We start from the raw sequence: 57,058 nt of genomic DNA, 5'->3' as shown, positions 1-57,058 counted from the left end.
CGTGACGGCTTCCCCGACCTCGGCCGCGGCCTGAGCGTAGGCCGCGATGACCGCGTCGCGGGAGGCCGCGTTCACCCAGACGAGGAGGTCGACCGCGCCGCTGCGCCATCGGTCGTGGGCGTAGGCCGCGGCGGCCTGGGTCTTACCGGCGCCGCCCATGCCGGAGAGGATCAGGCAGTTCGCCTTGCCGCCCAAGGTTTCCGAGAGCCGTTCGTCGAGCCGCCGATGCTGCCGGGCCGCCACAAGCCCCGGCACGGTGCCCACGCGGATCGGCGCCGCATCGGAGCCCTTGCCACCGGACGCTAAACGGAACTCGTTGACATGTCCGATCTGGACGATATGGCGGACCTCGCCGCGGAACTCGTTCTCGAAGGCGGTCGCCGCAGGTCGCGGTCGTGCTCCATCGGGCTGCATGGGGTTCCTCCGAGTCGCGTCGGCCCTCCAATGCTACTGCCGCGGACCGGTGCCGCGCTCCCCTCGACCGCCTGTCGCATCAGAGGGAGAGGAGGTCCTCGGCGGCGCTCTTCCACGTCCACTTCGCAGCGAGTTCGCGCTTCAGCCAATCGGCCCTCCTGAACGCGGCGTCCCGGTCTTCGAGCACGGCGGCGATCCGGTGGCCCCACCGGTCGGCGTCCTCGGTCAGGTCGGACGTCACCGGGACGACCGGACCCGCCGCTCCCGCGGGATAGACCACCCCGCTCAGCGATTGGCCCAGTCCGCTCTGGCTGCTGAGAAGGACCGGAGTGCCGGCCGTGATCCCTTCCAGGCCGACCAGGCCGTAGCCCTCGGCCGACGAGGGCATGAGGAGCAGGCTCGCCCGCAGCAGGTCGTGCCGCAGCGCGGACTGGTCGGTGGTGAAGGGCCGCACCGTCACCTGCACGGCCGCATCGCCGAGTTCGGCGATGAGGCGCTCACGCAATGCCGCGCTCTCGCCGGGCGGGGCGCCGCGCACGAGCAGTTCGATCTTCGGGGCGGCGGGGCCGCGCAGCCGCATCGCGTGGGCGAGCGCCTGCGCGGCGAGTCCGACCCCCTTGATCTCGTAGTCCTCGATCCTGCCCATGAGCAGCACTTGATCCGGCCCGCCCGGAGGCGGCGTCCGCGCGACGCCGAGATCGGCGTCGTCGAACCCCGGGTCCAGCCGCACGGGTTCGGGGACGCCGTCGTGCACAGAGAGGTCGCGGCGCATCCGGGCATGAAGGAGCGGACCCACGGCCACGGTCCGGTACGCACTGGCGGCGAGGTCGAGTTCAAGCTCCGTGCGCGCCTCCGCCCGCACCCCGGCATCATCGGTCCGGCCCTCCTTCCACCATTCGATCTCGTCCGGGGCGACATGGACGACCTGGATCCGCTTGGCCTCGCCGAAGCAGTCCTGGGTGAGGCCCAGCGCCTCGGGTCCGGTCACTCGGCCGTGCCCGATGACCAGGTCCGGCCGCCAGCCGTGGGGCAGCACCGGCTTGCGGAGCATGGCCTGCTTCGCGGTGCCTCCGGGGACCGCCCGGGCCTCGATCAGGATGACACCGTGCACCGCGGCGTCCTCGTAGTCCTCCGGGCGCACCTCGGGCATCAGGCAGACGACGGACGCGCCCGCTGCGGCGAGGGCGATGCTCAGCGACCGGTTCATCGTGGCCAGGCCCCCGTGCGCGGAGCTCCACTCCTGCGCCACGATGAAGACCCGGACCGGACGGATTCCCGTCGCCAAGCTCGCAGTCTGCGAGTTCGATCGAGCGTTCATGCTGCCAGCATCCAGGTTTTCCGGTGGTATCCACATTATCCTCGATCGTCCGCACAGGTCCGGACAGCGCCGCGCGGGGTCCTTACCATAGAAGGCGATCATCGTCAGCGAAACGACGATGTCCGGCCCGGACATCCGGCCCGGACATCCACGCTCCCCCGGAGGTCCGATGGCCGAGCATCCCCCGGATGCCGCGCAGCGCGCGTTCAGGACGGCGATCGGCGCGGCCCTGGCCCGCATCGACCACGGCGAGCGCGGCGCCGCAGTTCTGAGCGGCGTCTCCAGGGGCACGTGGTCGGACACGAAGAAAGGCAAGACCGTGCCCAAGCTGCCGACCTGGCAGAAGATGAGGGCACTGCTCCGGTCGAACCGGGTCCGGATGCCCGGAACCGACTGGGACGCCCTGTACTGGGCGGCCCGGGGCGAGAAGGACGAACTGCTGAAGCAGCCCGGGCAGAGGCCGGCCCCCGGTCCCGGGCGGCACTTCCTCGGCGGACTGGACTCCATCCAGTCCTTCGCCCTTCCGATCGTCGACCGGCTCGGCCTGGTGCGGGATAGGGTCCCCGACTGGGACGAGGGCACCGGCCGCATCGTCTTCGCGATCGGCGAAGGGGGCCTCGGCAAGAGCATCCTCCTCAAGCAGGCGGCCGAGAAGCTGGTAGAACCCCGGCGACCGGGCGGCGGAGCCGTCGTGGCCGTGGCCTGCGGCCGCATCGGCTCCACCGAGGACCTGACCGAGGTGCGAGGGGCGGACGCGGCCTTCGCTCGCGCCGCCGCCGTGCCCGAGCCGGAGTCGGGCATCGTCAAGGCCCTGGAGCGCCTCCGCGACAAGCACGGCTCGGTGCATCTCCTCATCGACACCTTGGACGTGGTCGCCACCGAGCACACCGCCCACGCGCTCCGCGAGCTGCTCCGCCGGTGCGCCCGGCACGCCCGGCTCTTCGCGACCTGCCGCAAGCGCGAGTACAGCGAGCTGTTCACACCGGACCTTGGCGCCCCCTGGCACGACGGCGAACCGCCCGCCCTCATCACGATGCCGGACCTCTCCGAGGACGAGATCGTGGAATGGGCCGAACGGTATGTCTCGGAACTCGACCTACCCCTCCCGCAACGGGAACGCTTCATCGGTTCGCTGTCGGACCCGGCTAGGGCCCGCACGATCAAGCGGATCTGCGCGGTCCCCCTCCGGCTCGCGATGGCATGCCGCCTCTTCTCCGACAAGGGCCGCCTGCCGGCCGACCTCACCATCACCGGTCTCTATGAGGCCTACTGGATTCAGCGGATCGCCCGCGACCGTCACAACATGAGGACTTCGCGCTCGAAGCGGCAGGAAGGAGCCGCCTTCGCGCTCGCCGAACTCGTGCTCGACCTTAACCCGGATCGCCTGACGCTGGCCGTCGCACTCGACGGCTGGGACGCCGACATAGGGGCGCTGGTCAGCGACGGCGTAGTGCTCGACCGTGGGGGACGCTACGAGTTCTTCCACCAGACCTTCGCCGAGTTCGCGATCGCGGTCCTCCTCGCCCAGCGGGCCGAGGACGCGAGACTCGTCCTCCTCCGTTCCGAACTCGATGACGCGAGCTCTCGCATGTGGCCGATCGCGCTCCACCTGATGCTGCTGCAGGAGACCCCGGAGAGCCTCCACGAGGAGCTGCTCCAGTACGTCCCGATCGACTCGCCTCTGGGGTCGCAGTACCACCTGCTGTCGGCCTCCACACGCGGCGTCCCGGAGCGCCTCGAAGCGGTCTTCGCGCAGATCGCCGGACGAGACGATGTGCTGATGCGGTCCATGGCGGGGCTCCTCACAGACGCGCACCCGGATTGCGCCGAAGCGGCCCTGACCATCTGCATCTGGTTCCTCACCAGCCACGATGATCGGTATCTCATCGACATCTCCCGGGCGATCGGCACGCTGCTCCTCCACCTGCCCCCCGAGCAGCAGCGCGACCGGTTGGCGACCGCGCTCGATCTCATCGAGGACATCCGTCCCGGGATCCCGATGGACACATGGGTCAACGTGCCGTATTACCTTGTCGAATACCTTTGCAAGGTCGAAATGGACCCGGCCCTGTTCGGCCTCCTCTGCGAGCGCTACGAACAGCTCGGTCCGCGTGGACAACGCGAGCTGCTCACGGCCGCATTGCAAAGCCGAGCGGCCGAGCCGAGTCTCATCGCGGTGCTAGCCGAACCGATGCTCTCGGCGAGTCCTCCCGATATCGGGTCCGCGGAGGGGGTCGAGCTGCTCCGCTGGTGCATGGACGACCCCGGCGTCTGCGAGCGATTCGGCTGGGGCGACTGGACCGTTCTCCTGGAGACCGAACTGCCCGACCCCTGGGACGCGATGCAGATCCGGCTGGTCCGCGAGCTCTGCCGAGACGACGGCACCAGAGACCGACTCATGTCACTGGTGCTCTCGGACGCACCGGTCGCCTTTCCGAAACGCTGGACCAACACGGCGAAGTTCGTCGCCGACGACTTTCCTTCGGAGGTCGGCACGGCACTGGGAGACATCCCCGGGGACGCCGGCCGCAGCGCCATCGGGAAGGCGCTGGCGCTCGCCAAGCAGATCAGCGGCGTTCTGCCGAAGGAGGACAGGCAGGCGCTCATCGAAGCGTTCATTCCGCACACCAGCGCTGATCCCAGGCAGGTCTCGACCGCGCTGATCCAGCTCGCGGGGGCGGACGTCGACCTCCACGAGGAGCTGCTGGACTCGTTCTACAGGGCCGACCGGGAGATGCATCCGCTGCAAAGCGGCGAGAAGCCGAACGGCGATTGGACCGCCGTCCGGCTCAGTCCGATCGGAAGCTGGCTGCGAACCGCACCGGTGGAGTTCCTGTTCCGGCAACGGGAACGGTTCCGAACAATGCTCCCCGCCGCCGGAGGCGACGAGATGCTGCGGCGTGCCCGGTTCGAAGGGAGGATCGCACACATGGACCAGCAGGCGCGGGCCTGGCTCTCGAACCAGATCCTGAAGGGCGACAACGCCTCCGCCGCGCTACGCGGCCTGGAGGAAGCCGATCGGACGGACCAGGAGCCGGACGTCGCGATCACCGCATGGCGTTGCGCTCTGCTCCGAACCCCGCACACCGATGTCGCGATCAAGCTGGCGAACATCCTCGCCGACCCCGACGCCACTCCGGGCACGCTCCTGTCAGGTCTCACGCCCGACGCAGACGGCGCCGAGACCCCTCTCAGCGACCTCCTCACCGCGGCCGCCACCAGCCGACTGAAGGCCGCACTCGACTCGGGTGAGCACACGAACCTCGTCAAGGCGCTCCTGTCCTTGGTGTTCCACATCGATGAATCACATCCACTCGATCCTGAACTCGTCAAAGAGATCGTGACGGGCACGGCCGCTCCCGTCATACGGCTGAACACCGAGCCGCGCCCCTTCTGGCCCGGTGAATCGGCGTCAGAGGCATCCACGAGCTTCGCCCGCTGGTCCACCTCGGTCAGGAAGATCGGTCTGATTCGACTGCCTTTCGAGGACATACGACCGACCGTGGAGTCCGTGCTCACCGGATGGGACTGCGCCGGGCTCGGGACGCCGAACCGGCGAAGGACCGCGAGCCTGATCCGCTCCGTCCTGGACCGGTCCCCCGATTTCGCGACCTGGCTGGAGGTGCGATTGTGGCCGGCCGCGACATCGGCGACCAAGCACGCCATCGCCGAGGCGATCGTCATCCATGAACGCGCGGCTCCGGGAAACCGCGCGCTGCGCCTGTCCCAGCGTGAGGACTGCCCGCACGACGTCAGGATGTTCATCCACAAGAAGCTGGAGACGCAGTCCTGAAGGCGTCCACGCCCCAGGGGTTGCTCCTCAAGGATTCGGCTGCCGGAGTTGCGGCCATCGGCCTCGTGAATCTCCGTCGCAACGATGAATTCCACCGCCGGCGCCGGTCTCACAGGAATGGATGCGAACTCAGTGGTGCTCCGGCACAGTCTGTCCCTCGACGGCTACGGCGCAGTGGCGCCCGGCGTGCCGGAGGACGTCCTCGTCGAGTACGACGAGGACGAGGAATTCATCGCCTACATGGGCGACCTGCTCGGCCGGGCCGGTGTGCACGCGATGGGCTCGAAGACGTACGGGGACATGGCGGGCTACTGGCCGTACCGGACCGGGCCCGAGGCGGACGCGATGAACCGGATCCCGAAGGCCGTCTTCTCCCGCCGGCCGATCGAGACCCCGTGGGACGCCACGACCGTCTGCTCCGGTGACCTGGCCGCCGAGATCGGCGATCTGAAGGGGCGGGGGGCCGGTCCGATCATGGTGCACGGCGGTGTCCGGTTCACGCAGTCGGTAGTCGCGGCGGACCTCGTCGACGAGTACCACCTGATGGTCGGGCCGGTCGCGTACGGCGCCGGTGGTCCGCTGTTCACCTCGTTCACCAGGCTGAAGCTGGTCGACGTGAGGTCCTTCCCACGTGGCAATGTGGCGCTGATCTACGTCCGCCCCGACGCCGGGTGACCGCCCGGGCCGCAGACGACGCCGTGCCGGACCCGCCGGTCTTCTGCCTTCGTTCCGCCTGGTCTCCATCGGGATGTCCTGGTGGACTTGAGGTCAGGAAGAAGCGGCGGCGAACCGCCGCTGGAACACGTTGGAGGGAACATGCGCAGTCTCGCAAAGGCGCTCGCGGCCCGGGTGGTCGGCGGCAAGACCGCCACCCGCAGCTGGTACTCGCTGTACTACATGGAATAGCAGTGGACACCGACGGCCGCGACGCCGGCACGGCGCATGCGCCGACCGCGATCACGCCCCGGCGACCGGGACCGCCCCCGCCTGGACCGGCGCCGCGGCCGTTCGGCCTGCCGCCCGACGACTTCGACCGCGACCCGCTCGCGAGTCTCAACCGCCTCCGCCGCGAGTACGGCGACGTGTTCGCCTTCGCCGCGGGCAAGGTCCTCGTCGCCCGGCCCGCCTGGGCCCATTGGACCCTGGCCCGCACGAATCGCGACACCCGCGTCGACGCCCCACCGCTGCCGCCGCGGTTCCAGCGCCGACCCCTCATCCGCGGCCGCGTCGAGCGGTGGATGGCCGCCCGTCGCACAGCCCAGTGGCACCGCCTCGGCCGCGACATCGCCGAGCGCACGGCGCCGCTCATCCGCGGTCGCCTCGGCGACTTCCTGGACGCCGCGGGCGACCGGCCCGTGCGCCTGCCCGACTGCGAGCGGGCCGCGCTCCTCGCCGCCGACCGTGTGTTCGTCCACGATATGGACGACGGGCTCCGCGCCAGGCTCTTCCCGGCCGCGCGGCTCATGCTCGACGAGGGTGCCGCCGCCGTCACGCTGCCGCCGTGGATGTCGCTGCGGACCCGGCGGCGCCTGCGCGCCAACGACCTCTGGATCGACGCGCTCACCGCCCGCGTGGCGGGGCGGCGCGCCGAACGCCGGGAGGGCGACCCCGCCCTCGACATGCTCGACCTGCTCGCCGACGCCAGGGACGACGACGGCCCGGTCTTCGACGATGTGGAGATCGCCCAGACCCTGTCGATCAACCTCGGCAACCTCTACGCGGTGGGCGGAAGCGGCCTCGGCTGGCTGCTCGCCGCGCACGCCGCGCACGACCCGGCCCGGCCCGCCGGGACCGACCGCGCCGTGTGGGCCTCGGCCGTGGTCAAGGAGACCCTCCGGCTCTACCCGGCGGTGTCGCTGACCAGCCGGAACCTGGTCGAGGACGCCGGCTTCGGCGACGTGACCGTCCCGGCCGGGACCTCGGTGTTCGTCAGCCCGCTCATGCTGCACACCGACTCGCGCTGGTGGCGCGACGACCCCGCCCGGTTCGATCCGGCGCGGTGGCTCGGGGACGACGTGCACGACCCGCACGCCTACATCCCCTACGGTTCCGGCCCGCGCGTGTGCACCGGCGTGCACATCGCCAACGCCGTGCTGGAGAACGCCGCCGACCTGCTCGCCGACCGGACCGCGGCGGGCCGGCCCGGGCCGCCGCTCCGCGAATGGAGCGCGATCACCCGGCCCCGGCGGCTCCGGGTCACCGTCACCCCGAACGCTTGAGGCGTACGCGGCGCCGTCAGAGGCCGCGCAGTTCTTCCCGGACTGCGGCCGCCTCGGGGACGCCGCACGTCGTGAAGCCTTGGAGGGCTTCGCGGAGGCGGCGGCGGGCGGTGTCGTCGTCGCCCTCGGCGCGGTGGGCGCGGGCGAGGCCGTGGCGGGCCCGGGCGAGTTCGTAGGCGTCCTCGTGGGATTCGGCGAGCGCGGCGGCGCGCTCGTGCTGGGCGGCGGCCTCGGCGGAGCGGCCGCAGGCGGTGAGAGCGCGGCCGAGGTCGTTGCGGGCGGCGCGTTCCAGTGAGGGGTCGACGAGCTTGACGGCGTGGGCGACGGCGCGATCGAGGCGCTCGGCGGCCTCGGCGGGCCGGCCGAGGCGCAGGAGGTCCTCGCCGAGTTCGATGAGCGTGTCGGTGACGTCGGCCGTGTCGCCTTCTCCCCCATAAGCTTCCAAAGCGGCGGTGTGGATCGCGGCGGCGCGGGCGGGGTCGCCGAGTTCGCGGGCGAGAACGCCGCGGAAGGCTTCGATGCGGACGCGGTTGTGGTCGTCGCCGGCGTCGAGCCGGGCCTCGGCGGCGTCGAGGCGGCGGCGGGCTTCTTCGAAGCGGCCGAGGCGCAGGAGCGGGACGACCATGTTCGTCCTGATGAGCGCTGCCGCCGCGGCGTCGTCGGCGGCCTCGGCCAGCCCGAGTGCGGCCTCGTGGACGGCGACCGACTCGGCGAACCGGCCCGAGCGGCGGTGCAGGACGCCGATGTTGGCGAGGGTGAGCGCCGCGTCGGCGTCGTCCCCCAGCTCGCGTTTGAGTCGGACCGACCGCTCCAGGCGGTCGATCGCCTCGCGGTTGCGGCCCTTCGCGAGCAGCTGCCGTCCGGTGTCGCCGAGCGTGTAGGCCTCCTTGCGGCGGTCGCCGGTGCGGCGCGCGATCTCGGCGGCGGTGCGGTTGACGGCGGCGTGGGGGCCGATGTCGGAGTCGTGCACGAAGAACGCGTTGAACGCCGTCGCCAGGTGCCACGCCTCCTCGTCGAACCCGGCGGCAGCGGCGGCGGCCACTGCGGCCGCGAGGCCGGCGCGCTCGGTCTGGAACCACGCCAGCGCCTCGGCCTGGTCCTCGAAGCCGGGCAGGCCGAGGCCGTGGGCGGCGGCGCCGTCGCTGTAGCGGCGCTTGTTGGGGTGGAGGCGCGCGGCCGCGAGGTAGGCGAAGTGGAGGTCGACGCGGACGAGCCGCAGCAGCGCGGCGCGCCGTTCGGCCCGGGGCTCTTCGCGGTCGGCCAGGCGGGCGGCGAAGCGGCGCACGAGGTCGTGGAGGCGGTAGCGGCCCGCAGAGCGGGTCTCGGCGAGGTGGACGTCGACGAGGGCTTCGAGCATCCCTGAGGTGCGGTCCGCGTCGATGCCGCTGAGCGCGGCGGCGGTGTGGACGTCGACGTCGTCGCCGGGGTTGAGGCCGAGGCGGCGCAGCAGGAGGCGGTGGTCGGGGTCGAGCTCGTGGTAGGAGGCGTGGAGGGCGGCGGCGACGCCGCGGTGGCCCGTGTCGATCTCGTCGAGGAGCCGGTCCTCGTCGGCGAGGCGGTCGAGCAGGTCGCCGGCCTTCCACTGGGGACGGCTGCGGAGGCGGGCCGCGGCGAGTCCCATGGCGAGGGGCAGGCGTCCGCACCGCTCGGCGATCGCGGCCGCCTCATCGGCGGTGACGCGGCCTCCGGCGGCGGCGTCGAGCATCGCCACGGCCTCGTGCAGCGGCGGCGGGCCGAGCGGCACCGCGTGGGCGCTGAGGAGGGCCGACAGGTCGCGGCGGCTCGTGGCGATGACGAGGCTGTCAGGCGTGCCGGGAAGGAGCCGTTCGACCTGCTCGGCGCCGGAGGCGTTGTCGAGCAGGAGCAGGACCCGGCGTCCGGCGAGGGTGCTGCGGTAGGTCGCGGTGAGCTCGTCCAGCTCCTCAGGGCGCGCGCGGCAGGCCGGGTCGAGGCTGCGGATGACGCGGGTGAGCACGGATTCGAGGGCGGGACGCAGGCCCTCGGCGTCACTGAAGCCGTGGAGGTCGACGAAGAGCTGCCCGTCGGGGTACCGGTCGGCGAGGGCGTGGGCGGCGCGCACGGCCAGGGAGGTCTTGCCGACCCCGGCCGTGCCGTGCACGGCGACGACCTCGGCGCCGCCGTCGACGGCGGCGAGCAGGGACTCCAGCGGCAGTTCACGGCCGGCGAACCCCGCGAGCGGGCGCGGCAGCTCGCGCGGGGTGGCGGCGACGGGTTCGGCGTCGGCGCCGAGCGCCTCGACGAGGAGGCGGAGGGTGCGCGACTGGGGGCGGGTGCGCCCCGACTCGATGTCGCGGATCGTGCGGACGCCGACGCCGGCTTTGAGCGCGAGTTCCTCCTGGGTCAGCACGGCGCGCAACCGGAGCCGGCGAAGGTCGATGCGGGCCGCGGTCGTTCGGTCGGGCATCGGGCAATGGTAGAGCGGGGGCGCACCTCGACGGCCGTCGCGAACTGCGGTTTCACGGCATCCTGCCGGTGTCCCGCCGGTGTCCTGCCGCCCGAGCGGCCACAGTGGCGTTCCGGTACTGCGGTTAGGTACCTTGCGGTGTTACGGTAGCAGTATGGAGTCTAAGTTCGCTGCGATGCGCCGGGGCATGCTTGAGCCGGTGGTGCTGGCCGCACTGGACGGTGAGAGCCGCTACGCCGGGGAGATCGCGCAGCTGCTCCGCGATGCGCAGTTCCCCGTCCAGGACGGCACCTTGCATCCGCTGCTGAATCGCCTCCGCCGCGAAGGGCTGCTCACCTACGAGTGGCGAGAGTCCCCGAGCGGCCCCCCGCGGAAGTACCTCGCGCTCTCCGAAGAAGGCCGTGCGCAGCTCGCACAGTTCCGCGACTACTTCCGCGGCCTCGCGACGATGATCGAATCGATTGGACGATGACCATGGACCACATCACTCTCAGCGGCCATTCCGGCGCGTTCCCCCTGACGGCCGACGCGAAGCGGCAGCTCGTCGCCTACCTGGGCGATGCGCGTTCGGCCGTCGGCCCCGGTCCTGACGGCGACGAGACCGTCCGCGACATCGAGATGGCGATCGGCGACCGCCTGCGCGCCGCGCTCGACCGGGGCGCCACCGGGGTCGACGAGTCGGAGATGGCGCGGATCCTCGCCGAGACCGGCCCGGTCGAAGCCGGGCCCGCTGCGACCGGTCCGGGAGCCGCCGACCGCGGGTTCAGCGGCGGCCGCCTGCCGTGGCTGTGCCGCGTGGAGGAGGGGAAGTGGTTCGGCGGCCTGTGCCTCGGGCTGGCGATCCGCAGTGATCTCCGCGTCGAGTGGGTCCGCGTCTTCGCCATCGTCTTCCTGTTCGTCACAAGCGGACTGCTCGGCGTGGCGTACGTGATCGCGCTGCTCTTCGTCCCGCGCATGGAGACCGCCGAGCAGTACGAGGCGGCTCTTGCGCAGAGCAGGCGGTAGCGCCGTCCGTGCGGGCTCGGACCATCGCGGCGCCGACGCGCCCCCGGCCCGACCGCTCGCCGCGGTCGGACCGGGGGTGGGGGGACTCGGCCTCCGGGGCCGGCCTCGTGCGCGCTACGCGCCGCCGAACGTGACGTCCGAGCAGGAGTAGAAGGTCTGGTCGAAGTGGCTGGCCTGCCAGATGACGTACACGATGTGGTGCCCGGTCCTGCCGGGCGCGCTCACCTGGATGTCGACCGCCTCGCCCGGCTCGTACACGCCGGTCTCGACGACGCGTTCGAGGTCGCCCCAGTCGAGCGCGTCGGTCGTGGCGTCGTACCCCTGCTTGGTGACGTACACCCAGTAGTAGTCGGCGCCGTGCCTGGCCTGGTCCTCGTAGTGGAGGGTGAAGTCGTTGGCGAGCGCGGTGGTGTGCCAGTCGCCCGGCTGGTCGAGCGACGCGTACTCGGGGTTGGCGCCGGAGCAGAGCTGGTTGTCGGGGATGCGCTGCTCGTGCTGCCCCTGCATGCCCTCGCGGAGCAGACTCATCCAGCTCCACATGGTGTTGGGGTTGGCCTGGAACGCCTGGTAGCACATGGGGTCCTCAGCGGCCATGTCCGGGTTCAGGTGGTCGCTGCCCCAGCGCTCCCAGCAGGAGTACTGGCGCGCGGCCGGCGAGGTCGCGGTGCCGTGGGCGCCGGCGCCCTGGGCGGTGAAGCACAGCACCGCGGCGCTGGCCATCGCGACCGCTGCGATCCTGAGGAGGAGCCGGCGGAGGCGGGGTGTTCTCGATCTGAGCATGGTATCGCTCCCAGTCATCGAAGACATTGACAAATGCAAATATTATCGACATATGCTCACAATGTAAATACGCCCAGCGCCGAAAGTGGGAGCGATGACGCCGACCGCGCCGGGAGAACCTACGAGATGTTGATCTACCTGGGCGGGGAATGGGAGTTCTGGCGCACCATGAAGATCACGGAATATGGCCGAGTCCTCAGTCCCGTCGTGCGAAGTTCCGGAGGCCGGCGACCCGCAAGGGTCGCCGGCCTCCGGAACTTCATGCGGACGACTCCCACGGCCGCATCGTCGGCCGCGTCCCGACCGCCCTGCCGCGCTTGGCGAAGGCCCCGGCTGCGGTCGTCGGCATCAGTCGGCGGTGCAGGTGACCGCGGGTGTCGCGGCCGCCCCCGTGGCGATGAAGCCCCACGCCGAGATCGTCTGTCCGGCTTGGATGTTGGCGTTCCAGCCGACGTCGGCGGCGGTGACGGACGATCCGGAGGCGGTGACGTCGGCGTTCCAGTGGCTGCTGATGCTCTGGCCGGCGGGCCAGGTCCAGGTGAGCTTCCAGCCATCGACGGCGTCTCCGCCCGCGCTGACCAGGACATTGCCCTGCCAGCCGGAGCCCCAGTCGTTGACCACGTCGATCTCGGCCGAGCAGCCGGACTCGGTCGGCGGCGGGGTCGTCGTGTCGTCGGGAGGAGTCGTCTCGCCGGGCGGGTCCGATTGGAACCGGCTGAAGAACTCCCAGGTCGCTGTCGGGATCCACGAGTCGGCGCCGTCGCCGGAGGCCCCGTCCCGCGGTGCCTGCATGTGCCCTCCGTCGAACGAGGCCCACACGACCGGGTGGTCCGGCGAGCACCCGGTGAACTCGGTCGTGATGTGCGTCAGACTGCCCCGCGGCGGTGTCGGCGTGGTCTGCGGGGTGCAGCCGTTGTTGTCGACGAAGCGGTTGCGCTGGGCGGTGCCGTCGCTGAAGTTGTCGGTGGTGCCATGCGCCGCGAAGACCGCGACAGGCTCGTTGCCGCCGTCGCATCCGCTGACCCACCCGGGCGAGCCGTAAGGAGCGATGGCGCGGAACACGTCGGGACGGGAGCACGCGAGCGAGTAGCTCATGGCTCCGCCGTAGCTGAATCCGACGGAGAACAGCTGCTGGGTGTCGATGCACAGATCGCCTTCGAGGAGCGCGATCATATCGTCGGTGAACGCGACGTCCTCGCCGCCGCTGTTCGCCCAAGCGTTGTCCAGTCCCTGCGGGGCGACGAAGATCGTGGACCCGCCGGAGAGCCGCTTCAGTCCGTAGTAGGCATAGGTGCCGGCCTGCACGCTGTTCCCGGTCGCCACGTTCTGGGCGGTGCCGCCCCACCAGTGGAAGCCGAAGACGAGCCGGTAGGGGCGGTCGCTGTCGTAGTCGGTGGGGATGTCGAGGATGAAGCTGCGGCTCTTGCCGCCGCTCTGGATGGTGTGGGTGCCGCTGGTCAGGGTGGGGGTCTGGCCGCATCCGGCGGTCGCTTCGGCCTGTACCGGGGAGGCTGAGGGCTCGGCGACCGCGACGAGTGCCCCCGTGAGGGTCACCGCAGCCAGGGACGCCGCGACAAGCGCGAGGCGCGCACCTGTTCGCAAGGGCTTCATGATGGAACGCCTTTCGGTTTGACGTTGGGGTGGGTGAAACCGCGTCCTCGCGAACGAAAGTCTCATGAGAGGCCCTTGAAGATCAAGGGTAGCCTAGTTATCGATAACTGTCTATATACCGACACGACTTGGCTCCCTTCACTTGCTATCGGCCCGGGCGCCGAGCCTCCGGGCCGGGCGGCGCTGCGCGAAGCGCTCCAGCCGGAGCTTCGTGATCCTCGACGGCACCCTCATCCGCCCGAAACCGCCTCGCCGCCGGCCGACCCTGAGGGGATGTTCAAATCCGGCAACTCGATCCGCAGTAATTCGCAAGATCTCGAACCCTTCGGCGCGAGCGGCAGTTTTGAGTTGCGCAGAGCCTGAAACACCAGTCGCCGCCAGAGCACCTGCACACCACCGGAGGGCAGAGGGAAGTTGGGCTTCACGAGGGGTTGCTTTCAGTTGCGGGAACGATCAACCGGGTGAATGTAGACCGCAGCGATACAGAAAGCTACCGGTTGCCAACCGTCCTGCCAAGACGGCCCAGGATCATTGAATCCCCCGGGTGATTCCCCGACCCCCATTGAACTGGGTTCAGCCTCTCTCTCGCTCGACTTCCGCCAGCGCTTCTGACACCTTCATTTCGAGCGCGCCCATGTTCCCCTCGAACACGACCTGAAGATCCACCCCGAATCGATCCGACAGCACCAGGATTGACCACAAGCAATCGACGAGTTCGTGTTCAAGCTTGGTTCTCGCCTCCGAGAGCGTCCGGTCTCCCGCCAGCGACTGCACAGCTTTCGCCAAGTCCCCGACATCCCCGACCAACCCCAGCGTGAGCTCCTTGCCTGTCCAGACGGTCTGCCCTCTGGCGACATTAAGCTGGTCGTACATTCGCGCGAGCCCTACCGCCCGCGCCTGCATCGTCGAGACATCCATGCGAACGATTGTGCCCGAATGGCAGTGACCTCACGCCTCGGTGCGAGTAGTCAATCTTGGAGGCGATGTTGAAAGTTGGGCGGACGAAGGGCGTGAGCAGGACCGGTGGACAACCCCGCCGATGGAGTGGGCCTGTAAGAGGGAAGTGCGCTAGGTCGGGCGGGTGACGGGAAGAAGGTGCAGGCCCGCAGCGGCCCGAAGCGCCCACTTGGCGGACTCGGACCGCATCTCCGCGCGCCCGAGCCATTTCCAGAGCACCGACGGGACTTCGCGGTGATTGCTGCTCGTCAACGCTTCGGCGTGGCCGAGCATGGCCTGCGCATTGAGGAAGCCGTTCGCGGCCAGCTCGAAGAACTGTGATGCTGCCGCGCAACGCGCTGAGCGACCAAGTCGCACCAGCGGCGTGCAGCTTCTGCGGTCCGTTCCCCGCCGATGGTGACCTCGTCCAGGAGTTGGCGACGAGGACTGATCTGGCGCAACGCGTGCGGGTGGTTCACTCGCCGCGCCCCTGCGCGCGACCCGCTTCGACGCGGGACAGGACCCGGTATTTGCGCCAGGCGAGATCGGCGAACCAGGACCGGAAGTCCTCGTAGCACCCGACCAGCGCGCCAGCGTCGATCCACATGACCTCCCCGGCCCGATCGGTGTCGGCGCGGTGTGCGAGGACGAGGTGAAGCCGCTGCCCGGCTGCGACGGGAACGACCTCGTGAGCCTCGACGCCGAGGTGTTCCAGTACCTCTTCATCGCGATAGGCGCGCAGGAGTTCCTGTGCGCGGGACCAGGGGCCGCCGCCGCGCAGTTCGGCGAGACCGAACACGCTCATGCGGAGGTAGCAGTGCTCCCAGCCGTCGGCCGCCAGCAGGAACGCACGGTAGCCCGGTGGCAGGGCGTGACCGGCCTCGTGCTCGAAGGCGAGCAGCGACGCCGCGTCGGCTGGAGGCCTGGGCCTGGTGGGGGCGTGGATGGCGGGTTCGATCTCGTGGAGTCGCGCGTGGACGCCGGTCGCGGCCGCGAGCATCCGCGGCCAGGGGTGTGCGGTCACTTGCGGTGCCCGCGCATGGCCTGCTTGAGGACGGTGCGACCGGGCCAGTCGAGACCGTGCGAGGCGGTGTACTCGGTCAGGTTCCCCTCGGCGTCCTCCTGCTCGCCGAGGACTTCCACGACCACTAGACGGCCGTCGGCAACCGGGACCACGCGCCCGATCCAGAGCGGCTCGATGCCGCCGCTCTCGAGGTCGTAGCCGAGATCCGCAAGCGTGACGCTCCAGGCGAGGTCCCCAGTAGGCCAGGTGCGGAACTCGATCCGGGTTCCATCATCGGTCACAGCCAGGACGGTCGAGCCGTCTTCGAACATCCCTTGCAGCCACAAGGAGCCGAGAGCGGCAGGATCGGCGGGCCACGGCTCGCAGGCCAGAGGGGAACCCGGTGTCGCGCGGGCGAGGAAGGTGTAGGTGCCGTCCTGCCCGCAGCCGACGCAGAGCAGGACGTGGACGCCGTCGGGGTGGAGGTCGATGCTGGCGCTGTGGCCGCCGGGGACCGGCAGCGGCGCCTCGTCGACGAGCGCACCGGTGGCGGCGTCCAGGAGCACGAGGCGGTCTTCAGCGCCGCGTCCGGCGTACACATCAGGTAGGTACAGCCACACCAGGGCCCCATCACGGCTGTACGTGCAGGTCGTCCGCTGAGCGCCGAGCGGTCGGCCGGAACCGAAGGGATACCGCCACGTTGCAGCCCCGGACTCGTCGACGGCAACGAGGTCGTCGGCGGTGGCGACGATCGTATGCCCGCTGGCGGGACTGAGGGCGCGGCAGTCGAACTCGGTCTCGGGGAGGTCGGGCATGGGACTCCTTCAGTTGGGGGTCGCCGCCACCTTACTGAGCGGGCCCGACACAGGCGAACGGCGAAGCCCCGCGGGCGCGACGGTGGGCCGTGATGGGCGCGTATGGATAATGACGGTATGACACACAACCGAAAGGGCGATGCCGCGTAGGACGCCCGCGCGAGTTCGCGCACAACGAGACCGTTCCGTACTGGCGGCAACGGTCGTCCATGCCCCGCCTCCCCGGCGCTTCAGGCGCTCTCCAGGCCGCAGTCGTCCGGCTTGAGGCCACCGACTCCCGGTTCACTCCCGGTGATGTCGCCGCCGCATTCGTGCGCTGGAACCGCACCGTCCACGGGCCGGCCCGACGGGTCCGCACCGGCGGCGCTTCGACCGGCGAGTGCGAGTACTACCCGCCCCGACCCGCCCGCGAGACCCTTGAACTGGCCTTCCATCGGCTGCCGAAGCGATCGGCTCGCGAATTGCGGCTGCTGCTGGCACCACTCGATGCGGAACTGCTCCGGCGGACCGTGGCCCTGCCCCGCCCTCCAGGCAGCCCATGGTGGACGCATCGAGGGTGATCACAAGGACATGCACTGACGGACCGCGACCCATGCGCACCCCGCGGTTACCCTGGGCCTCATGCCCGCTCAGGCTCACAGTACCTCCGGCACCCCCAAGACCCGGTTCGGACCATGGGTGCCACAGGACACGCCGGGCTCAGACGACAGGCCGACACCCGGATGGAGCGACTGGGTCGGGCTCGTGCTGTGCACGCTCGCCTTCACCGGGTACTTCCTCCAGGCCGCGCGGGCCTTGGAGGTGCCCGACAGCGGCTTCGTCACCGACCTCAACGCCTCGTCGTGGACGAGTGGCTGCACCTACATCGGCCGGATCTACAGCTGCCGCGACGACATCGACTACGACCTCCTCGAACAGCCAGTGACCTCCTCATGCCGCCGGATCGAGTTCGTCGACCCCAGCCGTTTCTTCCACGGGACCGACTGCGTGGAGGAGGAGGTCTGGGAGAACCTGGAGGTCGGGGACGTCTATGTGCCCGAGGGCTGACCCGGCTCGGACGCACCGCGTTGCGGGCATCGGCGACCTCGAACATCCGCGGATCCTTCGGGACCGGTCCCGCAGTTCCGAAGGCACACTGGGCGGATGCTGAACAGGTCTGAACGGGATCGCTGGTATCGCCTCGCGGTTTCGCCAACACTGCTTCGTTCCGCGCAGCGAAGTGTCATCGGCATGGTCATCGCCTCCGCACTGCTCGCTGGATCAGCATGCGGCCCAGCGAGGGAGGCGTCGCCAAGCGGCGACCAAACCTCAGGGAGCAGCCCAGCCGAGAGCGAAGGTCCCCCAGCAATCGAGCGTCCTCTCGATGCTGCGACGGTCATGGCCCACCCCTGCACCGCCTTGACCGACGCCCAGGCTATCGAGGCGGGCTTGCCGTCAGATATCGAACATCGAGCGCTCATGGGCGTGGATACCACCTCATGCGGCTGGGACTACAGCCGAGATGACCTGACCGGAGGCGGCGTCGGGGTGGTGTGGCCTCTCGACGGTCGCACCTTGGCCGACATCTACGATCGCCGCGATGAGATGGAGTACTTCGAGGAACTCACCGTCCTGGACTACCCGGCAGTATTCGCCCACACTTCCGACTGGCGCGAGAAAGGGCACTGCGTTCTCCATGTTGGCGTGTCCGACACCATGGTGTTCTATGTTGGAGTGGACGTGGAACCGGGCGAACACGTGCTGCTTGATGCCTGCGATCTCGCCGATTCGATAGCGGCCATAGTCGTGGAAAACCTCCAGGTCAGGTGAATCCCGTCTACGGCAGGCATGACTTCGCTGATAATCCTCGGCGTTTGTCGGCCGAAGCGGTCGTGCCGCATCGGAACTGACTCGTGGCGCTGGTACGGTGAACGCCTCTAGACCTGGATACTGTTGCGGCCGAATGGGGCACAACGCGTGAGAGGCCTCGAATGGATCTGGTCGCGGCGCTGCCGTTGATCTACACGGCGCACTCGGAGCAGAGTTTCTACTGCCGCGACGTCATCTGCGATTTCGTCGTGCTCGCTGGCTTCGTCCACTGAATCCGTTGCTATCGCAAGTGGAGTTCGTGGTCGCCTGATGGGGCAATATCCCAGTGCGGGGGCGTGTACACGTATCGGCCGCGCGGATCCGGTTTTCGTCAACCAGCCCGGCCCCGCCACTGCGCGGGGCCGCTTGTCCCTGCACGACGCCCTAGCGTAGGTCGGCCCGGGCCCGCACGAACTTGGCCTGGCGCAACCGCCCGCCCAGCGTCCTCGCGGTCGCAGTCACCTCGACCTCCAGGAGCGGAGCCACCCGTCGCACGTCCCGGATCGTGCCCGGCACCGCGACAGCCGGAGCGATCACCGCCAGCGGCGCGATCACCTCCGCGATCGAGGTCGATGCCGCATCGACCAATGTAGACGAGGGTGCCGCGAGGCACAAGGACCTGGACGAGCCCTCCGCCCGGGGTTCCTGAAGTTGTCAGTTCGAGAACCCATTCGAGACGTTCGGCACCGGCGGCTTGGTTGGCCAGGGCAGGGTGCCCTGGAATCGCCGTGCAGCGCATATAGATCGCGACTGCCAGAATGGGGAGATGTCTCGCACAAGAAGGTCGCTGCTGCTCGCGGCGGTGTGCGGCGGTGCCGCGGTCGTTGCGGCCGCGGGCCTGTGGGGCGGGGCGCCGTGGCGGCAGGTCCCGTTCATCGTCGCCAGCACGCTCATCGGGGCGATCCTGCCGATCATCATCGACCGGCTCCGCGACGGTATAGACAACACCCCCGGTCCAAGCCCGGCCGTCCCCACTTCGCCTCTCCCGGCCACGGCACCGGCCGAACCGGCGCCGAAGCGAGCAGGTGAGCCTGTCACGTTCGTCTACGACATCCCCAACGAACCCGGAGTCCGGACCGACAAACGCACCGGGGGCCCCGTCCGCCTGTTCATGATCGGCATCGGCGCGCTCGCGCTGGCGTTCTGGATCGACAACAGCGCGGCCGCGCAGGACCTCAGCGTGGTCGCCACCGTCGCTGCACTCGTCGGTTTTCCGTTGAGCCTGGGCGGCGGTATCGCGACGATCGAGGCAAGCGCCCGCAGCAGCGGGGCGGAAGTGCAGGTGCGGCTCGATTCCCAAAGCATCACGCTGCGCCGCCGCCGACGGCGTGTGGCATTGCGGTGGAGCGAGATCGACCAGCTCAAGATCGACCCCGGCACCGGGTACCTCTGCGCGTCGACCACGTCCATGGACCGCGACCGGCACCGGCGCCTGTACCGGATAATCGGCCGCGGTGCCGCACGCTCACTCGCTGACCGGACCTGGCGGCCCCAGAACGAGTGGGTGCGCCTGTGCAGACCGGCCTGGCTGACTAGCTCGACCAGACGATTCTTCGAACACCTCGAAACACTGTCCGGCCACGAAATACACAACAAGAGCACACTGCTCCCGTAAGGACCGGCGCCATCAGATCAGGGTCGAAGAAGACCCTCAGGTCATCCCATCGCAGATCGGTCACTCGCACTTCCTGTACCGGGCTTCGCTCCAACACAACGGAATACAGCTGTCGCGCTCATTAGCCGGTCGGTAGGTCAAGGTATTAGGCGAGAGTCTCGCGATGCTGTGGCGATTTCGGCGTCCAAGACACTTGCACTGCCCGACGTCTTCCGTCGCCGCCGCCAACGATCCGGAACTCGATCGCCTCGCGGTAGCCCACCGTTTGGCCCTTAGAACCTCTACCACAATGGTCTTCTCGAAGGTTTCGGGTCTCGTTCCCCAGGCAGGTTGATGTTGCTGATAGGGCGCACGACGAACTGCCGTGGGGAGGTTGGGTCCTGAGGACTATCACCGGTTGCGAGAGAAGTCGAGGAGATCGCGCTTGATCATCGGTGCCACAGCTTTCAGGGTTTCACGCCATCCCCGCTGGCCTGCTCGTTGAAATCCGAGCAGGCCCCGGATGCCGTGAACCGCAGCGAGGAGGGCGATGAACCAGGGGATCGCGAGAATCGCCACGACTCCCGCGACCGGCACGGGCTCAGGGAACGTCATGTAGAGCAGCGGCAGCAGTACCGAGGCCACTGGCAGTCCGATGGCCGCTCGCGCGGCCCAGAGCAGCGAGTCATAGTTCTGCGTCTCGCTGAACAGACGCAGACGAGGTTCGAGGGGTTCGTCCATCTTCCCAGCATACGAGGCCTCCTGAACGCCTAGCCAGTCACGAGAATGTCGCCTGCGAGGTGCGCACACGAACGTGTCGGCGCTAGCATATGAGCGAAGACGCGAGCGTGGCAAAGGCTTCATGCAGCTCAAGCCGGCGCTCCCAGCGAACAGCGAGGCGCCTGAACTGGTGCAGGTGAGCGATCGCGCGTTCCACCACCCAGCGAAGGCTGCCGAGACCGATGATGTCACGCCGTTTGCGCTGCGATCGGCAGGCCCGATGGCTGGCTTCTTGGCTGCCCGAGGACTCGGTCAGGTCCGATCGAATGCGGACGCCATCCTTATGAGGACAGCAAGAAAGGCCCTGTCACCAGGGCCTTTACTGTGTGCACGTCTGGACGGCGTATTTGAACCCGCCGCCGCAGGTCGTGGCCCTGGTTTCGCGCCTGTCCACCGTATTGGCGGCCCCGGCGGCAAATCCCGCCGTGTCGCGGCCCGCAACGACTGTATCCGACCTCTCAGCCGCAACCGGCGGCGCTGGCCGGGATCGGAGTCCCGGACCTGGGCGGCCGTGGAAGTTGTACGAGCGCCTCACCTCGGATGACGTCGCGACGATTGTCCGCGGCCACCGGAGCGGCAGCCGTCAGAAGGACCTTGCAGCGCGATTCGGGATCAGTGTCAGCAGCGTCCAACGAGTGCTTCGCGATCACGGCGCCATGGGATAGACGGAGGCAGGGGCGGGGTCGGGCGGTCTTCCACCAAAGGTCGCCCGACCCCGTTTCCGGGAGTGCGGTGGTGTCGCGAGAAGCGAAGACGGCCACCGCATCCCGGTCGGTGCCGCGGCCGGTCTGGGGTTCAGGCGCCCGGCGGCGGAACGCGAGGGAGAAGGTCAGGTGGTGTCAAGCTCTGCGATCAGGATCGAGCACTGGTCCATGAGCCAAGGGCACCATGGATCGCCGGACCAGGCCGGGGCCCACTCGGGGACGTCCTCGGGGTCGTCGGTGAAGCGGCAGCATTCGCGCGGACCGGCCCCGTCGTCGACGTCGAGGAGGTAGTCGACGATCTTCCGGGCGCGGCCGGGGTCCGATCCCAGGCGGTAGAGGGTGAAGACCGCTGGGCCGCGGCTGAAGTCACCGAGGTAGCCGTCGACGCCGGGTTTGCCGTCGGAGCGGAGGTTGTATGGGTCGCCCTCGGGTGCAGTCGGTTCAGCCATTGCTCGACTCCGCCCTGGCTGTGGCGAGGTCGCCGCGGTAGAAGACGCGGAACGCCTGCTCCTCGAGCCAGATCTTCGAGTGGGGCTTGAGGCCCCGCCAGAAGGCGCCCCAGGTGGCTTTCAGGTCGCCGGAGTTGAGACCGGAGACCACCAGGACGACGTCGTCGCCCCTCGGGCCGGTCAAGACCTGGAACGAATCCGGCGCGACCGGCCCGGAGGCGCGCACGGTGTAGTCACGGTACTGATCGCTAAAGGTGCCTCGGTTGAGTGCGCCGGGATCGGGACACCCGACGGCGATGTGTCTGCTGCTCATGCCAATGAGCCTATGAGCTGCATAAACACAGGCACCAGCATTGATTCTGGCGTGCGCGTCCGACCCGCTCGCGGCAACCGGACACCGCGGGCCGACATTTGGACCGGACAAGAAAGACGCGCCGTGGTGTCCCATCGGCGCGTCTTCAAGCGGCAGTCAGAGCGCTTGGTGTTATTCGAGGCCGCCGCGTTCGGCGTCGGCGGCGAGGACGGCAAGTTCGAGTTCGCCGTCGCGGACTCCGCCGACGAACGCCTCCCATTCATCGGCTGTGTAGATGAGGATCGTCCCGCCGGGGTCGTCGACGAGGCGCATGGCGACCAGGCCGTTGTCAGCGAAGCCGAGCTCCAGTTCACCGGGGGTGCCGTCAGCGGCGTCCGGGCGGACCCACCGGGCGGCCGCGGTGTCGAACTCGCCCTTGAGCGGGTGCTCCCTGACCGGACCGGACATCAGCCGTGGTCTTTCACCCAGGCCAGCAGGCCGGTGTAGGTGGCGGAGCTGACGGTGACGATCGGACGGTCCTCGGGGAGCTTGGAGTCCGAAACCTGTGGGGCACCGTCGCTCAGCCGTACCTCGACACAGCTGTTGTTTTGGTTGCCACCGCTGCGGCTGGACTTGCGCCAGGGACCAGTGGTGCTCATGTGAAGAACTCCTCCGCGGTGATCGACTTGGCAGACGCGAGCTTGAACGCGCCTGTGAAGAACTTACCCTGCGAAGTGCTCGCGTCCACGAATCCCCCACCGCGCGGGGATTCGACGTTGACCACCGGCGGCTGTTCGCCGTCGTACTCGAAGAGGTTGAGCGACCACGGCTGCAAGTCATAGCGCCCCAACGCGAGCGGCATAATGCGCACGTCTGCGAACGGCAGCGCGGAGACCTGCTTCAGGTCTGCCAAGATCAGGTCCCGGTCCGGTCCGAGACCCATGGTCAGAGCCGCCTCGCCGATCAGGAGCAGTGCTTCTCGTCTGGACTCGATCCACCGCTCGCGTCGCTCCATCCGGAACTCCAGACCGTCGTCCCAGTCGATATCGCCATCGAAGGATACGGACGTGGTCCCGCGGATCATCCGGTAGTACGCCTCGCTGTGGATCAGCGAGGGAATCGCGAGCGGCGAGTGGTAACACAGGAAAGTGGCGGCGTCCTCGCACTGCTGGAGGAACCATCCGCGGTCGTTGACGGCGTTGCTGTAGACCGAGCACCAGTCACCAGCCCGGGCTGCCTCGGCCAGTCGCGCGATGTGGTCGACCTTCTGGTGCGGGGTCTCATAGAACCGCAAGAGCTCCAGCACCGTGCCGACCTTAACGCCCCGGTACGACCCGGACTCCAAGCGGCCCAGCGTCTTCGCCGAGCAGATGTTCGTCGGGACCTCGTTCTTCCGATAGCCCGTCGGCCTCCCGGGGCGACGCCGGACGCGTTCGGCTTCGAGCTGGCGCCCCAGTTCCTGCACCGGCGGCGGGACCTTGGCCGGGTCTTCGATGTCGGTCATGCCAACGGATTCTAGAGATAGTGACCGACCGATTACAAGCCATACATGCAGGAACTTCCCTGCGCGCCAATCGAATCAGCCAAGACGACCGGACAAGGGAACGGGACAAATATTGCGGTCATTGTTGTCCGGTTCCAATGACCGGACAGCGTCGGGTTCCCGACACTCAGGTTCACATCAAGCTGTCGATCAGATACGTTCCGTTGCCATGTCTAGGAAGAAGGAATCACCCCTGTACCGCTACTGGGGCTATCTGCTGCTGGCCGGAGCCGTAGTCCTGCTCTTCGCCCGCGACGTCGGTCCACTCGCGGTCTCGGGCGCTTTCGCCCTCTGCTTCGTATGGATGCTGCTGGCCGCCCCGACATGGTGCGGAGCGAAGAACCGCGGCGAAAGATACTGCCGCAACAACTCCTCGGGCCTGCTCGGCGGTTGCCGCCAAGTCCGCCAGCACCAATGGCAGCGCTTCAAGTCCCTGACCCGCCTCGACACCCTCAGCACCGCTGCCCGCGGCTGGTTCACCGGCGCACCCCAACAGATCGCCACCTGCGCCCTCGCAGTCTCCGCCATCGGCGTCGTCGCCGGCCTGCTCAAGTAAGCATTCAATACGCTTGAATGAACCCGTTGCACTCCAAGCAATGACGCCCGAGATTCCAACCCTCGATTTCAGGCGAATACGATGGCCCGGACATGACCGAGCATGACGAGCAGCCACTCCTCTTTCTCGATATCGATGGGACCGTGACTGCCTCCATTGCCGGTGGTGCACTGGCCGGAACCATCAGCCGAAAACGAACTCGAAGACCAATGGTTCAACCTGCACTGGAAGACAGGCGCCCTGGCCACTTGGGCCGACGGACGCCCGTTCGCCTGGGTTGACGATGAGATCACCGATGCTGGCACCGACTGGGTTGCCACCTATCACCACGGCCACACCCTGCTCCAGCCCGTCAACGCCTCAGAGGGCATCACTCATCACGATCTCGAAGCCCTCAAAGCTTGGTTCCGCGGTGCCTGAAACACTCTGGCCGCGTTTCTGTGGGCATCCGCTCTTCTCGTTACTCTTGCCAGAATGCGGGGCAGGAAGTTTCGGCGGCGTCGGGCAGGGCGTCTTCCAGTCGGGTTCGCTCGGTGTCGATCTCGTCGGCCCTGTAGATCTCGGGTGCCTCGTCAGTGCGCTCGTAGACTTGGATGAGAAGGCGCTCACCGGGCTCGATCGAGGGAGTCTCGTCTGCGACGGCGGGGTTGACAACGTCGAATTCCATGGTGCCGGACGCATCTTCGGGCACGATCGGGTCGAGCACCGTCACCACGAGGATGATCCGGTCCTGGACGTCCGCAGTACGCACGTCGGTCACCTCGACTTCACCGATGAACGTGGAGCAGGCGATCGATTCGGCTCGCGAGAGCGCCTGTCCGGCCTCCTCCTGATCTGGTTCGTCTTCTCCAGAAATCGCTTCTACCAAGGCGAAGCCTCCGAATACGACCACTGCCGCGCTCAGAACTGCGGCGGCGATCATGCTGCCGGAGGGTTTCCAGCGGCGACGGCGCGCCCGCGAAAGGGAGGCGTCGAGTCCGGCTTCTTCACCGATCATGTTCAGGGCCTTTCTCAGCTGACGGTCTTCGTGTTCGGGATCGGAGATCACTGGTCTGCCTCCATTTCGCTCATACGCTGTCGGAGTGCGGCCAACGCGGCGTTCAACCGGCTCTTGACGGTGCCTTCCGGGATCTCCAGGTGTGCAGCGATGTCCCGGACCGGAAGGTCCTCATAGAATCGCAGAACGAGGACCTGGCGCTGGACCTTCGTCAACTGCTCCAGGCCTTCTGCCACCGTCAATGCCAGGTCGACGTCCGACTGGGGATGGTGTCCTGGAGAGGTGCTCCAGCGACGCTCCAATCGGTCTCGCAGACCCTGGTCGCGGCCGCGGCCGCGGTGCCAGTCCATGGCGACTCTGGAGGCTGCTATCGACATCCATGCGCCGACGTTCCTGATCGGGTTCGCCTCCGGACCGGATTGAGTTCGCAGGAGCTTGAGGCGGACTTCCTGTACTGCGTCCTCCAGCTCCGTCCAGGCGACTCCACTGAGAGCCGGAACGGCGCGCACGCGTCGGACGTCCTCGATCCGGTCCAGCGGGGGCCGTTCGGCGCCGTGGCCGGTGGTGTTCGATCTGCGCTGTCGCGCCATTTCGCGTCTCCTCCTGCTCTCACTACTTCGACGGGGCGGCGGTGGGGAACGTTCGGGGTCGACGCGATCTTTCTTTCGGATCTTCTACCCGTCTTCTACCCGGTTGCATTGCCCGCGGTGGCGGGCGCCCTGCGAGCGCCCGCCACCGTGGTGGCTAATGGCGTCAGCAGACATTCGCGGCCGTCTGCGCGGTGATGTCGGTCTGCGCGGCCGCGTCCGGAGGTGTGCTTTCGAGAAGCGTCACCAGTGCGTCAGCGTCCTGACCGGCCAGGATCTCTTCGACTCCTTGGACGGGTCCGGCATCGGCAGCGAAGGCCTCAACGTTCTGCTCGCTCCCCTCGGACTCGCCGTTCCCGAGCGTGGCGTCGTCGAAGGGGATCTCCGAGTCCTCGCCCAGGCCTCGCCATTGGGCGGGTGCGTGGTCGCCGTCGGTCGTACACACGGCTTTCCTCCCTGCGGATCGCCATTACGTAGGAGTGGCCCGTTTCAACGCTGCGACGGCGACTCCAGTGAGGGTGGCCGCCGCGATAATGCCGGCCGCGGTTGCGATGTGGGTGCGGGCCCTCATCTGGCCTCCTAGTAGGTGTTGTTGATGTTCTCGACGTTGTTGGCCTGCAGTCCTTCACCCGAGCTGGTCGGCGTCTCCATGCAGCCGAGCGCCTCATCGGAATTGCTCTTCTGCGGTGATGCCTGGTTGCCGTGGACCAGGCCCACTGCGTAGCCCGTCTCGTGGCACGTCAGCCCGTTTACATAGTGGCCGGCGCCGCGGATGCGGATGTACTGCTGGTCGCATTCGTCGGGGCCGGCAGCGTTGTTGCACCAGGTGACTCCGTCGGAACTGGAGATGTTCGTGGAGCCCTCCTGGTAAATGATGTCGGTCTCGGCGCTGCCGGAGAACGACGGCGAGGAGTCGTACGACACCGTGAGGTCGGTGGGTGCGAAATCGTTGACCATGACGTCGGTGACGACGTTGCGGTCGACTTGTTCCAGTTCGTATTCGCCACTGCTGACCATGTAGTAGCTGAGCGATGAGTTGTCCGTCCGGCAGGAGATCTGCCCGTCGCCGCCGTCGGGGTCGTCGCGGCAGCCGGAGTTGGCGTACTGGGTGGGGTACATGTTGTCGGTGTAGGCCGCCCAGGCGACTCCAGCGGTGATCGCGACGGTCACGAACGTGATGGTCGCGAGGCAGACGGCTCTGACGGCCAGGCGTTTGGCTGGGGCTCTTGACATGGGGGTCCGTTTCTGTCTTTGCGCAGGGCGCAGCGACACGCCGCCGAATCAATCTGGCCGGACGGAGACGTGTCGGTTGGCGGAAAGCAGGGGTTCTGAAGCGACAGCTGTGCTGTGATCGTGTGGCTACGATTTGATGGCAGCGATCACGCTACCGGAAGTCGGCGAGCACGACAGGCCAGCCGCTTCGTCGGACCTGAGCCTTTTTGGACAGACGGGCCGCTTCGGGTCCATACTGGGCCTGGACCGCCTTTGACCCTCCCTGACGTCCACGCAGGTAGGCAACGGAAAGCAAGCGAGATCGGAACAATAGGCAACGATTGAGCATCGTTCTCCTGCTTGCTCGCCTCATTTGTCGGACGGGGCAGTTCAGAGCCCGGATAGGCTGCGGGCGAGCGTGATCACCTCGGTCAGTATCTCGCTGGGTTGGCCCTCGCAGCGCCGGGCTGTCAGGCGGTAGACGGCAGCGCGCTTGGTCTTGCCCTCGCCCAGTTCCGCTAGCAGGTTCTCGTGGGTGGGAGTCCAAGCGGCCCAGGTGTCTTGCAGGACTTGTTCGAGGTTGTCGTCCCAGACGACCAGATGTGGGCTCTGCCGTCCTGCGGGATAGTCCGACAGATCCGATACTCCGTGGTACTCAAGGATGGCCCGGTTGAGGGTGCTGTTCTTGCGGTCTTCGTCGTCGATCTCATGCTGGCTCCGTCCGCGTTTGCGGAGCCGATCGGCGTTGCCGCTGTCCGAGTCGAACACGGTGAGCGAGGGGATGCCGAGCTGGGCGAGAATCGCGTGCGCGACCACTAGGTTGCCTTTGCCGTTCGCTGAGGCCACCAGCGTTTCAGGTCCTCGCGAAGGCGGGTCTTGGAGAAGCTGAGCACTGAAGTCGGGGTGAGCCCGGTGTTCGGCTCGTGGGTACGGCTCAGCCTTCGCACCTGGTCAACGTTGGCGGCGTTGACGAAGATCGGGCTATGGGTGGCGTAGCAGACCCAGAGCCTCGATCCGGGCTGTTCTGCGCGGTCTCGGAGCACGCGCGCGAGCTGACGGGATTGGGCGGGATGCTGGTACGACTCGGGTTCCTCGACGGCGAGCATGACCACAGGCCCTTCCTTACCTCTACTGGGGTCACCGCTTGCCACGATCAGCCCGGCGAGGAGTGTCGATCGCTGTAGTCCATGGCCCTCCAGCGCAAGCGGCGGCTCGTCTAGCGAAACGACCCTTCGAGCTGCGCGGCAGGCTCTTCTGACTCCTTCGTGACGAGGAGTCCGCGAACCGGAGCGTTGTCGGGGACACAGCTAAGTGTTGTCCCGCACGTTTGTTGAGGTGCGGTCTGGGCGGGAGGCCGGAGGTTTCAGCCCGCGAGGGTTATGTTGTGAAGACGGGCGATGCCGACAATCGCCTCCGCGGAGCGCGCGCCGCGGGGCGGCGTGATCACGGTGGCGGTGCGGGTGGCGTGGACGAGCCCTGACGCGCCGAAGGCCACCGAGTCGTTGCGGTTGCCCGGCAGCGGATGGAGGCGCCCAGGAAGCCCATCAGGTCGGCTGCCGTGTTCCGGCGAGGTTGCCGAGTACCTCGATCATCTGGTCGGGGGTGAGCGGTGGGGTCGGGTTGGGGTGGGCGGCTTCGGTGCGGAGGCCGTCGAGCATGAACGCGACGCCGCGGCGCCACGCGTCCGGCACGACGTCCTTGGAGGCGCGGGCGAGCTGTGCGTTGGTGCTGAAGATGAAGATGAGGTCCTCGCCGATGAAGTCGGGCCGCAGGCCGCCTTCGCGTTGAGCGCGTTCGATGATGCGCTGGGCGTCGTCGTGGGACCGCGCGCAGACGGCCATGAGGCGCTCGGCGTCGGGGTAGCTGCCGGCGACCACGTCGCTGATCGCGGGATCGGTCACCTGAAGCTCGCAGACCCGCTCGATGTAGTGCGTGAAGCCCTCCCAGGCGTCCTCCTTGGCGAGCGCTTCGGCCACGACAGTGCCGAGGGTGGTCGCGGCGAGGTCGGCGATCACGTCGTCGATGAGCGCTTCGCGGCTGCCGAAGAGGTTGTAGAGCGTGCCGTGGCTGACCCCTGCGCGGCGGGCGATCTCCTTGAGCGAGACCTGGAGTCCGCGCTCGCGGAAGAGCCCGGCAGCGGCCTCTCGCAGTTTGTCGGCGTTGCGCTGGGCATCGGCGCGCATTCGGGGTCCCTTCTGCCGGTGTGGGCGTCCATGGTCGCATTACGATTCGATCACACAAGTTGACCAGGCGGTCAAGTTAGGTGCTAGGCTCGGCTCTGAACTTGACCGCCTGTCAACTTTAGCTCGAATCGAGGGAATCATGTCCAAGGTTATCGCCGTTTTCGGTGCGGGTACCGGTCTCGGCACGTCCGTCGCCCGCCGCTTCGGCCGCGAGGGGTTCCGCGTCGCCCTGGTGGCCCGCAGCAAGGACCGGCTTGAAGCGCTTGTCGCGCAGCTCGCCGACGAGGGCGTCGAGGCCGCCGCCTTCCCCGCCGACCTGTCCGAACCGGAACAGGTCCCCGCCCTGGTCGATTCGATCCGCGACCGCTTCGGCCGCATCGACGTCATCGAGTACGGCCCCCTCGGCAGCGAGGTCTCGTTCACACCGGCCGTGAAGCTCGAGGCCGCGTTCCTGGAACGCCTGTCCCGCCTGCTGCTGCTCACTCCGGTCGAGGTGGTCCGCGCGGTGGCACCGGAGATGACCGAGCGCGGCGACGGCGCCGTGCTGATGACCACCGGTCTTTCCGCGGCACATCCGATGCCGAACCTCAGCGGCCCCGGCCCGGTCATGGCCGCCATCCGCAACTACGTGTACTCGCTCCACGGCGAACTCGCCGCCTCCGGTGTCTACGCGGGCACCCTCACCATCGGTGCGCTCATTCTCAACAGCGAGGGCGCCCGAGCGGCCGCGGAAGGCGGCGCTCCCGCCGAGCTCGACGCCGATTTCCCGGTCGTCCACCCCGACGAGCTCGCCGACCTCTACTGGCAGATGTACACCGAACGCGACCGCATCGAACAGACCTACCCCGCCGCCGCATAGCGGTGGCGACTGGGGCCGCAGCGCGCCGCATCCGGCCCCAGGGGTGGTCGACCCGGAGCGGCTCCTGGGATCACCGGGGTTCGCCCTGGGGGCGGCGCGGTGCCAGGGTATCCGCTTGCTCTACTCGACGGCCACGCTACCGAAACGACGACTTGGACCACGGTCACGATCCTGCACGGCTGACCACTCGTGAAAGGACCGTCTTCGGGCCGATGCCCGGGGACGGTCTCGCGTCGCCCGCCGACGGTCATGCCATGGCGAGCGCCTCGCGCCAAGTCGTCCGCGCCTCGACGCGGGTGCGCCAGATGCGAGCGGCCTTGGCCGCGCCTACGGTCACGACGCCTGTGAGGCGGCCTCCGCGGCGGTAGATCGCGACGAGGCGGCCGGTGGAGAGGTCGCCTTCGACGAGGTGAACCTCGTCGTGGCCGCGGAGGTGGCCGTGGGCCTGGATGCGGAGGCCGAACTGGTCGGTCCAGAAGTAGGGGACCGGCGTGTACGGGGCCGTGTCGCCGGAGGTGATCCGGTCGGCGACGTGCCGCGCCTGGTCGACCGCGTTGGTGTGGTGCTCGATGCGCATCGAGGTCTCGAACCGCTCGTTGTGCCAGCGTGCGATGTCGCCTACGGCGTAGACACCCGGTCCCGCCGAGCAGTCCGAGGCGCACTCGACGCCGTCGCCCAGCGGGATGGCACCGGGGCGCAGCCAGTCGGTCGCGGGTTCCGAGCCGACCGCGGCTATGACCAGGTCGGCCGGTTCCGGTTCGCCGTCGGCGAACCGGACCTGGACGGCCCGTCCTGGTCCTGGTTCGATCGCCCGAACGGCCGCGCCGGTGCGCAGCCGCACGCCGCGCTCCTGGTGGAGCGCCGTCAGCGCGGCGCCGAGGTCCCGTCCGAGGCTCGCCTCCATCAGTAGCGGGGAGGCGCTCGCGAGCATGACCTCCAGGCCCATTCCCGCTGCGGTCGAAGCGATCTCGCAGCCGAGGACGCCGCCGCCGACGACCGCGACGCGGCGGGACCGGGCGAGCGCGTCGCGCAGGGCGAGGGCGTCGTCGAGCGTGCGAAGCGTGTGCACTGCGTCCGAGCGGGCCCAGACCGGTCGCTTGGCGGTCACGCCCGTGGCGATCACGAGCTTGCCGTAGTCGAGGACAGCGCCTCCGGCCAGGTGCACGCGACGCCCTGGGACGTCGAGGCCGACGGCGCGGGTGGAGCGGTGCCGCTCGACGCCGAGGTCTTCGAAGGTTCGGGCTGGATGAAGCGCGAGCCGGTCGGGCTCGGTGCCGCCCGACAGCAGCTGTTTGGACAGCGGCGGGCGCTCGTAGGGTTCGTGCGGCTCCTCGCCGACGAGCGTGATCGGCCCTTCATGGCCGCGGGCGCGGAGCGCCTGGACGACGGCCGAGCCGCCGACCGAGGCGCCCACGACGACGACCCGGTCGGCGTTCGTGCGTGTCATGCGCTCAGCCGGATCACCGCCGCGGGGCACCGTGCCGCCGCGTCGCGGACCGCGTCCGACCGGTCGTCGCCCGGTTGCGGTTCGAGGACGACCACGACGCCGTCCTCGTCGCGCTGGTCGAACACGTCCGGGGCGGCCATGGCGCACACGCCGGCGCCAATGCACTTGTCGGTCTCGACCTCGATCTTCACGCGGTCACCTCGTCCCAGTCGACCATGAGCTCGCGGATGCCGTAGACGACCATGTCGTTCTTGAACGGGATCGCGTCCTTGGGCGTGACGACCCGCAGGCCGCGGACGCGGCGGAAGAGCTCGGGCAGTGCGATGCGCAGTTCCAGGCGTGCCAGGTGCTGGCCGAGGCACTGGTGGGCGCCGTAGCCGAAGCCCACATGCGCTGAGCGGCGCTCCAGGTCGAGCCGGTCGGCGTCGGGGAGGAACCCCGGGTCGCGGTTCGCGGATTCGAGGACCACCGCGACGTGTTCGCCCGCGCGCACGGTCACGCCGCCGACGACGACGTCGGCGACGGCCTTGCGGAGGACGCCGTTGTGGACGATCGACAGGTACCGGATCAGCTCGTCGACCGCCGTGTCGAGCACCGCCGGGTCGCCGATCTTGGCGGCCTGGTCGGGGTGCTCCAGGAGCGCGTGGGTGCCGAGCGTGATCATGTTGGCGGTGGTGTCGTGCCCGGCGGCGAGCAGGAGGAGGGCGATGCCCTGGAGCTCGGCGGCGTCGAGGGGGCGCTCGGCCGGTTCGAGGACGAGGCGGCTGATCAGGTCGTCGCCGGGCTCGGCGATCTTGGACTCGACGAGCCGCGCGAAGAATCCCGCACTGGCGATCGCGGCGGCCTGGCGTTCCTCCAGGGAGAGGCGGAGGTCGACTTGGGAGGCGGTGGCGCGCTCGAACTCCTCGCGGTCGTCCTCGGGCACGCCGAGGAGTTCGCTGATGATGAGGGCGGGGATCGGCAGTCCGAACTGGCGGTACAGGTCGACGGGGCCTTCGAGGGTCGCGAGGCGGTCGAGGTGCTCGGCGACGACGCGCCGGATGAACGGTTCGAGGCGGGCGACGCGCTTGACCATGAACTCGCGGGCGAGCCGCAGCCGCAGGCGGGAGTGCTCGTCGCCGTCGAGGCGCAGGAGCACGCCGGGAGGCGGCGGTGCACCGAGCTGGTCCTTGTCCCCCATCAGATGCGAGGAGCTGGCGTCGACATTGCTGAACGAGGCTCCGTCGGCCAGGACCTGCCGGGCATCGTCGTAGCGGGTGACCAGCCAGACGTCGAACCCGGCCGGGGTCGTGACCCTGACGACCGGGGAGTCCTCGCGGAGGTCGCGGTAGCGGGGATCGGGGTCGAAGGGGCACCGGTCCATCGGCAGTTCGGCCGTCGGCGCGGGTGATTGGCTCGGATGGGACATGATCCTCCTGCTGCTCTGCATCGGCGCGCCGGAGCGGTCGGAATCCCGCGAACCGGGCGCCTGTGGACGTACCGCCTATGGTTTCGCGAATCCCGCTGCGGCGCATCGCGTCAGCGCAGTACACGGAGTACTGCGATCGCAGTAGGAGCGGCGGGGCGGCGCCGCCGCGGCGCCGCCCCTTCCGGTCGTTATCGGGTGTAGCAGAGGGTGCCGAAGCCGAGCGTGTCGTAGCCGCCGGAGGTGGAGCCGTAGTCCCCGCCGCCGCCTTCGGGGCGGACCTGGTCGATGATCGCGGCGACGTTGGGCATGGCGCGGCCGCGGCGGTTGTAGTAGTGGCCGTAGACCATCTCCCAGACCGCGCGGGTCTGGCCGCGGCCGGTGGTGCCGAACGTGGTGTGCTCGCGGTAGTCGCAGTTGACGCCGGTGCCCCAGGTGTACTTGGTGAAGGGCAGGTCGTCGTAGCCGAGGTTGTAGCGGGCGACGTACTCGGCGGCTTTCGCGAAGGCGTTGTCGCGGGCCGAGTAGAGGTCGACGCCCTGGTTCCAGGCCATCTCCATGATGGTGGCCATCATGCCGATGCCCATCATGGAGTGGCCCTGATCGCGGCCGGACTCCTGCCACTGGGCGTACTGCGCGTTGTGGACGAACGGGATCGCGTTGGTGATCGAGCCGTTGCCCGCGCCGTTCCAGAAGTAGTCCACGGCCTGGCTGAACTTGGCGCGGTCGTCGTTGAAGATGCCGATCGCCATGATGGCGGCCATGTTGCACAGGTCCCAGTTGGCCCAGTAGTTGGTGATGCACGCGCCGTTGTGGACGCGCAGGAAGTGGTCGCACATCGGGTAGAAGATGTTCGCGAGCATCGACTGGAAGCGGGACCGGTCGAAGCCGGGCGCGTCGCGGACGAGCTCGGCGGCGTTGGCGGCCTGGTAGCCGTAGATGCCCGAGGCGAGCCAGCGGTCGGCCGAGCCGTTGATCTCTTCGAGCGTGCCGGACCAGGCGTTGAGGATGTTCACCGCGCAGTCGCGGTGGGCGGTGGTGCCGGTGATCCGCCAGCGCAGCGCGTTCTGATACGCGGCGTGGATGTCGTTGTAGAAGATCTGGTAGTTCTGCGACCAGCCTTCCCCTCGGTAGATCCCGGTCTGCGGGTTGGGGGTCCACGTCGGGTGCGAGTGGGTGTTCGCGATGAGCTTGTTCCAGCCGGCGAGCCAGGGCGCCTGGTTCGCGAAGACGCGCTGCTTCATCCGGTCGAAGTCGGCCTGGGTGTGCAGGGCCCCGGGGTGGGTGCCGTTCTGGGCGTACGCCGCGCCCGCCGCGCCGAGGGCGGCGAGGCCGCCGGCGGCCATCGCGCCTCGAATGAGGTTGCGCCGGTTGAGGCCAGTCGAGCGTCGTGGTCGGTTGCCGATGTCGGACATGGTGCTCCTATGCGCCACGGCGGCGATGCCGGGGAAACGCCGCCACTTTCCGTGAACCTTCACGGTATCGACATATATAGATAGAGTCAAGCTCATCCACCGCACCCGGAACCGCCTTCGGGGCGGAGCGTTCAGCTCCGCCCCGAAGGATCAGGCATCGACCACCTGCGCGAGGAACGCATTCCGCTCGGCCTGCCGCGGATAGGCGGCAACGTCGCGCACGCAGTCGGGGCACCAGTGGCCCGCGGTGAGCACCAGCCGCGGACTGGCGGCGAACTCATGCCCGAAGCCGCACGACCACCGCAGTGGCGTCGCGACGTCGCCCTGCTCGACCCGCGTCGACAGGAGCGCACCGCCGCGGTGGGACGCGACCTGCTCGTAGTCGGACTCGTTCCACTTCGAAGGGTCCTTGTCCTCGTCATAGCCGTGGTCGAGGACCGTCGGTATGCGCGAGGGCTCGGGGACCTCGAACGTCGACCAGTCGCCGATGGCCTTCCAGGCGTCGAGCGAACCGAAGTGGGCGGCGATCTCGGCCTCGTTCCCAGAGCGGATCGCGTGCATCGTGCCCCGGGGTTGTCGGCTGAGCGGCTTCATGACCAGGTGCTTGACGATCCACGCTGGTGCTCGTCCTGCCTTGCGGAGTCCGGGTTTGGCTTCGAACGCCCGGGCCAGCGCCGCCGCGAACGTGTCGCCGCGGAAGGGCACCAGCTCCTCCAGGCGGTCCGAGTCGGAGTACCACTGGCCGTGGAAGTTCTTGAGCGCGAACCAGTTCCTGTCGTACCACTTGCGGATGTCCTTGACTCCCATGGCATTGCCCATCGCGGTCTGGAGCTGCCAGTTGGTCAGCCGCCAGCCCTCGCCGCCGCCGATGTTGTAGATCCCGCCCCAGAACGCCTCGGGCACTTCGGGTTCGCAGAGGTTGGCGAGGAGGCGCGCGGAGTCCTCGGCCGAAGCCCACTCCATGACGCCGCCGAGGGTCGAGTGGGTCATGATCGGGTCGCGGATCTCCAGCATGCCGGGGTGGAAGATCCCGGTCTGGCGCAGCCACGCCCATTTCGGCAGGCCCGAGTCGACGAGCTCGCGCTCGGCGGCGACCTTGGTCTGGCCGTACTCGTCGAAGGCGGAGACGCGGATCGGGTCGCCGACGCGGCCCCAGTGGTGGGGCGGGTTGCGGTTGCCGGTCTCGGCGACCGAGCCGATGCCGACCACCGCGATCCGGGACGGATCGGGCTGCGCCTTCACGGCGTTCACGATGTGCCGCATGCTGGTGACGTTGACCCGCCGGGCCAGTTCGGGCTTCGCGTCCGCCAGCGGCGAGACGACGGCCCCGACGTGCAGGACGATGTCGGCTCGGCCGACGGCCGCGGCGACGGCGTCGTAGTCGGTCAGGTCGCCCCAGGCGACGTCGAGGTTGTCCATGTCCGCGAACTCGGCGAGCGCGGCCCGGTCGGCCTCCGTGGGCAGGGCGAACGCCACTACGGTGCACCGGTCGGCGCGGTCGGCGAACTCGCGGAGCGCGGCCCTCCCCCAGTTGCCGGTCGCGCCGGTCAGGAGGACTCGGGTCCGGTGGTCAGTCACGTTCGCTCCTTGTGTCAGTGCGCGCCAGCCATGCCGCGGCGCGCGCGATGCCGTCGTTGAACCCCGGGGTCCCGGGCCGGTCGAGGAAGCCGTGCGTCGACTCGGGCACCAACTGGTGCTCGACGGCGACGCCCGCGGACCGGAGTTCGGCCGCGAACCGCTGGCCGGAGGCGCGCAGCGAGTCGCGGTCGGCGTCGAGGCAGAGGGTCGGCGGCAGGCCGGCCAGGTCGTGGCCGCCGGGGAAGGCGAACGGGTCGTCCATCGCGTCGATGCGGCCGGCGTAGTTGCGGTTCATGCGCTCGACGGTGGAGGGCCGGAACTGGACGAGGCCGTGCCGACCGCGGATGCGGACGGCGATGTCGGGCGTGATCGGCGGGAGCTCGGCGTGGAAGGTCCCGTACGCGAGCAGGAGCCGGTCGGGCCCGAGAGACCCCTCGGCGCGCAGGCGCAGCGCGGCCGCGGCGGCGAGGCACGCGCCCGCGCTGGCGCCGCCGAGGACGATCGCGGGGGCGGTGCCCTCGGTGTGAACCGAGGACACCGCGTCGACCACGTCGTCGAGCGGGACGGGGTACCGGACGCCGTCGAGCACGCCGGGTTCGGGTTTGCGCCACCAGCTCCAGGCCGGGACCCGCCGGTAGTCGACGGCGACGACCGGGAAGCCGGCCCCGGCCAGCGCGATCCCCACGGCGTGGGACTCGTTCTGGTCGAGGCCGCCGTGCGAGAACGCGCCGCCGTGGAGCCACACGACCGTGGCGGCGCCGCGGAGCGAGGAGGGGCGGTAGCGGCGGACCGGGACCGGGCCGTGTCTGCCGTCGAGGTGCTCGTCGCCGACCCTGATGGTCTGGACGGTCGCGTCGGTCATGATGCGGACTCCGGCTGCGCGGCGGCGACGCTCATGTCGATGAACTGCTGGAGCGCCGCGTCGGGGATCTCCACGCCGGGGAAGCGCGCGAACTGGCCCATGGGCATGGAGTCGACCATCTTGAGCATGTTCGCGTTGTCCTCGGCGGCGGCGAGCTGCTCCTCGGTCGCGCCGGCCATCATGGCCTGCATGAGGACCGGGCCGACCACGGGGTGGCCGAACCATTCCTTGACGGTGGAGTCGAGGCTGAGGGGCGCGGGCCGGTCGCTGTCGCCGTCGAGCGGAAGTTCGGCGCGGTCGGCGATGTCCCCGCTGGAGCGGCCGAGTTCGATCCCGTAGTCGCCCGGCACGACCCGCCAGTCGGACTTCCGGACGTCCCAGAAGGCGAAGGCGCGGCGCCCGAGGCGGAGTTCGACCTCGGTGGACTCGCCGGGTTCGAGACGGACCTTGGCGAACGCGCCGAGTTCCCGGATGGGGCGGCGCACCGGCGATTCGGCCGGGGCCACGTACACCTGGACCACGTCGGCTCCCGCGGCGGCACCGGTGTTGCGGACGGTGACGCGCACGGTCGCGGTGTCGGGGCCGGTGGCCTCGACGTCGAAGTCTTCGTATGCGAACGTCGTGTAGCTCAGGCCGTGGCCGAACGGGTAGCGGACTTCGCGGCCGGTCGAGGTGTAGTAGCGGTAGCCGACGAAGACGCCCTCGCCGTAGCGGACGGTCTCCAGTTCCCCGGGGAAGTTGAGATAGGACGGGTTGTCGGCGAGGGCGACCGGGATCGACTCGGCGAGGCGTCCGGACGGGTTGGCCGCGCCGGTGAGGACATCGGCGAGCGCGCCGCCGACGGCCTGGCCGAGGGCCCATCCCTCCACGATGGCGTCGACGCGGTCGTGCCAGGGTTCAAGGGACACCACGCCGCCGTTGGAGAGGACGACGACTGTGCGGGGGGCGGTCTCCGCGACCGCTTCGATGAGCGCGGTGTGCGCCTCCGGCAGGTCGAGGTGCTCGCGGTCGAAGCCTTCGGACTGGTCGGTCTCGTAGAGCCCGGCGAAGACCACGGCGACCTCGGCGCGGGCGGCGGCCTCGCGGGCCTCCTCGATCAGCGCGGCAGCGTCGGCGCCGTCACGCCTGTAGCCCTGCGCGTAGGCGATCCGGGATTCGCCGAGGGCGGCGCGGAGCTCGTCCAGCGGCCGGTCCACGCGGGTCGGGTTGACGTGGGAAGAGCCGCCGCCCTGGTACTGCGGGTCGACCGCGAGTTCGCCGATGACGGCGATGTTCTGGTCCGCCCGGAGCGGGAGTACCTCGTTCTCATTGCGCAACAGCACGATCGATTCACCCGCGGCACGTCGGGCGAGGGCGTGGTGGGCGTCGGCGTCGAGCGGTCCGGACTGTCCGGCCGCGGTGCGCTCGGCGAGCGTTGCCAGGCGCTGGAGGCTGCGGTCGACGGCGGCCGGGTCGAGTCGCCCGTCCTTGATCGCGGCGAGGATCGCGACGGTGCCTTCATCGCCGCTGGAGGGCATCTCCAGGTCGAGGCCGGCGCGCAGGGCCTGGGCGCGGTCCTTGACGGCGCCCCAGTCGGAGACGACAAGGCCGTCGAATCCCCACTCCTCGCGGAGCAGTTCCGTGAGGAGCCAATGGTTCTCGGAGGCGAACACGCCGTTGACCGCGTTGTAGGCGCTCATGACCGTGGTCGGCTCGGCCTCCTTCACGACGTGCTCGAACGCGGCCAGGTAGAACTCGCGGAAGGTCCGAGGGTCGATCTCGGCGCTGACGCGCATCCGGTCGGCCTCCTGGTTGTTGGCCGCGAAGTGCTTGAGCGAGGTGCCGACGCCGGTGGACTGGACGCCCTGGACCCACGCGGCGGCGAGGTCGCCGGTCAGGCGCGGGTCCTCGGAGAGGTACTCGAAGGTGCGCCCGCCGAGCGGAGAGCGCTTGATGTTGACGCCCGGGCCGAGGACGACGTCGACGCCGAGGCTCCGGGCCTCCTCGCCGATGGCCCGGCCGACCTCGCGGGCGAGTTCGGGGTCCCAACTGGACCCGAGCGCGACACCGGGCGGGAAGCAGGTCGCAGGTTCGCTCTCGTTGAGACCGAGGTGGTCCGCGTCGGACCGCTGAAGGCGGATGCCGTGCGGGCCGTCCACGAGAGTCAGCGCGCGAATGCCCTCGCCTTCGCGGGTGGTCCAGAAGTCGGCGCCGGTGAGCATGGCGGCCTTGGTTTCCAGGTCCTCGTCAGCGGGCTCGGGTGCAGCGGCGGCGAAGATGTCGGCGGGCGGCTCCTCTCCACTTGAGACAGCTGAGAATCCGCGTTCCATGTCGGCGAGCACGGATTCGCTGTTCGGGAGCATCCCGGAGATCTGGCGGGGCGTCATGTCGTCCTGGCCGCGCAGACCGCCGGTCATGTGCTCGGCAGCTTCGGGCACGTACTTGGTGACGACGCCGATGAACACGGCCATGGCCGCCTCCATGTCGAAGATGTCGGCCAACCGGGAGTCGACGGTGATGAGCGGGATCTCCTCGGGGTCAGTCTCGAACGCCTCGACCCAGGTGTAGGTGCCGTGCTCGACGGTGTGGACCGCGCCCGAAGGCAGGATGACGTCCGCGGTCGCGCCGACCGGCACCGTCACGTGCAGTTCGAGGCCGCCGCCGGCGAGGGTCCACGCGCTGGAGGCGTCGCCGTACGGCGTCCGGAGCGTCGCCGAGGCGGCGGTGAGGCCGCGGCGCGGCGGCTGCGGGGCGATGCGCAGGCGCCGGTAGCCGGGCGCGGCCGGGGCGAGCCCGGCGACGACGCGGTGCATCCAGTCGCCGACCGCGCCGAAGGCGTAGTGGTTGAAGGAGGTCATGCCGCTGGGGTTGACCGTGCCGTCGGGCAGCAGCGAGTCCCAGCGCTCCCAGATGGTCGTGGCCCCCTGCTGGACCGTGTACAGCCACGACGGCTGTCCGGTGTGGAGCAGCAGCCGGTACGCCTCGGCGGAGTGGCCGTTTTCGCTGAGGGCGTCGCAGATGAGCGGGGTGCCGATGAAACCGGTCGAGATCTTGTAGCCGTTGTCGCGCACGATCTGCGCGAGCCGGTCGGCCGCCCGCTGGCGTTCGGCCTCGCCGATCAGGTCGAACTGGAGGGCGAGCGCATAGGCGGTGGCGGAGTCGGACAGGAGGCGCCCGGACGGCGAGACGTACTCGTCGTGAAACGCCGTGGCGATCGCGTCGGCCAGCGCCCCGTACCGTTCCGCTTCCTCCTTGCGGCCCAGCAGGTTCGCCGAATCGGCAACGATGCGGGCGGACTTGGCGAAGTAGGCGGTGGCGACGATCTCACCGTAAGTCTGGGCGGCTTCGGGCCGCCCGGCGGGGGCGAGCGGGTCGAGCCAGTCGCCGAACTGGAAGCCGGAGTCCCACAGGAGGTCGTCTCCCGCGATGGCGGCGACCTGGTCGACCCAGGCGGTCATGCTGTCGAACTGGCGGTCGAGCACCTCGAGGTCGCCGAATCGCTGGTAGAGCGTCCAGGGGACCACGGTGGCGGCGTCAGCCCAGCCGGCCATGGGGGCGACATTGCCGTCGGAGATCACCGGGACGACCATCGGGACGCCCTTGTACTTCGCCTGCTCGGCGGCGAGGTCCCTCATCCAGGAGGACAGGAATCCCGAGGAGTCGAACAGGAACGCGGCGGTCGGGGCGAAGACCTGGATGTCCCCGGTCCAGCCGAGGCGCTCGTCGCGCTGCGGGCAGTCGGTGGGCACATCGACGAAATTGCCCTTCATGCCCCAGACGATGTTCTCGTGGAGGCGGTCGAGCAGCGGCTCGGAGGAGGTGAAGGCGCCGGTGCGCTCCATGTCAGAGTGCAGGACCTCGGCGACCACGTTGGATGCGTCGAAGTCGCCGGGCCAGCCGGTGACCTCGGCGTAGCGGAAGCCGTGGAAGGTGAAGCGCGGTGCCCAGGTTTCCTCACCGCCGCCGCGAAGGGTGTAGGTGTCGGTGGCCTTGGCGGTGCGCAGGGGTTCGGTGGCGAGCTCGCCGCCTTGGAGGACCTCGGCGTGGCGCAGGGTAACAACGGTGCCTTCGTCACCGTCGACGGTGAGGCGCAGGCGGCCGACGAGGTTCTGCCCGAAGTCGAGGATCAACTTCCCGGACGGGGAGGTCAGGACCTCCTTGACGGGCAAGGTCTCGGTGCATCGGACGGGCGGGCCGTCGTTCGCGGCCAGGGTCGCCGGGTCGCGGTCGAAGACGGCCGCGGGCTCCCAGTCGCTGTCGCCGAAGGCGGCGGTCGACCAGGCGGGGTCGTGGAGACGCGCGTCGTACTCCTCGCCATCGTAGATGCCAGCGGCGCGGATCGGGCCGCGTCCGGCCTTCCAGTCGGTACCGGACGCGACGGTCTGGCGGCACCCGTCGGCGTACTCGATCTCGAGCTGCACCATGACGGCGAGGTAGGCGCCGTAGATCTCGGACTTGTGCTCCCAGCCCAGGCGCCCGCGCCACCAGCCGTCGCCGAGCCAGGCGCCGAGGGCGTTGCGTCCCGGGCGAAGCGCCTCGGTGACGTCGAAGGTCGCGTAGTGCAGCCGGGTTTCGTAGGCGGTCCAGCCGGGAGCCAGCTCATGGTCGCCCACGCGTTCGCCGTTGAGTTCGAACTCGGCCAGGCCGTGGGCGGTCCCGTAGAGCCGGGCGCGGGCGATCGGGGTGTCCTCAACGTCGAATTCGCCGCGCACCAATGGGGAGCGCTCAGCACCCAGGACCCCTTCGGGGTCGGGCCCGACCATGAGCGCCGACCAGTCCGAGGGAGCGAGCGGGCCGGTCTCGACCCCTGCCCACTCGCTCCAGTCCGAGGCCGTGCCGTCTTCGCCGACGACGCGGACGCGGACATCGCGACGCTCGCGCGAGGCGAGCGGCGCGAACGGCCAGGCGACGAGGACTGAGTCCGCGCTGTCCACGGTGGCCGTCTCGGCGGCGCCCGCCGAACGGGACTCCACCTGGTACCGGGCCTGCCGCCATCCGGCGGGAGCGTCGGCGGTGATCCAGCTCAGGCGAGGCGCGGGCTCGCCGATGCCGAGCGCGTCGCGGTGGTGTTCGAAGCGGACGGGAGTGACGATCACGGTAGGTCTCCTTCAGTGGCGGTGTCGGTCGGCGGTGCGGAACGGGTCAGCGGACGGAACGGATGCGCATGGCGGCGAGCCCTCCGACGAGGACGAGGACTGCGGCGATGAGGAACAGCAGTGTGTAGTTCTTCTCGTCGCCGCTGACGCCGACGACGAGGAGGGCCGAGCCGATGAACGGCGCCGCGGCCTGCGGGATCGAGGTGGCGAAGCCGGTGATGCCCATGAAGCGCCCGGCCTGCGTCGATCGCTCGGGCAGGACGTCGAGTAGGAGCGCCTGGTCGACCGAGGCGAACATGCCCAGGCCCACCGAGGTCACGAACGAGCCCGCGACCAGGACCGGCAGCGTCGCGGAGAACGCGGCGATCACCATGCCGACAGCCATGAGCGCGGCTCCCGCGAAGACGAAGACGCGGCGGCGGCGCAGGCGGTCGGAGAGGAAGCCGCCGCCGAGCGCGCCGATGGTCGTCGCGACGACTCCGGCGATGCCGAGCACCGCGATGATCCCGGCGACCGCTTCGACTGTCATGCCCAGTCGGCTCGCGAAGAAGTATGCGGTGAACGTGGTGTTCAGAGTGATGCCGAAGTAGAACAGGAAGCGCGCCAGCCAGTTCAGCGAGTAGTCGGGGTACTGCTTCGGGTTGAACAGGTACTTGCCGAACAGGCTGTGGAAGGTGAGGCGGTCCTCCACCGGCATCGACCGGCTGTCGTCCTCGTGGACCAGGGTCACGAACAGGAGCGTGAGCACGACGCCGATGGAACCGGGGATGAGGAACAGCAGGAGCGGATCCGCGGCGAAGGGGGAGGCGACCACCACGCCGAGCACCGGGGCGATCTGCGTGGCGAACCCCGTCAGGCCCGCGACCTTGCCGCGCTGGGATTCGGGCAGCCGGTCGGCCGTGGAGTTCTGAAGGTTGCCGAGCACCTGGCCCCAGCCGAGCTGCGCGAGGATCCAGCCGAGCCCGAGCACGAGGATCGACGGCGCCGTGGCCATGACGACCAGTGAGACGACGCCGAGGACGAGCCCGCCGATCATGAAGGGGCGGCGGCGGCCGAGGCGGGTGCGAGTCCGGTCGCTCAACACGCCCATGAGGGGCGCGGTGAACATGACGACAAATGCGCCGACGCCGGTGATGTAGCCGAGATACTCGTCGTGCCCGGGAGCGAGGGACTGGACGCGGATGGCGAGGGAGATGGCGATCGGGGTGATGAAGGCGACGAACACACCGAACTGAGCGAGGACCATGAGCCAGATGTAACGGGCGTTGACCTTCGGAAGGTCGACGGTTTCGGCCGCGGCGTCCGGCGCGGTCGGTTCGAGTGGGCCGTCGGCGGTGACGGTTGGGTTCATTGGGACTCCATTGTCAGGTCTTCCAGGGGCACTTCTTTGCTAGCACGTGCTAGCGGAGTGTTGGGAGATGATGCTACACTCCCATCACTAGCACGTGCAAGTTGACATTGAATTGAAACGATTCAGGGAATCGATCGCTGAGGAAAGGGGTGCGTGGCGTTGAACGTCCCACAAGTCATATCCGCTGTTCGCAGGCTAAAGATCGAGGTGCCCTCCTGGGCGTTCGGCAACTCCGGCACCCGCTTCAAAGTCTTCGCCCAGCAGGGCGTCCCGCGCGACCCGTACGAGAAGATCGCGGACGCGGCCGAGGTGCACCGGTTCACCGGCGCGGCCCCGACGGTCTCGCTGCACATCCCGTGGGACAAGGTCGAGTCGTACTCCGACCTCGCCGCTCATGCCGAGGGGCTGGGCGTGCGGATCGGTGTCATCAACTCGAACACGTTCCAGGACGACGACTACATGCTCGGCTCGGTGTGCCACCCGGACGCCGCCGTGCGCCGCAAGGCGGTGGACCACCTCCTCGAATGCGTCGACATCATGGACGCCACCGGCTCTGCGGATTTGAAGCTCTGGTTCGCCGACGGCACCAACTACCCCGGCCAGGACGACTTGCGGGCCCGCCAGGACCGGCTGGCCGAGGCGCTGTCCGAGGTGTACGGGCGCCTGAGCGACGGACAGCGGATGATCCTCGAATACAAGTTCTTCGAGCCTGCGTTCTACTCCACCGACGTCCCCGACTGGGGCACCGCGTACGCCCACACCCTCAAGCTCGGCGAGAAGGCGAAGGTCGTGGTCGACACCGGGCACCATGCCCCCGGGACCAATATCGAGTTCATCGTCGCGTTCCTGCTGCGCGAAGGCAAGCTCGGCGCGTTCGACTTCAACTCCCGGTTCTACGCCGACGACGACTTGATGGCCGGGGCGGCCGACCCGTTCCAGCTGTTCCGGATCATGCACGAGGTCAACCGCGGCGGCGGTCTCGATGCGGGCGTGAACTTCATGCTGGACCAGTGCCACAACATCGAGCCGAAGATCCCCGGCCAGATCCGCTCGGTCATGAATGTGCAGGAGGCGACCGCGAAGGCGCTCCTGGTGGACGCCGAGGCGCTCAATGCGGCCCAGGCCTCCGGGGACGTGCTCGGCGCCAACGCGGTCCTGATGGACGCGTTCAACACCGATGTGCGCCCGCTGCTGGCGGAACTGCGCCAGGAGCAGGGCCTCGATCCCGACCCGATGCGGGCGTTCGCCGCGTCCGGGTACGCCCAGAAGATCGCGGCCGAGCGAATCGGCGGCGCGCAGGCAGGTTGGGGCGCCTAGTCATGGGAGACAGCGTGAAAGACCTCATCGAGCGTTCCAACCGCCTGGGGGCGGACAAGCGGAACACGAACTTCGCGGGCGGGAACACCTCCGCGAAGGGCGTCGAAACGGACCCGGTCACCGGCGAGGACGTCGAGCTGCTGTGGGTCAAGGGCTCCGGCGGCGACCTCGGCACCCTCAAGGAGTCCGGGCTCGCCGTGTTGCGCCTGGACCGCCTGCGCGCCATGGTTGACACCTACCCGGGCGTCGATGAAGAGGACGTCATGGTCGAGCGGTTCGACTACTGCCTCCACGGCCGCGGCGGCGCCGCCCCGTCGATCGACACGGCCATGCACGGCCTCGTCGACGCCGCGCATGTCGACCACCTCCACCCCGACTCCGGGATCGCGTTCGCGACCGCCGCCGACGGGCCCGCGCTGACCAAGGAGTGCTTCGGCGACCGGGTCGTGTGGGTGGACTGGCGCCGCCCCGGCTTCCAGCTGGGCCTGGACATCGCCGCGATCAAGGAGGCGAACCCGCAGGCGATCGGGTGCATCCTCGGCGGCCACGGCATCACCGCCTGGGGCGCGACCTCCGAGGAGTGCGAAGCGAACTCCCTGGAGATCATCCGCAGTTGCGAGGCGTTCATCGCCGAACGGGGAAAGAGTGCTCCGTTCGGCGACGTCCGTCCCGAGTACGCGCCGCTGCCGGATGCGGAGCGCCGGGCGCGGGCGGCAGCGCTCGCCCCGGTGCTCCGGGGGCTCGCCTCGACCGACGCCCGCCAGGTCGGGCACTTCACCGACGCGCCGGAGGTCCTCGACTTCCTCGCCTCGGCCGAGATGCCGCGCCTGGCCGCGCTGGGCACCTCCTGTCCGGACCACTTCCTGCGCACCAAGGTCCGGCCGATGGTGCTCGACCTTCCGGCGTCGGCGTCCCTTGAGGAGACCGTCGAGCGGGCCAAGGAGCTGCACGCGGCCTACCGTGAGGACTACCGGGCCTACTACGAGCGCTTCGCGACCGGGGACTCCCCCGCGATACGCGGGGCGGACCCGGCGATCGTCCTCGTGCCGGGCGTGGGCATGTTCTCCTTCGGGAAGGACAAGCAGACCGCGCGCGTAGCGGGGGAGTTCTACGTCAACGCGATCAACGTGATGCGCGGGGCCGAGGCGATCTCCACCTACTCCCCGATTCCGGAGTCGGAGAAGTTCCGCATCGAGTACTGGTCCCTCGAAGAGGCCAAACTCCAGCGCCTACCGAAGCCGAAGGCCCTCGCCGGACGCATCGCGCTCGTCACCGGAGGCGGGTCCGGGATCGGTCGGGCCATCGTCCACCGACTCTCCGCCGAAGGGGCGTGCGTGATTGTCGCCGACCGCGACGGGTCCGCGGCCCGGAAGGTCGCCGAGGAGGTCGGCTCCCGTGACAAGGCGGTGCCGGTCACCGTGGACGTCACCGACGAGAAGGCCGTCGCCGCGTCGATGGACCAGGCGGCCCTGGCGTTCGGCGGCGTGGACCTGGTGGTCAACAACGCCGGACTGTCGATCTCCAAGCCGCTCCTGGAGACTACGCTGGGCGACTGGGACCTCCAGCACGACGTGATGGCGCGCGGTTCCTTCCTGGTTTCCCGCGAGGCCGCGCGGCTCATGATCGCGCAGGGCCTGGGCGGCGACATCGTCTACATCGCCTCGAAGAACTCGGTGTTCGCCGGCCCCAACAACATCGCGTACTCCGCTACCAAGGCCGACCAGGCCCACCAGGTGCGCCTCCTCGCCGCCGAGCTCGGCGAGCACGGCATCCGCGTCAACGGCGTCAACCCCGACGGCGTCGTCCGCGGCTCGGGCATCTTCGCCGGCGGCTGGGGTGCCGAGCGCGCCGCCGTCTACGGCGTCGAAGAGGAGAAGCTCGGCGAGTTCTACGCGCAGCGGACCCTCTTGAAGAAGGAGGTGCTCCCCGAGCACGTCGCGGACGCGGTGTTCGCGCTGACCGGCGGGGAGCTGTCGCAGACCACGGGCCTGCACGTGCCGGTGGACGCGGGCGTGGCGGCGGCGTTCCTGCGATGAGCGCCAAGCGTTATGCCGCGGTCGACTTGGGCGCGTCCTCCGGGCGCGTCCTGGTCGGCGCGGTCACCGACACGAGCATCGAACTGACCCAAGTGCGCCGGTTCGCCAACGAGCCGGTGCGCCTGCCCAGCGGGCTGCACTGGGACCTGCTGGGCCTGTACCGCCACATCCGCGCAGGCCTGGCCGAGGCGGGCCCGGTGGTCTCGGCGGGCATCGACTCCTGGGCCGTGGACTACGGGCTCATCAACCAGGACGGCGCGCTGCTCGGTTTGCCGTACCACTACCGCGACGAGCGCACCGCGGACTTGCCCGACTGGCCGAAGCCGACGGCGCTGTGGCGCGAGACCGGCATCGCCCAACAGCCGTTCAACACTCTGCACCAGTTGCGGGCCGAGAACCGCATGCGCCTGGCGTGCGCCTCGCACCTGCTCATGATCCCGGACCTCCTGGCGTACTGGCTGACCGGCGAGATCGGGGCCGAGCACACCAACGCGTCGACGACCCAGCTCTACGGCGTGGACGGCGCCTGGTCGTCCACGGTCACCACCGCCGCGGACCTCCCCCGCCGGATCCTGCCGCCGGTCCGCCGTCCCGGCGACCTGATCGGCGACACCGACCTGGGGATGCCGCTGGTCGCCGTCGCCTCGCACGACACCGCCAGCGCCGTCGCCGCGGTCCCGACCGAGAACGACCGGTTCGCTTACATCTCCTGCGGGACTTGGTCGCTGGTCGGTCTCGAACTCAAGGCGCCGGTGCTGAGCGCGGCCGCACAGCGCGCCGGATTCACCAACGAGGCCGGTGTGGACGGCACGACCCGGTTCCTGCGCAACGTGATGGGGCTGTGGCTGCTCCAGGAGTGCCAGCGCTACTGGGGCGAAGCCTCGGTGGAGCGGCTGCTCGCCGAGGCCGAGGAGGCCGAGTCCTTCGTTTCGCTGATCGACCCGCAGGACCCGGCGTGGCTGCCGCGCGGCGACGAACCCGGGGGGATGCCCGCCAGGATCGCCGCCCGCGCCGACGGACGGACTCCCCAGACGCGCGGCGAGATCGTGCGCTGCGTGCTGGAGAGCCTCGCGCTCGGCCACCGGCTCGCGGTCGAGGAGGCGGGGAGCCTGGCTTGGGAGAAGCCCGAGGTGATCCACCTGGTCGGCGGCGGAGCGCGGAACGCGCTGCTGTGCCAATGGACCGCCGACGCGACCGGGCTGCCGGTCCTCGCCGGGCCGGTCGAGGCCACAGCGCTCGGCAACCTGCTGGTCCAGGCGCGGGCCGACGGCGTGGTGGCAGATCTCGCCCACCTTCGCGCCCTGGTCCGAGACACCCAGGAGATCATCCGCTACGAGCCGCGCGCTGCGCCGGGATGGGGCGACGCGGTCGACCGCGTCGCCGCCATGCGGCACTGACAGCACGTTGAACATGAATCATCGATAGGCCCTGACATGACCAAACGACAACTGCCCCGCCCCAAGGACCTGCTTCCGCTGGTGCGGTTCAAGAAGCCCGATTTCAATGCGAAGCGGCGGCGCTTGAACGCCGCGCTCACCATCGCCGACCTGCGGGCCATCGCGAAGCGGCGCACCCCGCGGGTGGCGTTCGACTACACCGAGGGCGCCGCCGAGGGCGAGCTCTCGCTCGCGCGGGCAAGGCAGGCGTTCGCCGACATCGAGTTCCACCCCGCGATCCTCAGGGACGTCTCGAAGCTCGACACCGGCTGGGACGTGCTCGGGAAGCGCTCGGCACTCCCGTTCGGCATCGCCCCCACCGGGTTCACGCGCATGATGCACACCGAAGGCGAGACCGCCGGAGCAGGCGCGGCCGCCGCGGCGGGCATCCCGTTCGCGCTCTCCACGATGGGGACCACCCCGATCGAGGACGTCGCCGCCGCGGGAGGACCCGACGGGCGCCACTGGTTCCAGCTGTACATGTGGAAGGACCGCGACCGGTCCATGGCCCTCGTGGAGCGGGCCGCCGCAGCCGGGTTCGACACGCTGCTGGTGACGGTGGACGTGCCCGTCGCCGGGGCCCGCCTGCGCGACAAGCGCAACGGCTTCTCCATCCCCCCGGCACTGACCGCGAAGACGTTCTTCAACATGGCCTCGCGCCCGGCCTGGTGGTTCGACATGCTCACCACTGAGCCCCTCGCCTTCGCGTCCCTCTCACGCTGGTCCGGAACCGTCGCCGAGCTGTTGAACACGATGTTCGACCCCACGGTCGACTACGCGGACCTCGCCTGGATCAAGGAGCAGTGGCCCGGGAAGCTCGTCGTCAAGGGCGTCCAGACCGTCGCGGACGCGAAGCGCTGCGCCGACCTCGGCGTCGACGCCGTGACCCTCTCCAACCACGGCGGACGCCAGCTCGACCGCGCCCCCATCCCCTTCCACCTCCTCCCCCACGTGGTCAAGGAGGTCGGCGGCGACATCGAGGTGCACCTGGACACCGGCATCATGTCCGGCGCCGACGTCGTCGCCTCAGTCGCCCTGGGCGCCAGGTACACCATGATCGGCCGCGCCTACCTGTACGGGCTCATGGCCGGAGGCCGCGAGGGCGTCGACCGCGCCATCGCGATCCTCCGCGAAGAGGTCGAGCGGACCATGCGCCTCCTCGGCGTGGCCTCGCTCGACGAACTCGAACCCGGACACGTCACGCAGTTGAGGAGGCTCATCCCGCGCTGACCGGCGCCGTCTCGCGGCCGATGACCTGGTGCTCCGGGTCCCGGCCGCGGTTCGGCGTGCCCAGGGGCGGGCCGGGGGTAGACTTGCGGGCTAGCACGTGCAAGCCTTTGCCAGTCAACGTCGGGAGTCCGTTTCTCATGCCGTCCGGCCGCAGCGCCCACCGCGTCACCGCAGCAGATGTCGCCCGCTCCCTCGGGATCTCCAGGGCGACCGTGGGGTTCGTCCTCAACGACACCCCTGGGCAGACCATCTCCGAGGCGACCAAGCAGCGGGTGTTCGCTGAGGCCAAGCGTCTCGGCTACCGGCCGCACAGCGCCGCACGGACGCTGCGGAGCGGGCGGAGCCGGATCGTGCTCCTGGTCCTGCCCGACTGGCCGCTCGACTTCAATCTGCGGCGCAACCTCGAAGAGGCGTCCCTCGCGTTCGACGAGGCCGGATACGCACTCGTCACGTACACGCCGCACCCGACCGGCCAGGCCCGGCCGCTGTGGGAGACGCTCCAGCCCGACGTCGTAGTATCGCTGACCCCGTTCGCGCCCGGCCAGGTCGAGGCGATCCGCGAAGCAGGCGTCAAGAGCCTGATCCCGGACCCCGACCATCCCATCGCCGACGAGTACCCCGAAGAAGGACCGATCCTCCAGATCCGCCACCTCCACGAGCTCGGGCACCGCACCATCGCCTTCGCGGGGTCGGCCGATCCCAGGGTGGCGGACCTGGTCGCCCTGCGCCGGGAACGCGCCGAGAACACCGCCGCCGGCCTCGGGTTGGGAGCGCTGCCGAGCCGCGACCTCGAACTGACCGACGAGTCCGCCGCGGCCGCGATCCGCGACTGGCGCGACGCCGGGGTGACCGCCGTGGCGGCCTACAACGACGACATCGCCGCCATCCTCGTCGGCGCGGCCCTGCGGATGGGGCTCGACATCCCGCGCGACCTCTCGGTGATCGGGCACGACGACACGCCGCTCGCGGCCATCATGGAACCGCGGCTGTCCACGGTCAACGTGGACACCCCCGGGCTCGGCCGGTATCTGGCGTCGCTGGCGCTGAGCGCGGTGGAGCAGGTCGAGCCGCCGGTGGCCGGACCCGAACTCCAGGTGACGATGGTGCATCGGGCCTCCACCGCGGCGCCCTAACCGCTGGCCGATGCCGCCGCGGTAGGCCATGGCCACGAGCTGGCCGCGGTCCTTCGCGCCGAGCTTCGCCATGGCGCGGTTGAGGTGCGTCTTGACGGTGTACGGGGAGATGAAGAGCAGGCGGCCGATCTCGGCGCTGTCGTGGCCCGCCGCCGCGGCGGCCACGACGTCCCGCTCGCGGGGGGTCAGCTCGGCGATGCGGCGTTCCAGGTCGGGGTCGACCGGCGGCGGGGCCGAGGCGGCGAGGTGGTCGACCACGGCGCGCGAGGCCTTCGGCGAGAGCGTCGCCTCTCCCCGGGCGGCGGCCTCCACCGCGGCGAGCAGCTCCTCCGGTTCGGCGGCCTTGCCGAGGAACCCGTCTGCGCCGGCGCCCAGCGCCGCCAGGACCTCGCGGTCGCCGTCGAACGTGGTCAGCACCAGGATGCGCACCGCCGCAAGCTCGGGGTCGGCGCGGATCGCCCGCACCGCGTCGACGCCGCCCATCAGCGGCATCCGCAGGTCCATGAGCACCACATCGGGGCGGTCCCGGCGGAGAGCGCGGAGCGCCTCCTCGCCGTTCGCCGCCTCCCCCGACACGGTCACACCCGCGCCTTCGAGCAGGCTCCGCAGCCCGGCCCGGATCATGGTCTGGTCGTCGACGAGCAGCACGCGGATCATGCGTCACTCTCTTTCTCAGTGTCGCAAGGGAACTCGGCCACGACGGTGAAGTTCGAGCCGCCCGGCGCGATGAGCAGCGAGCCGCCGGCCAGCTCGACGCGCTCCCTCATGCCGATGAGGCCGAAGCCCGTCTCGGCCTCGGCCCGCTTCTCGGGCGCGAGCGGGTTCTCCACGACGAGGCGGACCCGGTGATCGTCGCATTCGATCCTCACCGCGGCGCCTCCGCTCCCGTGCCGGTGGGCGTTCGTCAGCGCTTCCTGCGCGACCCGGAAGAGCGCGGCGTCCACAGTGGGTTCGAGGGGCGGCAGCTCCGCGAGGTGCGCGGTCACCGACGTCCCGGCGGTCGCGAAGGCGCGGACCAGCTGCGGAATGCTCGCCGCGGAAGGGAAGTCGCGCTCCTGCTCGGCGGTCTCGTCCTTCCGCAGGACCGCCAGGATCTCCTGGACCTCGGCGAGCACATGGCGGCTGGCGGCGCGGACGCCGCGCAGCGCCTCGGACGCCGCTTTGGGATCGGCCTCCAAACGCTGCTCGGCGGCCCCGGCCTGGATGCTGATGACGGCGATCGAGTTGGCGACGGAGTCGTGCAGGTCCCGGGCGATGCGCAGCCGCTCCTCATCCATCCGGTGGCGCACCTCGCTTTCACGGGCGGCGGCGGCGCTCGCGGCACGCTGCTCGACCGCTTCCACGTAGTCGCGCTGCGACCTGATCGCCGCGCCGAACGACACGACGGCGCCGGTCCAGACCGGCAGGATCAGCGCAAACGGATCGAGCGGGCCGACGTCGAAGGCGATGAGCGCCCCTGCGTAGAGGACCACGGCGTGCACTGCCGCGGCGACGGCGGCGGTCCAACCCGACCGCCGCAGCGGCACCGAGAACAGGCAGATCTCGGCGAGGACCCACACTGAAACGGCCGAGTCCGGTTCGAGCATCGCCAAGGCGCTGAGGAGGATCGCGCCGACCGCCGCGGCGAGCGGGAACCGGCGGCGCACCGCCACCAGGACCGCCCCGGCCCCGAGCAGCGCCAGGGCGGTCGGGGAGGCTCCCCGGAGCACTTCCACGATCACGGTCGCGATGGCGACGGCGTCGAAGAACGCCTCCCACCGCACGCCCGGCCGTACCCGCACGCCGTCCCCCTCTCGTTCCCGCACCGCGTTCAGCGGGCCGCCGCGGGTTCGGCGACCTCCGCCTCCTCGCCGCCGGCGCCCTCGACGTCGAGCCGCGGCAGGAGCCGGTCCAGCCACGCGGGCATCCACCAGGCTACGTTGCCCAGCAGGACGATCGCGGCGGGAACGGCGATCATCCGGACCACGAACGCGTCCACGAGCACGCCCACCGCCAGCGCGAGGGCGATCGAGCCGACCAGCGAGGAGCCGCTCAGCGCGAAGCCGCCGAAGACGGCCGCCATGATCGCGGCGGCCGCGGCCACCACGGTCGCGGAGTGCGCGAACCCGGCGCGGACGGCCTCTCGGGGGCTCATGCCGAGCCGGTGGGCCTCCTGCATGCGGGAGACGAGGAACACCTGGTAGTCCATGGCGAGTCCGAAGAGGATGCCGGTGACCAGGATCGGGAGCAGGCTCAGGAGCGGGTTCCCTTGCGGGGCCTGGATGACGGCGTCGAGCCAGCCCCACTGGAAGACCGCGACGCTCGCGCCGAGGCCCGCGCCGAGGGAAAGCAGGAACCCGCCGGTGGCGATGAGCGGCAGCAGGACCGACCGGAACAGGATCATCATGAGCACGAGCGAGAGGCCCACGATTATGGCCAGGTAGCGGACCAGCGCGGCGTTGATCTGCTCGTCGGAGTCGAGGCCGACGGCGGTCGAGCCGGTGACGGCGAGCTCGGCGCCGTCGATGTCGAGGGAGCGGAGGTCGTGGACGAGTTGGACGGTCGCGTCGTCGAGCGGGCCGGTCTCGGCGAAGACGGTGACCATGGCGGCCTCGCCTGAGTCGGCGACGCCGGTCGGGATCGCCATCGCGACGCCGTCGAGGCCGGAGACCTGCGCGACGACGCCGTCGAGCTCGTCGGCGACCGGGCCGTCGGTCTGGACGAGGAGGACCAGCGGGTCCTGCATGCCCGCGCCGAACTCGTCGGCGACGAGGTCGTAGGCGGCCCGCTGGGTCGAGTCGGGGTCCTCGCCCCCGGGGACCGCGAGGGCGGTGCTCATGTGGAGGACCGGGATCGCGAGCACGGCGGCGACGGCGGTGGAGGCGGCGAGGGCGATCAGGGGCCGACGGGTGACGGTGCGGCCCAGACGTCCCGCTTGGGGGTGCGGCGCTTCGGCACCGCGGCGTTCCTTGCGCGGCAGGGCGCGGCGGCCCATCCAGGACATCATGGCGGGCAGCAGGGTCAGGGACATGAGGACCGCGACCGCGACGGCGAAGGCCGCCGCGAGGCCCATCTCGCCGATGAACGGGATGCCGACGACCGTCAGGCCCGCCAAGGCGATGATGACGGTGGCTCCGGCGAAGACGACCGAGGACCCGGCCGTGGCGCTCGCGCGGCCGATCGCGTCGTCGACCGTGCGTCCCGCGCGCAATTCGGAGCGGAACCTGGCGAGGATGAACAGGCAGTAGTCGATGCCCACGGCGAGTCCGAGCATGACCGCGAGCACGGGGGTGATGGAGCCGATCGGGACGAGGGCGGAGAAGGCGAGCACGCCGAGGATGCCAACGCCGACGCCGAGGAGCGCGCCGAGCATGTTGGCGCCAGCGGCGACGAGGGAGCCGAAGGTGAGCAGCAGGACCGCGAACGCGATCACGGCGCCGACGATCTCGGTCGGGCCGAGGATCTCCGGGACGGGGTTCGTGAGCGAGCCGCCGACCTCGGCCGTGAGTCCCGCGGCGCGCAGTTCGGCGGCGATGTCGCCGACAGCCTCCGCCGCCTGCTCGGATTCGGACTCGGTCATGTCGCCGAACGTGATCTGCGCGACGGCGGTGGTGCCGTCGGCGGAGACGTAGGGCTGTGCGGGGTCGAACGGGTCGCCGACAGCGGTCACATGCGGCACGTCCTGCAGTGCCTCCAGCGCCCGGTCCAGATCGTCCGCGGTGATCGCCGAGCCATCGCGGGTCGCCGCGACCAGTTGCAGGGACGCGGTCTCCTCGCCGGTCTCGGGGAACTCGGTTTCGAGGGTCTGCATCGCCCGGCTGGAGTCGGTGCCGGGCACGTCGAAGGAGCCGTCGGAGAAGCGCATCCCGGTGAGGGTGAGGACGGCTGCCGCGGCGAGCGCGAGGAGCCATGCGGTCAGGGTCAGCGCGCGGCGGCGGGCGGCGAACCGGCCGAGGCGGGCGAGGACTGCGGACATGGAGGCCTTTCGGACAGGACGGATCGGGAGCGCCTGGTGGAGGTCGGGCGCTCTGTGAATCGTCTGCGGGCGGGACCGGGCCCGCATCGTCTGCGGAGATCGGCCCGTCTACCGCGTTCGCAGTAGCCGGTGAGGTGGGAGGACGGGAGGCGGCGCGCTGAATGCGCTGGCGCCCTCGGGCGTTCAACAGCGCGCAGCGGCCCGGTCGAGGTCGGAGGCGACCAGAAGTTGCCCGCGATGTTCCGGTACCAGGTGGTGCCGTGCACGATCACATTGATGTGCGCGGACGAATTAGGACCGCGAGAAGCCCTCCGGCACCGGGCTTCTCGCGGCGGTCTGCGGGCTTTGCCTAACAGGTGCTGCCTCCTTCGTTGAGGGCGTTCAGGACCGAGGTGCGGCCCTGAGTCCCCAGTGTCAGGAGGCGTCGGACGCGGCGCGGACTCGGAATCGGGTTGCGCATCGGTACTCCTTACTGTTGCGGGGCGAAGCGGTAGGTCGTTCCGGCCTCGGCGTTGAACACGAGGGCGTCGCCGTCCTGTTCGGAGGAGGTCTGCATGCCGTCGAGCGCCAGTGGCACGCCTGCGGCCACCCTGACCTCGCGGTCGGCTGCTGCGAGGAGCTTCGCGGACGTGATCTGGCCGTTCTCCCAGGTGATGTCGATCGTGTCGCCGCCGCGGGCGCGCAGGCCCGTCACCGAGCCGTTCGGCAGCGACGGGGGGAGCGCGGGCAGCAGGCGGATCTCCCCGGCGTGTGACTGGAGGAGCCATTCGGCGATGCCGGCGGTGGCCCCGAAGTTCCCGTCGATCTGGAACGGCGGGTGCAGGCAGAACAGGTTCGGCGCGGTGCGTGCCGTCGTGAGCTGGTCCTTCAGGAGCTTGTAGGAGCGGGCGCCGTCTTCGAGGCGGGCCCAGAAGTTGATCTTCCAGGCGAGGGACCAGCCGGTCCCGGCGTCACCGCGCTTTTCGAGGGTGACCTTGGCGGCGTTGGCGAGCGCCGGGGTGCCGCGCGGGGTGATCTGGTTGCTCGGGTGCAGTCCGTACAGGTGCGAGACGTGCCGGTGAGTCTGCTCGGGGGCCCCGGCGTCCCAGTCGGCCTGCCATTCGCGGATCTGTCCCTGGGCGCCGGTCCTGGTGGGGATCAGGCGGCCCGCGAGCGTGCGGACCTGGTCGCGGAACGCCGAATCGGTGCCGAGGACGTCTGCGGCGGCAGCGACCGCGCCGAACAGGTCACGGATGATCTGCATGTCCATGGTGGGACCGGCGCAGACCGAGACACCCGAGTGGTGGGAGTTCTCCGGGGAGTTCGACGGGCAGGTGACCATGTAGCCCGAGGAAGGGTCCTGCACGAGGGAGTCGACGAAGAATTGTGCCGCTCCCTTGAGAACGGGGTAGCGGGTGCGCAGGCCGTTGACGTCGCCGGTGAAGCGGTAGTGCTCCCAGATGTGCAGGGCGAGCCATGCGCCGCCGGTCTGCCACATGCCCCACAAGGCGCCGTCGACCGGGGCGGTGCCACGCCAGCCGTCGGTGTTGTGGTGGCAGACCCAGCCGCGGGCGCCGTACTGGAGTTCGGCGGTCTCGGCGCCGGCGACCGAGAGTTCGCCGACCATGTCGAGGACCGGCTCGGTCAGCTCGATCAGGTTGGTCGGCCCGGCGAGCCAGTAGTTCATCTCGGTGTTGATGTTCACCGTGTACTTCGAGCTCCATGGCGGACGCAGCGCGTCGTTCCAGATCCCCTGGAGGTTCGCAGGCTGCGTGCCCGGTCGCGAAGAGGAGATGAGCAGGTACCGTCCGAACTGGAAGAACAGGGTGACCAGCTGCGGGTCAGTGCCGTTCGCGAAGCCCGCGACGCGGTCGTCGGTCGGGTTCCCCGCGGCCGGGGAGGTGCCGAGGTCGAGCTGGACGCGGTTGAACAGGGCCTGGTAGTCGGCGACGTGCCGGGAGCGGAGCTCGTCGTAGGTGCGCGACGCGGCGGACTGGATCGGCTGGAGCGCCCTGGCATTCTGGTCGCCGGTGAGGTTCTGGTAGTCGTCGTAGTTGGTGCCGGTCGACACGAGCAGGGTCACCGAGTCGGCCCCGGCAACGGCCAGCCGGCCCCCGGAGCTGCTGACCGAACCGCCGGCGGCGACCGCCCGCACCAGGGTGCGGAAGCGGATGCGGCCGGTGATGCCGTTGACGGTCTCTCCCGAGCCGTCCATTCCGATGGTCTGCTGATCCGGGGAATTGACGGTGTGCGACTGCGGGCTGTCGAAGTCGGCGGTGAAGGACAGGGCCGCGGCCTTGTCGGCGGTCAGGCGGATGACGATCACCTGGTCGGGGGCGCTCGCGAAGACCTCGCGGGTGAAGGTGGTCCCGCCCGAGGTGTACCGGGTGAGCGCGACGGCGGTGGTGAGGTCGAGTTCGCGGTGGTAGTTCGAGGTGTTGTCCGCGCACTGGAAGTCGAGGTTGAGGTTGCCGACTGTCTGGTAGGGCAGTTCCCCGAGCGGGCTGCCCATGAACTCGGCGTCGATGAGCGACTGGGCGCCGCTCCAGTCGTTCGCGAAGACGCGCCGCCGGATCTCGGCGAGCTGGTTCACGGCGCCGACGTTCGCGGGATTATAGGGGCCGCCGCCCCAGACGGTGTCCTCGTTGAGCTGAAGCCGCTCGGAGGCGGTGCCGCCGAAGACCATCGCGCCGAGTCGGCCGTTGCCGATCGGAAGGGCCCGGAGCCATTCGGAGGCGGGTTCGTCGTACCACAGGCGCAGCGGTTGGTCTGCGGCTGCTTGGAGATCGGACTCGGTTTCCGCCGCGAGGGCGCTGGCCGTCCCGGCCGCGCCGACAGCGGCTGTGGCCGCGGCGAGGGTCAGGAAGCGGCGGCGGTCGGTGGAGAGTGCCATGGTCGCTCCTTTCAGGAGGTGGA

The 57,058-nt window shown here is 69.6% G+C and carries 51 protein-coding genes and 1 pseudogene (1 of these 52 cut by a window edge); 16 read left to right on the top strand and 36 right to left on the bottom strand.

What is annotated here, in order from left to right:
* A protein-coding gene (gene fxsT / locus WA640_RS24435) for an FxSxx-COOH system tetratricopeptide repeat protein (RefSeq protein WP_335991272.1) crosses the window boundary here: on the bottom strand, positions 1-414 show its beginning. Its footprint begins 1,965 nt before the window's first position; the window shows 414 of its 2,379 coding nt (coding positions 1-414); it begins with the start codon at positions 412-414; its stop codon lies off the left edge, out of view.
* Between the two features lie 79 nt (positions 415-493).
* The gene (locus WA640_RS24430; RefSeq protein WP_335991271.1) at positions 494-1,699 is read right to left on the bottom strand and encodes a glycosyltransferase family 4 protein; all 1,206 of its coding nucleotides are present in this window, start codon (positions 1,697-1,699) and stop codon (positions 494-496) included.
* Positions 1,700-1,901: 202 nt separating this feature from the next.
* Between WA640_RS24430 and WA640_RS24425 the strand changes: the two genes are divergently transcribed.
* The 3 genes from WA640_RS24425 to WA640_RS24415 all read left to right on the top strand — a co-directional run bounded on the left by WA640_RS24425 (position 1,902) and on the right by WA640_RS24415 (position 7,744).
* Positions 1,902-5,525: an NACHT domain-containing protein gene (locus WA640_RS24425; protein WP_335991270.1), complete on the top strand. Its 3,624-nt coding sequence runs from the start codon at positions 1,902-1,904 to the stop codon at positions 5,523-5,525.
* A 135-nt stretch (positions 5,526-5,660) separates the two neighbouring features.
* Positions 5,661-6,200 carry a dihydrofolate reductase family protein gene (locus WA640_RS24420; protein ID WP_335991269.1) on the top strand — a complete coding sequence of 180 codons (540 nt, stop codon included), beginning with the start codon at positions 5,661-5,663 and terminating at the stop codon, positions 6,198-6,200.
* Between the two features lie 233 nt (positions 6,201-6,433).
* Entirely contained in the window at positions 6,434-7,744 is a 1,311-nt protein-coding gene (locus WA640_RS24415; RefSeq protein ID WP_335991268.1) for a cytochrome P450, read from the top strand.
* Positions 7,745-7,760: 16 nt separating this feature from the next.
* On the opposite strand, the gene WA640_RS24410 is transcribed toward WA640_RS24415, so the two are convergent.
* Positions 7,761-10,169 (bottom strand): ATP-binding protein, encoded by a 2,409-nt coding sequence (locus tag WA640_RS24410; protein WP_335991267.1) that lies wholly within the window; start codon positions 10,167-10,169, stop codon positions 7,761-7,763.
* A 154-nt stretch (positions 10,170-10,323) separates the two neighbouring features.
* Between WA640_RS24410 and WA640_RS24405 the strand changes: the two genes are divergently transcribed.
* Both WA640_RS24405 and WA640_RS24400 read left to right on the top strand, forming a co-directional pair.
* Entirely contained in the window at positions 10,324-10,641 is a 318-nt protein-coding gene (locus WA640_RS24405; RefSeq protein WP_335991266.1) for a PadR family transcriptional regulator, read from the top strand.
* A 2-nt stretch (positions 10,642-10,643) separates the two neighbouring features.
* Positions 10,644-11,174 carry a PspC domain-containing protein gene (locus WA640_RS24400; protein ID WP_335991265.1) on the top strand — a complete coding sequence of 177 codons (531 nt, stop codon included), beginning with the start codon at positions 10,644-10,646 and terminating at the stop codon, positions 11,172-11,174.
* A gap of 114 nt (positions 11,175-11,288) precedes the next feature.
* Here the strand turns inward: WA640_RS24400 and WA640_RS24395 are convergent, their stop codons facing one another.
* The 6 genes from WA640_RS24395 to WA640_RS24370 all read right to left on the bottom strand — a co-directional run bounded on the left by WA640_RS24395 (position 11,289) and on the right by WA640_RS24370 (position 16,319).
* The gene (locus WA640_RS24395) at positions 11,289-11,954 is read right to left on the bottom strand and encodes a lytic polysaccharide monooxygenase auxiliary activity family 9 protein (RefSeq protein WP_335991263.1); all 666 of its coding nucleotides are present in this window, start codon (positions 11,952-11,954) and stop codon (positions 11,289-11,291) included.
* A gap of 348 nt (positions 11,955-12,302) precedes the next feature.
* A complete protein-coding gene (locus WA640_RS24390) occupies positions 12,303-13,565 on the bottom strand; it encodes a cellulose binding domain-containing protein (protein ID WP_335991262.1) in 1,263 nt (420 codons plus the stop codon).
* Between the two features lie 230 nt (positions 13,566-13,795).
* Positions 13,796-13,990, bottom strand: a complete 195-nt coding sequence (locus WA640_RS24385) for a hypothetical protein (protein WP_335991261.1) — start codon at positions 13,988-13,990, stop codon at positions 13,796-13,798.
* Between the two features lie 148 nt (positions 13,991-14,138).
* Positions 14,139-14,483, bottom strand: coding sequence for a hypothetical protein (locus WA640_RS24380; RefSeq protein WP_335991260.1), 345 nt, complete (start codon positions 14,481-14,483; stop codon positions 14,139-14,141).
* Positions 14,484-14,976: 493 nt separating this feature from the next.
* Positions 14,977-15,525, bottom strand: a complete 549-nt coding sequence (locus WA640_RS24375) for an SMI1/KNR4 family protein (protein ID WP_335991259.1) — start codon at positions 15,523-15,525, stop codon at positions 14,977-14,979.
* Positions 15,522-16,319: a hypothetical protein gene (locus tag WA640_RS24370; protein ID WP_335991258.1), complete on the bottom strand. Its 798-nt coding sequence runs from the start codon at positions 16,317-16,319 to the stop codon at positions 15,522-15,524. Before WA640_RS24370 ends, WA640_RS24375 begins: the two co-directional genes overlap by 4 nt.
* A gap of 621 nt (positions 16,320-16,940) precedes the next feature.
* Here WA640_RS24370 and WA640_RS24365 point away from each other — a divergent pair.
* Together WA640_RS24365 and WA640_RS24360 are read left to right on the top strand one after the other, a co-directional pair.
* Positions 16,941-17,366 (top strand): hypothetical protein, encoded by a 426-nt coding sequence (locus WA640_RS24365; RefSeq protein ID WP_335991257.1) that lies wholly within the window; start codon positions 16,941-16,943, stop codon positions 17,364-17,366.
* Positions 17,367-17,549: 183 nt separating this feature from the next.
* Positions 17,550-18,128: a DUF3558 domain-containing protein gene (locus WA640_RS24360; RefSeq protein WP_335991256.1), complete on the top strand. Its 579-nt coding sequence runs from the start codon at positions 17,550-17,552 to the stop codon at positions 18,126-18,128.
* A gap of 423 nt (positions 18,129-18,551) precedes the next feature.
* Here the strand turns inward: WA640_RS24360 and WA640_RS24355 are convergent, their stop codons facing one another.
* Positions 18,552-18,755 (bottom strand): hypothetical protein, encoded by a 204-nt coding sequence (locus WA640_RS24355; RefSeq protein WP_335991255.1) that lies wholly within the window; start codon positions 18,753-18,755, stop codon positions 18,552-18,554.
* A 178-nt stretch (positions 18,756-18,933) separates the two neighbouring features.
* On the opposite strand from WA640_RS24355, the gene WA640_RS24350 reads away from it, so the two are divergent.
* Positions 18,934-19,782, top strand: a complete 849-nt coding sequence (locus WA640_RS24350) for a hypothetical protein (RefSeq protein WP_335991254.1) — start codon at positions 18,934-18,936, stop codon at positions 19,780-19,782.
* 390 nt (positions 19,783-20,172) lie between these two features.
* On the opposite strand, the gene WA640_RS24345 is transcribed toward WA640_RS24350, so the two are convergent.
* The 7 genes from WA640_RS24345 to WA640_RS24315 form a co-directional block, all read right to left on the bottom strand.
* Positions 20,173-20,502, bottom strand: a complete 330-nt coding sequence (locus WA640_RS24345) for a hypothetical protein (RefSeq protein WP_335991253.1) — start codon at positions 20,500-20,502, stop codon at positions 20,173-20,175.
* 82 nt (positions 20,503-20,584) lie between these two features.
* The gene (locus WA640_RS24340; protein WP_335991455.1) at positions 20,585-20,797 is read right to left on the bottom strand and encodes a transposase; all 213 of its coding nucleotides are present in this window, start codon (positions 20,795-20,797) and stop codon (positions 20,585-20,587) included.
* Between the two features lie 573 nt (positions 20,798-21,370).
* Positions 21,371-21,694: a hypothetical protein gene (locus tag WA640_RS24335; RefSeq protein ID WP_335991251.1), complete on the bottom strand. Its 324-nt coding sequence runs from the start codon at positions 21,692-21,694 to the stop codon at positions 21,371-21,373.
* Entirely contained in the window at positions 21,687-22,007 is a 321-nt protein-coding gene (locus WA640_RS24330) for a hypothetical protein (RefSeq protein ID WP_335991248.1), read from the bottom strand. The genes WA640_RS24335 and WA640_RS24330 overlap by 8 nt, the downstream gene beginning before the upstream one ends.
* A gap of 171 nt (positions 22,008-22,178) precedes the next feature.
* Positions 22,179-22,454, bottom strand: a complete 276-nt coding sequence (locus tag WA640_RS24325) for a DUF397 domain-containing protein (RefSeq protein WP_335991245.1) — start codon at positions 22,452-22,454, stop codon at positions 22,179-22,181.
* The gene (locus tag WA640_RS24320) at positions 22,454-22,645 is read right to left on the bottom strand and encodes a DUF397 domain-containing protein (RefSeq protein ID WP_335991243.1); all 192 of its coding nucleotides are present in this window, start codon (positions 22,643-22,645) and stop codon (positions 22,454-22,456) included. The genes WA640_RS24325 and WA640_RS24320 overlap by 1 nt, the downstream gene beginning before the upstream one ends.
* Positions 22,642-23,490 carry a Scr1 family TA system antitoxin-like transcriptional regulator gene (locus WA640_RS24315; protein ID WP_335991241.1) on the bottom strand — a complete coding sequence of 283 codons (849 nt, stop codon included), beginning with the start codon at positions 23,488-23,490 and terminating at the stop codon, positions 22,642-22,644. The genes WA640_RS24320 and WA640_RS24315 overlap by 4 nt, the downstream gene beginning before the upstream one ends.
* A 208-nt stretch (positions 23,491-23,698) precedes the next feature.
* Here WA640_RS24315 and WA640_RS24310 point away from each other — a divergent pair, with 208 nt between their 5' ends.
* Together WA640_RS24310 and WA640_RS24305 are read left to right on the top strand one after the other, a co-directional pair.
* Positions 23,699-24,085 (top strand): hypothetical protein, encoded by a 387-nt coding sequence (locus tag WA640_RS24310; RefSeq protein ID WP_335991239.1) that lies wholly within the window; start codon positions 23,699-23,701, stop codon positions 24,083-24,085.
* Positions 24,086-24,241: 156 nt separating this feature from the next.
* Positions 24,242-24,505: a hypothetical protein gene (locus tag WA640_RS24305; RefSeq protein ID WP_335991236.1), complete on the top strand. Its 264-nt coding sequence runs from the start codon at positions 24,242-24,244 to the stop codon at positions 24,503-24,505.
* 40 nt (positions 24,506-24,545) lie between these two features.
* On the opposite strand, the gene WA640_RS24300 is transcribed toward WA640_RS24305, so the two are convergent.
* From WA640_RS24300 to WA640_RS24270, 7 genes are all read right to left on the bottom strand, one after another.
* Positions 24,546-25,133: a hypothetical protein gene (locus WA640_RS24300; protein WP_335991234.1), complete on the bottom strand. Its 588-nt coding sequence runs from the start codon at positions 25,131-25,133 to the stop codon at positions 24,546-24,548.
* Entirely contained in the window at positions 25,130-25,672 is a 543-nt protein-coding gene (locus WA640_RS24295) for an RNA polymerase sigma factor (protein WP_335991232.1), read from the bottom strand. The genes WA640_RS24300 and WA640_RS24295 overlap by 4 nt, the downstream gene beginning before the upstream one ends.
* Positions 25,673-25,835: 163 nt before the next feature.
* Positions 25,836-26,114: a hypothetical protein gene (locus WA640_RS24290; RefSeq protein WP_335991230.1), complete on the bottom strand. Its 279-nt coding sequence runs from the start codon at positions 26,112-26,114 to the stop codon at positions 25,836-25,838.
* A gap of 134 nt (positions 26,115-26,248) precedes the next feature.
* Positions 26,249-26,902, bottom strand: coding sequence for a hypothetical protein (locus WA640_RS24285; RefSeq protein WP_335991229.1), 654 nt, complete (start codon positions 26,900-26,902; stop codon positions 26,249-26,251).
* A 369-nt stretch (positions 26,903-27,271) separates the two neighbouring features.
* Positions 27,272-27,727 carry a hypothetical protein gene (locus tag WA640_RS24280; RefSeq protein ID WP_335991228.1) on the bottom strand — a complete coding sequence of 152 codons (456 nt, stop codon included), beginning with the start codon at positions 27,725-27,727 and terminating at the stop codon, positions 27,272-27,274.
* Positions 27,697-28,080, bottom strand: a complete 384-nt coding sequence (locus WA640_RS24275; protein WP_335991453.1) for an AAA family ATPase — start codon at positions 28,078-28,080, stop codon at positions 27,697-27,699. Before WA640_RS24275 ends, WA640_RS24280 begins: the two co-directional genes overlap by 31 nt.
* Before the next feature lie 345 nt (positions 28,081-28,425).
* Positions 28,426-29,064, bottom strand: coding sequence for a TetR/AcrR family transcriptional regulator (locus WA640_RS24270; protein WP_335991226.1), 639 nt, complete (start codon positions 29,062-29,064; stop codon positions 28,426-28,428).
* Between the two features lie 139 nt (positions 29,065-29,203).
* On the opposite strand from WA640_RS24270, the gene WA640_RS24265 reads away from it, so the two are divergent.
* A complete protein-coding gene (locus WA640_RS24265) occupies positions 29,204-29,923 on the top strand; it encodes an SDR family NAD(P)-dependent oxidoreductase (protein ID WP_335991224.1) in 720 nt (239 codons plus the stop codon).
* A gap of 247 nt (positions 29,924-30,170) precedes the next feature.
* Here WA640_RS24265 and WA640_RS24260 read toward each other — a convergent pair whose 3' ends face one another.
* From WA640_RS24260 to WA640_RS24225, 8 genes are all read right to left on the bottom strand, one after another.
* Entirely contained in the window at positions 30,171-31,370 is a 1,200-nt protein-coding gene (locus WA640_RS24260; protein WP_335991222.1) for an NAD(P)/FAD-dependent oxidoreductase, read from the bottom strand.
* Positions 31,367-31,561, bottom strand: coding sequence for a ferredoxin (locus WA640_RS24255; RefSeq protein WP_335991220.1), 195 nt, complete (start codon positions 31,559-31,561; stop codon positions 31,367-31,369). The genes WA640_RS24260 and WA640_RS24255 overlap by 4 nt, the downstream gene beginning before the upstream one ends.
* On the bottom strand, positions 31,558-32,778 hold the full coding sequence (locus WA640_RS24250) for a cytochrome P450 (RefSeq protein ID WP_335991217.1): 1,221 nt from the start codon (positions 32,776-32,778) through the stop codon (positions 31,558-31,560). Before WA640_RS24250 ends, WA640_RS24255 begins: the two co-directional genes overlap by 4 nt.
* A 188-nt stretch (positions 32,779-32,966) precedes the next feature.
* Entirely contained in the window at positions 32,967-34,190 is a 1,224-nt protein-coding gene (locus WA640_RS24245; protein ID WP_335991216.1) for an alginate lyase family protein, read from the bottom strand.
* Between the two features lie 150 nt (positions 34,191-34,340).
* The gene (locus WA640_RS24240) at positions 34,341-35,768 is read right to left on the bottom strand and encodes an NAD-dependent epimerase/dehydratase family protein (protein ID WP_335991214.1); all 1,428 of its coding nucleotides are present in this window, start codon (positions 35,766-35,768) and stop codon (positions 34,341-34,343) included.
* Entirely contained in the window at positions 35,761-36,630 is an 870-nt protein-coding gene (locus WA640_RS24235; protein WP_335991212.1) for an alpha/beta hydrolase, read from the bottom strand. The genes WA640_RS24240 and WA640_RS24235 overlap by 8 nt, the downstream gene beginning before the upstream one ends.
* Complete coding sequence (locus WA640_RS24230; protein WP_335991211.1) at positions 36,627-41,705, bottom strand: family 78 glycoside hydrolase catalytic domain; 5,079 nt, start codon at positions 41,703-41,705, stop codon at positions 36,627-36,629. The genes WA640_RS24235 and WA640_RS24230 overlap by 4 nt, the downstream gene beginning before the upstream one ends.
* 46 nt (positions 41,706-41,751) lie before the next feature.
* Positions 41,752-43,056, bottom strand: coding sequence for an MFS transporter (locus tag WA640_RS24225; protein WP_335991210.1), 1,305 nt, complete (start codon positions 43,054-43,056; stop codon positions 41,752-41,754).
* A gap of 159 nt (positions 43,057-43,215) precedes the next feature.
* Here WA640_RS24225 and rhaI point away from each other — a divergent pair, with 159 nt between their 5' ends.
* The 5 genes from rhaI (at position 43,216) to WA640_RS24200 (ending at position 50,208) form a co-directional block, all read left to right on the top strand.
* Positions 43,216-44,373, top strand: a complete 1,158-nt coding sequence (gene rhaI, locus WA640_RS24220; RefSeq protein WP_442904816.1) for an L-rhamnose isomerase — start codon at positions 43,216-43,218, stop codon at positions 44,371-44,373.
* 2 nt (positions 44,374-44,375) lie between these two features.
* A complete protein-coding gene (locus WA640_RS24215) occupies positions 44,376-46,409 on the top strand; it encodes a bifunctional aldolase/short-chain dehydrogenase (RefSeq protein ID WP_442904815.1) in 2,034 nt (677 codons plus the stop codon).
* A complete protein-coding gene (locus tag WA640_RS24210; protein ID WP_335991206.1) occupies positions 46,406-47,806 on the top strand; it encodes a rhamnulokinase in 1,401 nt (466 codons plus the stop codon). Before WA640_RS24215 ends, WA640_RS24210 begins: the two co-directional genes overlap by 4 nt.
* Positions 47,807-47,842: 36 nt before the next feature.
* Positions 47,843-49,075 (top strand): alpha-hydroxy acid oxidase, encoded by a 1,233-nt coding sequence (locus WA640_RS24205; protein ID WP_335991204.1) that lies wholly within the window; start codon positions 47,843-47,845, stop codon positions 49,073-49,075.
* A 137-nt stretch (positions 49,076-49,212) separates the two neighbouring features.
* Entirely contained in the window at positions 49,213-50,208 is a 996-nt protein-coding gene (locus tag WA640_RS24200; RefSeq protein WP_335991202.1) for a LacI family DNA-binding transcriptional regulator, read from the top strand.
* Between the two features lie 36 nt (positions 50,209-50,244).
* Here WA640_RS24200 and WA640_RS24195 read toward each other — a convergent pair.
* From WA640_RS24195 to WA640_RS24180, 4 genes and pseudogenes are all read right to left on the bottom strand, one after another.
* A pseudogene (locus WA640_RS24195) lies at positions 50,245-50,865 on the bottom strand (response regulator); the annotation flags it as partial.
* Positions 50,862-51,989, bottom strand: a complete 1,128-nt coding sequence (locus tag WA640_RS24190) for a sensor histidine kinase (protein ID WP_335991200.1) — start codon at positions 51,987-51,989, stop codon at positions 50,862-50,864. The pseudogene WA640_RS24195 and the gene WA640_RS24190, both read right to left, overlap by 4 nt.
* A gap of 29 nt (positions 51,990-52,018) precedes the next feature.
* The gene (locus WA640_RS24185; protein WP_335991198.1) at positions 52,019-54,163 is read right to left on the bottom strand and encodes an MMPL family transporter; all 2,145 of its coding nucleotides are present in this window, start codon (positions 54,161-54,163) and stop codon (positions 52,019-52,021) included.
* Positions 54,164-54,632: 469 nt separating this feature from the next.
* Positions 54,633-57,035: a glycoside hydrolase family 95 protein gene (locus WA640_RS24180; protein WP_335991196.1), complete on the bottom strand. Its 2,403-nt coding sequence runs from the start codon at positions 57,033-57,035 to the stop codon at positions 54,633-54,635.
* Positions 57,036-57,058 lie beyond the last annotated feature (23 nt).

Origin of the sequence: Glycomyces sp. MUSA5-2, from assembly GCF_037034145.1 — a bacterium.
Taxonomy (GTDB): Bacteria; Actinomycetota; Actinomycetes; order Mycobacteriales; family Micromonosporaceae; genus Glycomyces; species Glycomyces artemisiae.
This window is presented reverse-complemented; position numbering and strand designations above follow the sequence as displayed.

What these genes read in the sequence shown, in the direction of transcription:
- WA640_RS24425 (WP_335991270.1), top strand. Translation starts at nt 1,902, where the DNA reads ATGGCCGAGCATCCCCCGGATGCCGCGCAGCGCGCGTTCAGGACGGCG.
- WA640_RS24410 (WP_335991267.1), bottom strand. Translation starts at nt 10,169, where the DNA reads ATGCCCGACCGAACGACCGCGGCCCGCATCGACCTTCGCCGGCTCCGG.
- WA640_RS24405 (WP_335991266.1), top strand. Translation starts at nt 10,324, where the DNA reads ATGGAGTCTAAGTTCGCTGCGATGCGCCGGGGCATGCTTGAGCCGGTG.
- WA640_RS24400 (WP_335991265.1), top strand. Translation starts at nt 10,644, where the DNA reads ATGGACCACATCACTCTCAGCGGCCATTCCGGCGCGTTCCCCCTGACG.
- WA640_RS24395 (WP_335991263.1), bottom strand. Translation starts at nt 11,954, where the DNA reads ATGCTCAGATCGAGAACACCCCGCCTCCGCCGGCTCCTCCTCAGGATC.
- WA640_RS24390 (WP_335991262.1), bottom strand. Translation starts at nt 13,565, where the DNA reads ATGAAGCCCTTGCGAACAGGTGCGCGCCTCGCGCTTGTCGCGGCGTCC.
- WA640_RS24380 (WP_335991260.1), bottom strand. Translation starts at nt 14,483, where the DNA reads ATGGATGTCTCGACGATGCAGGCGCGGGCGGTAGGGCTCGCGCGAATG.
- WA640_RS24370 (WP_335991258.1), bottom strand. Translation starts at nt 16,319, where the DNA reads ATGCCCGACCTCCCCGAGACCGAGTTCGACTGCCGCGCCCTCAGTCCC.
- WA640_RS24365 (WP_335991257.1), top strand. Translation starts at nt 16,941, where the DNA reads ATGCCCGCTCAGGCTCACAGTACCTCCGGCACCCCCAAGACCCGGTTC.
- WA640_RS24360 (WP_335991256.1), top strand. Translation starts at nt 17,550, where the DNA reads ATGGTCATCGCCTCCGCACTGCTCGCTGGATCAGCATGCGGCCCAGCG.
- WA640_RS24350 (WP_335991254.1), top strand. Translation starts at nt 18,934, where the DNA reads ATGTCTCGCACAAGAAGGTCGCTGCTGCTCGCGGCGGTGTGCGGCGGT.
- WA640_RS24345 (WP_335991253.1), bottom strand. Translation starts at nt 20,502, where the DNA reads ATGGACGAACCCCTCGAACCTCGTCTGCGTCTGTTCAGCGAGACGCAG.
- WA640_RS24335 (WP_335991251.1), bottom strand. Translation starts at nt 21,694, where the DNA reads ATGGCTGAACCGACTGCACCCGAGGGCGACCCATACAACCTCCGCTCC.
- WA640_RS24330 (WP_335991248.1), bottom strand. Translation starts at nt 22,007, where the DNA reads ATGAGCAGCAGACACATCGCCGTCGGGTGTCCCGATCCCGGCGCACTC.
- WA640_RS24325 (WP_335991245.1), bottom strand. Translation starts at nt 22,454, where the DNA reads ATGTCCGGTCCGGTCAGGGAGCACCCGCTCAAGGGCGAGTTCGACACC.
- WA640_RS24320 (WP_335991243.1), bottom strand. Translation starts at nt 22,645, where the DNA reads ATGAGCACCACTGGTCCCTGGCGCAAGTCCAGCCGCAGCGGTGGCAAC.
- WA640_RS24315 (WP_335991241.1), bottom strand. Translation starts at nt 23,490, where the DNA reads ATGACCGACATCGAAGACCCGGCCAAGGTCCCGCCGCCGGTGCAGGAA.
- WA640_RS24310 (WP_335991239.1), top strand. Translation starts at nt 23,699, where the DNA reads ATGTCTAGGAAGAAGGAATCACCCCTGTACCGCTACTGGGGCTATCTG.
- WA640_RS24295 (WP_335991232.1), bottom strand. Translation starts at nt 25,672, where the DNA reads ATGGCGCGACAGCGCAGATCGAACACCACCGGCCACGGCGCCGAACGG.
- WA640_RS24285 (WP_335991229.1), bottom strand. Translation starts at nt 26,902, where the DNA reads ATGTCAAGAGCCCCAGCCAAACGCCTGGCCGTCAGAGCCGTCTGCCTC.
- WA640_RS24270 (WP_335991226.1), bottom strand. Translation starts at nt 29,064, where the DNA reads ATGCGCGCCGATGCCCAGCGCAACGCCGACAAACTGCGAGAGGCCGCT.
- WA640_RS24265 (WP_335991224.1), top strand. Translation starts at nt 29,204, where the DNA reads ATGTCCAAGGTTATCGCCGTTTTCGGTGCGGGTACCGGTCTCGGCACG.
- WA640_RS24260 (WP_335991222.1), bottom strand. Translation starts at nt 31,370, where the DNA reads ATGACACGCACGAACGCCGACCGGGTCGTCGTCGTGGGCGCCTCGGTC.
- WA640_RS24250 (WP_335991217.1), bottom strand. Translation starts at nt 32,778, where the DNA reads ATGTCCCATCCGAGCCAATCACCCGCGCCGACGGCCGAACTGCCGATG.
- WA640_RS24245 (WP_335991216.1), bottom strand. Translation starts at nt 34,190, where the DNA reads ATGTCCGACATCGGCAACCGACCACGACGCTCGACTGGCCTCAACCGG.
- WA640_RS24235 (WP_335991212.1), bottom strand. Translation starts at nt 36,630, where the DNA reads ATGACCGACGCGACCGTCCAGACCATCAGGGTCGGCGACGAGCACCTC.
- WA640_RS24225 (WP_335991210.1), bottom strand. Translation starts at nt 43,056, where the DNA reads ATGAACCCAACCGTCACCGCCGACGGCCCACTCGAACCGACCGCGCCG.
- WA640_RS24215 (WP_442904815.1), top strand. Translation starts at nt 44,376, where the DNA reads ATGGGAGACAGCGTGAAAGACCTCATCGAGCGTTCCAACCGCCTGGGG.
- WA640_RS24210 (WP_335991206.1), top strand. Translation starts at nt 46,406, where the DNA reads ATGAGCGCCAAGCGTTATGCCGCGGTCGACTTGGGCGCGTCCTCCGGG.
- WA640_RS24205 (WP_335991204.1), top strand. Translation starts at nt 47,843, where the DNA reads ATGACCAAACGACAACTGCCCCGCCCCAAGGACCTGCTTCCGCTGGTG.
- WA640_RS24200 (WP_335991202.1), top strand. Translation starts at nt 49,213, where the DNA reads ATGCCGTCCGGCCGCAGCGCCCACCGCGTCACCGCAGCAGATGTCGCC.
- WA640_RS24185 (WP_335991198.1), bottom strand. Translation starts at nt 54,163, where the DNA reads ATGTCCGCAGTCCTCGCCCGCCTCGGCCGGTTCGCCGCCCGCCGCCGC.
- WA640_RS24180 (WP_335991196.1), bottom strand. Translation starts at nt 57,035, where the DNA reads ATGGCACTCTCCACCGACCGCCGCCGCTTCCTGACCCTCGCCGCGGCC.